General features: G+C 69.9%; 26 protein-coding genes and 1 pseudogene. 13 read left to right on the top strand and 14 right to left on the bottom strand.

Annotated features, from left to right (window positions below; translation table 11 throughout):
* Positions 1–39: 39 nt before the first annotated feature.
* From F8M74_RS26645 to F8M74_RS26630, 4 genes and pseudogenes are all read right to left on the bottom strand, one after another.
* A pseudogene (locus F8M74_RS26645) lies at positions 40–348 on the bottom strand (ThiF family adenylyltransferase); the annotation flags it as partial.
* 5 nt (positions 349–353) lie between these two features.
* Positions 354–626: a MoaD/ThiS family protein gene (locus F8M74_RS26640; protein ID WP_141255115.1), complete on the bottom strand. Its 273-nt coding sequence runs from the start codon at positions 624–626 to the stop codon at positions 354–356.
* Positions 627–633: 7 nt separating this feature from the next.
* On the bottom strand, positions 634–873 hold the full coding sequence (locus F8M74_RS26635) for a sulfurtransferase TusA family protein (RefSeq protein ID WP_141255116.1): 240 nt from the start codon (positions 871–873) through the stop codon (positions 634–636).
* Complete coding sequence (locus tag F8M74_RS26630; protein WP_141255117.1) at positions 861–1628, bottom strand: HesA/MoeB/ThiF family protein; 768 nt, start codon at positions 1626–1628, stop codon at positions 861–863. Before F8M74_RS26630 ends, F8M74_RS26635 begins: the two co-directional genes overlap by 13 nt.
* A 122-nt stretch (positions 1629–1750) precedes the next feature.
* On the opposite strand from F8M74_RS26630, the gene F8M74_RS26625 reads away from it, so the two are divergent.
* The 3 genes from F8M74_RS26625 (at position 1751) to F8M74_RS26615 (ending at position 4267) form a co-directional block, all read left to right on the top strand.
* On the top strand, positions 1751–2137 hold the full coding sequence (locus F8M74_RS26625) for a hypothetical protein (protein ID WP_228559389.1): 387 nt from the start codon (positions 1751–1753) through the stop codon (positions 2135–2137).
* Between the two features lie 109 nt (positions 2138–2246).
* A complete protein-coding gene (locus F8M74_RS26620) occupies positions 2247–3530 on the top strand; it encodes a sensor histidine kinase (protein WP_141255119.1) in 1284 nt (427 codons plus the stop codon).
* Positions 3527–4267 (top strand): response regulator transcription factor, encoded by a 741-nt coding sequence (locus F8M74_RS26615; RefSeq protein ID WP_141255120.1) that lies wholly within the window; start codon positions 3527–3529, stop codon positions 4265–4267. The genes F8M74_RS26620 and F8M74_RS26615 overlap by 4 nt, the downstream gene beginning before the upstream one ends.
* A gap of 16 nt (positions 4268–4283) precedes the next feature.
* Here the strand turns inward: F8M74_RS26615 and F8M74_RS26610 are convergent, their stop codons facing one another.
* Complete coding sequence (locus tag F8M74_RS26610; RefSeq protein WP_141255121.1) at positions 4284–5555, bottom strand: cellulase family glycosylhydrolase; 1272 nt, start codon at positions 5553–5555, stop codon at positions 4284–4286.
* 66 nt (positions 5556–5621) lie between these two features.
* Between F8M74_RS26610 and F8M74_RS26605 the strand changes: the two genes are divergently transcribed.
* Positions 5622–6503, top strand: a complete 882-nt coding sequence (locus F8M74_RS26605; protein WP_141255122.1) for an ABC transporter ATP-binding protein — start codon at positions 5622–5624, stop codon at positions 6501–6503.
* Positions 6504–6512: 9 nt separating this feature from the next.
* Entirely contained in the window at positions 6513–10115 is a 3603-nt protein-coding gene (locus F8M74_RS26600) for a M1 family aminopeptidase (protein WP_141255123.1), read from the top strand.
* 4 nt (positions 10116–10119) lie between these two features.
* On the opposite strand, the gene F8M74_RS26595 is transcribed toward F8M74_RS26600, so the two are convergent.
* Positions 10120–10656 carry a DUF2378 family protein gene (locus F8M74_RS26595; RefSeq protein WP_140798657.1) on the bottom strand — a complete coding sequence of 179 codons (537 nt, stop codon included), beginning with the start codon at positions 10654–10656 and terminating at the stop codon, positions 10120–10122.
* 632 nt (positions 10657–11288) lie between these two features.
* On the opposite strand from F8M74_RS26595, the gene F8M74_RS26590 reads away from it, so the two are divergent.
* From F8M74_RS26590 to F8M74_RS26575, 4 genes are read left to right on the top strand one after another with little or no spacing between them, the layout of a single operon-like run.
* Positions 11289–17768: a type I polyketide synthase gene (locus F8M74_RS26590; RefSeq protein ID WP_171410304.1), complete on the top strand. Its 6480-nt coding sequence runs from the start codon at positions 11289–11291 to the stop codon at positions 17766–17768.
* Positions 17765–26911: a non-ribosomal peptide synthetase gene (locus F8M74_RS26585; RefSeq protein ID WP_141255125.1), complete on the top strand. Its 9147-nt coding sequence runs from the start codon at positions 17765–17767 to the stop codon at positions 26909–26911. Before F8M74_RS26590 ends, F8M74_RS26585 begins: the two co-directional genes overlap by 4 nt.
* Positions 26912–26943: 32 nt before the next feature.
* Positions 26944–40341 (top strand): non-ribosomal peptide synthetase, encoded by a 13398-nt coding sequence (locus F8M74_RS26580; protein WP_228565713.1) that lies wholly within the window; start codon positions 26944–26946, stop codon positions 40339–40341.
* Positions 40338–40802 (top strand): DUF2269 domain-containing protein, encoded by a 465-nt coding sequence (locus F8M74_RS26575; protein WP_141255127.1) that lies wholly within the window; start codon positions 40338–40340, stop codon positions 40800–40802. The genes F8M74_RS26580 and F8M74_RS26575 overlap by 4 nt, the downstream gene beginning before the upstream one ends.
* An 86-nt stretch (positions 40803–40888) precedes the next feature.
* On the opposite strand, the gene F8M74_RS26570 is transcribed toward F8M74_RS26575, so the two are convergent.
* The 4 genes from F8M74_RS26570 to F8M74_RS26555 all read right to left on the bottom strand — a co-directional run bounded on the left by F8M74_RS26570 (position 40889) and on the right by F8M74_RS26555 (position 47072).
* Positions 40889–42394 carry a DEAD/DEAH box helicase gene (locus F8M74_RS26570; protein WP_141255128.1) on the bottom strand — a complete coding sequence of 502 codons (1506 nt, stop codon included), beginning with the start codon at positions 42392–42394 and terminating at the stop codon, positions 40889–40891.
* Positions 42395–42743: 349 nt separating this feature from the next.
* A complete protein-coding gene (gene fusA, locus F8M74_RS26565; protein WP_141255129.1) occupies positions 42744–44852 on the bottom strand; it encodes an elongation factor G in 2109 nt (702 codons plus the stop codon).
* Positions 44853–45286: 434 nt separating this feature from the next.
* The gene (locus F8M74_RS26560; protein WP_141255130.1) at positions 45287–46477 is read right to left on the bottom strand and encodes a cyclic nucleotide-binding domain-containing protein; all 1191 of its coding nucleotides are present in this window, start codon (positions 46475–46477) and stop codon (positions 45287–45289) included.
* Positions 46478–46595: 118 nt separating this feature from the next.
* Positions 46596–47072, bottom strand: coding sequence for an FKBP-type peptidyl-prolyl cis-trans isomerase (locus F8M74_RS26555; RefSeq protein WP_216620174.1), 477 nt, complete (start codon positions 47070–47072; stop codon positions 46596–46598).
* A 170-nt stretch (positions 47073–47242) separates the two neighbouring features.
* Here F8M74_RS26555 and F8M74_RS26550 point away from each other — a divergent pair, with 170 nt between their 5' ends.
* Entirely contained in the window at positions 47243–48439 is a 1197-nt protein-coding gene (locus tag F8M74_RS26550; RefSeq protein WP_141255132.1) for a metallophosphoesterase, read from the top strand.
* Positions 48440–48454: 15 nt separating this feature from the next.
* On the opposite strand, the gene F8M74_RS26545 is transcribed toward F8M74_RS26550, so the two are convergent.
* Complete coding sequence (locus F8M74_RS26545; protein ID WP_171410305.1) at positions 48455–49219, bottom strand: ZIP family metal transporter; 765 nt, start codon at positions 49217–49219, stop codon at positions 48455–48457.
* A gap of 192 nt (positions 49220–49411) precedes the next feature.
* Here F8M74_RS26545 and F8M74_RS26540 point away from each other — a divergent pair, with 192 nt between their 5' ends.
* Genes F8M74_RS26540 through F8M74_RS26530 form a run of 3 tightly spaced genes read left to right on the top strand, consistent with a single transcriptional unit; the run spans position 49412 to position 50957 of the window.
* Positions 49412–49963: an RNA polymerase sigma factor gene (locus F8M74_RS26540; RefSeq protein WP_141255134.1), complete on the top strand. Its 552-nt coding sequence runs from the start codon at positions 49412–49414 to the stop codon at positions 49961–49963.
* Entirely contained in the window at positions 49960–50625 is a 666-nt protein-coding gene (locus F8M74_RS26535; RefSeq protein WP_141255135.1) for a DUF1109 family protein, read from the top strand. Before F8M74_RS26540 ends, F8M74_RS26535 begins: the two co-directional genes overlap by 4 nt.
* Complete coding sequence (locus tag F8M74_RS26530) at positions 50622–50957, top strand: Carotenogenesis protein CarS (RefSeq protein ID WP_141255136.1); 336 nt, start codon at positions 50622–50624, stop codon at positions 50955–50957. Before F8M74_RS26535 ends, F8M74_RS26530 begins: the two co-directional genes overlap by 4 nt.
* A gap of 16 nt (positions 50958–50973) precedes the next feature.
* Here the strand turns inward: F8M74_RS26530 and F8M74_RS26525 are convergent, their stop codons facing one another.
* The 3 genes from F8M74_RS26525 to F8M74_RS26515 are packed head-to-tail and all read right to left on the bottom strand — an operon-like array spanning position 50974 to position 53810.
* On the bottom strand, positions 50974–51486 hold the full coding sequence (locus F8M74_RS26525) for a hypothetical protein (RefSeq protein WP_141255137.1): 513 nt from the start codon (positions 51484–51486) through the stop codon (positions 50974–50976).
* A gap of 50 nt (positions 51487–51536) precedes the next feature.
* Positions 51537–52592 carry a hypothetical protein gene (locus F8M74_RS26520; RefSeq protein WP_216620176.1) on the bottom strand — a complete coding sequence of 352 codons (1056 nt, stop codon included), beginning with the start codon at positions 52590–52592 and terminating at the stop codon, positions 51537–51539.
* Between the two features lie 60 nt (positions 52593–52652).
* Entirely contained in the window at positions 52653–53810 is a 1158-nt protein-coding gene (locus F8M74_RS26515; RefSeq protein ID WP_141255139.1) for an AI-2E family transporter, read from the bottom strand.
* Positions 53811–53867: the final 57 nt, after the last annotated feature.

Below are 53867 nucleotides of genomic sequence, written 5' to 3'. Positions count from 1 at the left end.
GTAAGTTCGTCGGCAGCGTCAGATGTGTATAAGAGCCAGCCCCTGCCCCACCGCGCCCGCGTCCGGGTTCAGCGCGGGCACCTCACGGGCCAGCGCCTCCGTCACGGGCAGGCCCACGTCGGAAGGCCCCATCAGGAAACCCGGCGCCCAGGGCCCCAGTGTCAGCGAGCCCGCGCCCGACACTGGCGTGCCACCTCCCGCCAGGTACGCCGCCGCCGTCAGCCCCGACGCGCCAATGCCATCCAACCGCGCCGTGCCCGCGAGCAGGGACTCCTGGCCACGTCCGCCCACCTCGCGCAGGAGGATCTGCCGGGAGTAGCGCAGGATCTGATCTTCGCGCAGCGCCATGGCCGTCAGCCCCCCGCCATGGCGGGGATGAGGGTGATGCGGTCCGCGTCCTTCACCGGCGTGTCCAACCCGTTCAGCGCGCGGATGTCCTCGTCGTTGAGGAACACGTTGACGTAGCGCCGCACCGCGCCGCGCTCGTCGAACACCCGGCCGCCAATGCCCGGGTGGCGCGCGTCCAGGTTCTTCAGCACCTCAAGCACGGTGGCGCCGGGGGCTGAGACTTCCGCCTGGTTGCCGGTGAAGCCCCGCATCGGAGTGGGAATACGAAGGGTCGCCATGACTCACTCACCTGCCTTGCTTGCGGAGCACCAGCCGGTGCGTCCCGTCCGGGAGCGCGTCCAGGGACACGACCTCGTGGCCCTCGTCGCGCGCGTTGCGAGGCACGTTCTTCAGCGGCTCGGTGCCCCGAAGGAGCACCTCCAGCAACGTGCCCGGCTCCAGTGATTCCAACTTCAGCTTCGTCCGCACGTAGGTCATCGGACAGACCTCGCGGGTGATGTCCAGCATCGCCGTCATGTCGCGCACGCCTCCGGAGACTCCGGGTACGCGGGGATGGCCGTGACGCGACAACCCTCGCAGTCCGGTGCCCGCGCCACGCGTATCCGCCGTCCCAGGAGTGACACCGCATCCAACACGTGCAGCGTGGCCTCGCCCTGCCCACCTCGCGCGGCGCCCGACAGCAGCTCCAGCGCCATCAGGGCCTGCACCGCGCCCACCAGCCCCGCCAGCGAGCCGAGCACGCCCGCCTGGGCACACGTGGGCACGGCGTCCGGCGGAGGCGGCGCGTCATAGAGGCAGCGCAGACACGGCCCCCCCGGGTCCACGCGCATCGCCTGGCCCTGCATGCGCAGCACACCGCCATAGATGAGCGGCACGCCCGTCAGCACCGCCACGTCCGACAGGAAGAACTTGGTGGCCACGCCGTCCGTGGCGTCGATGACGGCGTCGTGCGCGCGGAAGAGCCCCTCCGCGTTGCTCGCGTCCACGCGCTCGGGGATGGCCTCCGTGCTCAGGCCGGGAAAGGCCCGCGCCAGGCCCGCCGTCGCGGACTCCGCCTTGTTCCGGCCCACGTCTTCGCCCCGGTGCCAGAGCTGGCGCGGCAGGTTCGTCACGTCCACGCGGTCGGGATCCGCCAGCGTCAGGTGCCCGACACCGGCCTGGGCCAGCGCCAACGACGCCGGGCATCCGAGCCCGCCAGCCCCCACCAGCAGGACGCGCGCGCGCTCCAGCCGGGACGCATGGGGAATTCGGGGGTGGTGGTCTGTACCGTGGCCATGCATCGGATGACTGCTCCACGCGGTCGGAAACGAATATGGTGGGGCCGCCTGCGTACCACCATGCAGAAGGACGCAGGTGTCTCTTCACCGTCCCGCGTCCGCGCGGCCCCCACCTGCCAGGACATATGAAAAACCTGACCGGCGTGCTCGTCTTTTCCGCTCTCCTCTTCCTGGCGCCTGGCTGCACCCGCAAGTCGGGCGAGGCCCCGGGGCCCACCGACGCCTCCGCCGCGACGGGCGAAGCCGCGCGCACCGGCGCCAGCAAGGGAGCCCTGAGCGCCGAGGATGCGGGCTCAGGCAGCACGGCGCGCGCGGCCCAGGAGGCCTGCGTGGACACGTGGCTCCAGAAGCAGGGGCTGGACGCGTACGGCAACCCGGAGGGCAGCATGTACGCGGGCGGCACGCCGCTCTTCAACGAGCGCACGGGCGAGCAGATCGACCGGCTGGACTTCATCTTCAAGAACAAGCCCGAGGTCCGCCAGGCGTGCGCGGGTGACGCTTCCGCGGAGTAACGCGGTGCTTCCGCCCGGCGTGGGGCCTGCCCCCTCGCCCCCCAGAAAGCGGGGCGGGCCACCTCTGGGATTCCCGGCCCCCCGGTTGCTCCCGTAGACTGCCGGACGAATGGATTCCCAACTCGCATTGAGCGAGGAAACGCCTGCCAACGACCTGCGCGCCCGGGTGCGGAAGGTCCTGGAGCGCCGCAAGCTGACGGACAGCGTGTCGGCGGAGCAGGCGACCGCCTCGTGGGAGCAGGACCGCTTCGTGGCCCGGGCCCGCGCGCTCTTCTACGCGCGGATGATGTTCCTCACCCTGGGCCTGCTCATCCTCGCGGTGCCGGCCTGGAGCGGCTACTTCGGCCTCACCGGTCCGTTCTCCTTCGTGGGCTACTTCGCGATGCTGCTCTACAGCGTCGCCAACCTCCTGGTCATCGACCACCCCAAGGCCGGCCGCTGGGTGACGTACATCACCCTCTGCCTGGACGTGACCATCAGCGTGGTGCTCATCGCCAAGCCGCACGTCGGCGGCGGTCTCCAGAGCCCGCTGCTGGCCACGCAGCTGCTCTTCACCACGCTCTTCGCCATCCTCTATCCCAAGCCGCTGGCGATCCTCCCGCCGCTGCTGGCACTGCCCATCACCACCCGGCTGGACCTGCTCCTCAACCGCTCCGTGACGGCGGTGGAGCTGCTGACCCTGCTCTGGTACCTGGCGCTCAACTTCATCATCGTCTACGTGCTCGTGTACCTGAACGAGCGCGAGGCCGCCGCGCACCGCGAGGTCGTGTCGCTCCAGGGAGACCTCAAGGAGCTGGCGGTGGTGGAGGAGCGCAACCGGATGGCCCGGGAGATCCACGACGGCCTGGGCGCGTCCCTGTCGTCGATGATCATCCAGTCCGAATACATCCTGAACCTCGCGCGCGAGGAGGGCCTGCGCGAGGAGATCCGCGAGCTGAAGCTCACCGCGGAGGAGTCCATCGAGGAGCTGCGGCGCAGCCTGCAGATGATGCGCGAGGACTTCGAGCTGGCGCAGGGCCTGGAGGACTACGCGAAGACGTTTCGCGAGCGCACGGGCCTGGACATCCGCTTCGAGCGCACCGGGCTCCAGCGCAAGCTGGACCCGGACGCGCAGCTGGCGCTGTTCCGCATCCTCCAGGAGTCGCTGTCCAACGCGGTGAAGCACGCGGAGGCCAAGGGCGTCCAGGTGCGGCTCGACTTCAGCGAGGACCGTGTCAACCTCGTCGTACGCGACGACGGCAAGGGCTTCGACCCTTCCCGGACGCCGCGCGGCCACTACGGCCTGTTGAACATGCGTGAGCGCGCCATGAAGCTCGGTGGCCAGCTCATCGTGGACTCGTCACCCGGCGCTGGCGCCCAGGTGGCATTCTCCCTTCCCTGTCGCCCGTCATGACCGGAGCTCCCGTGGACGCCCCGCAGCCTCCTGATTCGCCGCCCATTCGCGTCTTCGTGGTCGAGGATCAAACGAAGATCCTCAAGAACCAGCTCCGCCTCTTCGAGAACCACCCGGAGATGGACATCATCGGCACCGCGCTCTCCGGTGAAGCCGCGCTGGAGGAAGTGCCCAAGCTGATGCCGGACGTGCTGCTGCTCGACCTGGGCCTGCCCCGCATGAGCGGCATCGACGTGACGCGCGAGGTGAAGGCGCGCTTCCCGAAGATTGAAATCCTCATCTTCACCATCTTCGACGAGGAGGACAAAGTGCTGGAGGCCGTGAAGGCGGGCGCCTCCGGCTACCTGCTCAAGGGCGCCCCGGTGGACAAGATCATCGAGGCCATCAAGGAGGTCCGCGCGGGCGGCACCGTCATCCAGCCCAACCTGGCCCGCCGGCTGCTCCGTCACTTCCGCGTAGAGCCCGACGCCAGCCCCGTGGCCTCGCCGCCCACCGCGCCGGAGCCGTCGGCCAGCGACATGCCCCAGGAGCCCCTGCTCAAGCCGCTGTCGGACCGCGAGCGCGAAATCCTCCAGCTCATCGCCAAGGGCGTGTCCAACAGCGAGGCGGCGCGCCTGCTCGACCTCAGCAAGGCCACCATCCGCACGCACCTGGAGCACATCTACCGGAAGCTGGAGGTCACCAACCGCGTGGAGGCCGTCACCGAAGGCATCCGCAAGGGTCTCATCTCCGTCTGAGCCGGAGCGCCCGCGCTCAGCGCCCCGTGGAGACCGCCGCGCCCGGACGCTCCGCGGCGGCGGCCTCCATGACCAGGTCCGCGTACCGGTTGACCGGATCTCCCGGCTGCGTGCCGTCCCGGTAGTAGAAGGTGTAGTCGTCCCAGGCCTCCGGCCGGGCGTCGTTGGAGAACATCCACAGCGCACCCGCGCCGACGCCTTCCTTCCGCATGCACTCCAGCCAGCCGCGATAGAGCGCGCGCCGCTGCGACACGTCGAACGTGCCTTCGTTGCGCAGCCCCAGTTCGCCCACGAACAAGGGCTTGCCCAGGTTCCGGGCGATGGCGGCGTGCTCCCGAATCCACCGGGCGCCGGCCTCGGCCGTGTCGATGCCGCCCAGGCCCCAGGACTCCGGATAGAAGTGCACCGACGCGAAGTCGATGTACGGGGACGCCGTGTTGCGCGTGAAGCTGGCCCCCGGCGTGCGAAGCACCGGCGACCCGGAGCGGGACCAGAAGCCAGGGTCGTACCCGTCGGGAGACGGCTCGAAGCCCTCCTCCCCCGTCCCCACCAGGTGGCCGGGCGCGTGCCTCTTCACCTCGCGCGCCACGTCATCAATCCACGCGCGCAGCCGCGCCCCTTCCTTGTCCAGCCCCCGTCCCCGCGGCTCGTTGAGCAGTTCCCAGGCCAGGACGGCCGGGTGGTCGCCATAGCGGATGCCGTCCACCGTGTTCACCCGGTTGAGCAGCCGCGCCACGTGCGCCTTGAAGTGCGCCACCACCACCGGGTCGGTGAAGAACCGGGCATCCCCTTCCACGGGCCGGGGGAGGCCCGCCCACTCCACGTACTGGCGCGCCCCCCCGTACGCATCCCAGTAGTTCCCCAGCGTCAGCACCAGGCGAACGCCATGGAAACGGGCGCGGGTGAGCACCCAATCCAGGCCGACCAGGGCCACCTCGTCGTACTCCAGCGGCGCCACCTGGATGGCGGTGTCCCCCACCTTCGACAGCGCGTCGTTGTGTCCGTTGGTGCGCAGCGCGCGCACGCCCAGCGCGGAGGCCTTGGCGAGCACCTCTTCCAGCACCGGAGACTCCGCCGCCCCCCGCCGCGCGTCCCGAGTGGCCTCTTCCTGCAAGAAGTAGGCGTTGAGCACCATGGCGCCGGACGGCAACCGGTCCAGGTGTTGCGCCGGACCGCCCGAGCAGCTTGCGGCCACCGCCTCCAGCATGACCGGGTCCCCCTCTCCGCAGGCCCCCAGGAGGAAGGCGACGGCCGCGGAGGCGGTGGAGGTCCGGCGAGAAAGGGGCATGCCTACATGGTAACGACGCCACGCGCTCCACGCATCGGTCCCGAGGACTGAGTTAGGTTCGCCGCCATGGAGCTCAGACTGGAAGGCGTGTCGAAGACGTACCCCAACGGCACCCGTGCGTTGCAGGGTGTCAACCTCACCATTCCGCGCGGGATGTTCGGGTTGCTCGGACCGAACGGCGCCGGCAAGTCCACGCTGATGCGCAGCATCGCCACGCTGCAGGACGTGGATGCGGGCACCATGACCTTCGACGGCATCGACCTGCGCCGGGACAAGGACCGGCTGCGCGAGGTGCTGGGTTACCTCCCACAGGACTTCGGCGTGTACCCCAAGGTGACGGCCTGGGACATGCTGGACCATCTGGCGCAGCTCAAGGGCCTGGCCCAGCGCGGCCCGCGCCATGACACGGTGAAGGCGCTCCTCCAGAAGACGAACCTCTGGGAGCATCGCGACCGGCGGCTCGGTGGATTCTCTGGCGGCATGAAGCAGCGCTTCGGCATCGCCCAGGCCCTGCTCGGCAATCCCAAGCTGCTCATCGTGGACGAGCCCACCGCCGGGCTCGACCCCGCTGAGCGCTTCCGCTTCCACAACCTGCTGGCGGAGATCAGCACCGACGTGGTGGTGCTGCTGTCCACGCACATCGTCTCCGACGTGGCGGACCTCTGTCAGAACATGGCCATCCTCGCCCAGGGGAACGTCGTGGCCAGCGGCCACCCGCTGAAGCTGGTGGAGTCCCTGCACCAGCGCGTGTGGAAGCGCTTCGTCACCCACCAGGAGGAGCTGGACGCGCTCATGAAGCAGCTGGAGGTCATCGCCGTGCGGCGCGTGGCCGGTAAGCGACTGGTCCACGTCTACGCAGAGTCCCCGCCAGAGGGCTTCGAGCCCGCCAGCCCCGACCTGGAGGACGTCTACTTCCACGCGCTCGCCCGGGCGACCAGGCAGTCCTGAGGGCCCGCCATGTTCACTGCCCTCCTGACCTTCGAACTGCGGCGCCGGGTGAAGATGATCTCCACCTGGGTCTACGCCCTGGCGCTGGCCGCCGCCGCCGCGATGATAACGCTGGCGATTGGCGCCGTGTTCAAGGGGTTCTCGGTGGCGTCGGGCCCAGAGTTGGTCGGCGTCAACAGCCCGCACACCATCTTCTACTTCACCACCGGCATGGCCTACGTCGGCCTCTTCATGGTGGCCGCCGTCTTCGGCCAGGCCGCCTACCAGGACTTCGGCCACAACACGTGGATGCTCATCTTCACGAAGAACGTGAAGAAGGGCCCGTACCTGCTCGGCCGGTTCCTGGGCGCGTACCTCTTCAGCGCGGTGCTGATGCTGGCCATCATCCCCGGGCTGCTGGTGGGCGCCGCGGGCGTGTGGCTGGTGGATGCCGAGCGGCTCGCTCCGTTCCAGCTCACTTCCTACCTCTGGCCCTACGTCGTCGGCGTCTGGCCCACGCTCTTCTTCGCCGGCGCCGTCTTCTTCTCGCTGGCCGCCCTGACGCGGCGCATGGCCCCCGTGTACGTGGGCGTCGTGGTGCTGGTGATGGGGTACCTGGTGCTCAGCGCCGCCACGTCCGACGTGCAGCACCAGGACCTGGCGTCCCTGCTGGACCCGTTCAGCTTCCTCACCTTCGAGAACGCGACCCGCTACTGGACGGCGGCCGAGCGCAACCAGGACCACGTCCCCTTCGCCGGGCTGCTGCTCGCCAACCGGTTGCTGTGGAGTGTGGTGGGCGCCGCGCTCCTGGGGCTGGCCGTCCTGCGCTTCCGCACCACCGTGGAGGAGCAGCGGGGACGCGGCACGCACAAGGAGAAGGAGGCCCCCGCCCCGGTCGCCATCCCCACCACCCTGGCGGCGCCCACGACGGGCAGTTGGCTGCGCACGGCCTTCGCCACCTCCTGGCTGGCATACCGCGACATCCTCCGCTCCCCGGTGTTCTGGTCCTTCGTCGTGGCGGGGCTGGCCATGGGCACCATGGGCATCTCCATCTCGAAGCAGATATACGGCACCGCCACCTGGCCGGTGACGTGGCAGGTGCTGGAGACGGCCACGCGAACGTTCCAGCCCTTCCTGCTCATCACCATCACCTTCTATGCGGGTGAGCTGGTGTGGAAGGAGCGCGACGCGGGGCTGGCCGACATCGTGGACGCCACGCGAGTGCCGTCCTGGGTCACCTATGGCGCGAAGCTGGGGGCGCTGCTGCTCGTGGCCTTCTCCCTGAAGGCCGTGGCGCTGCTGTCCGCGCTGCTCTCCCAGGTGCTTCGCGGCTACGTCAACATCGAGTGGAACCTCTACGCCACACAGCTCTTCCTGCTGGACTTCCCGCATGACGCGCTGTTGTGCGTGCTGGCCTTCTTCGCGCAGGTGCTCATCCATCAGAAGTACCTGGCGTACCTGGTGATGGTGCTCTACTTCGTCCTCCAGGCCGCGCTGGGCCTGATGGGCGTGGAAGACTTGCTGGTCCGCTACGGCTCCGAGCCCACGCTCCGCTACTCCGACCTGAACCGCTTCGGCAGCATCATCCCCGCGCTCGTGTGGCACCGCGTCTACTGGTACGGGCTGGCGGCGTTGCTCGTGGCGGTGGGCTACCTGCTCACCGTCCGAGGCCGGGAGGCGCGTTGGAAGCAGCGCTGGGCAGCGGCCAAAGCGCGGCGCACGGGCGCGTGGACGGCGGCCGCGGCGCTGTCGCTCTGCGTCTTCATCGGGGCGGGCGCATTCATCTACTACAACACCCACATCCTCAACCCGTACATCACGCGGAAGGACCGGGAGCGGCAGCAGGCCCGCTACGAAAAAGAGTACGCGTCCTACGCCGCCCTGCCCCACCCACGCATCACCGCCGCGAAGGTCACCTTCCACATCCACCCGGAAGAGCTGCGCCTGGAGGCCCTGGGCAGCTACCGCATCCGCAACAAGACCGACGCGCCCATCTCCAAGGTGATGCTCACCCTGCCGGACGACGCCCGGGTGCGCGGCCTGTCCCTGGCGGGCGTGACGAAGCCCGCGATGCATGACGCCGAGCTCGGCATCTTCATCTACGAACTGCCCACGCCGCTGGCCCCCGGCGCCGACTCCGCCATCGTGTTCGACCTGGAGTTCGGCACGAAGGGCTTCAAGCACGGTGGGGCGCGCACGGACATCGTGGGCAACGGCACCTTCTTCGACAACATGAACCTGCCTGCGCTGGGCTACCAGAAGGACGCCGAGCTGGGGAACGACCGGGACCGCAAGGACTACGACCTGCCGCCTCGCGAGCGCATGCCGGACCGCGACGACCCGAAGGCGAAGCAGGACAACTACATCCGCCAGGACTCGGACTTCATCGCCTTCGAGGCCACGGTGAGCACAGCGAAGGACCAGATTGCCATTGCCCCGGGTTACCTGGAGAAGGAGTGGACCGAGGGCAACCGCCGCTTCTTCCACTACCGGATGGACAAACCCATCCTCAACTTCTTCTCCGTCCTGTCCGCGCGCTACGAGGTGATGCGCGACACGTGGCGCGACGTGAAGCTGGAGATCTACCACCACCCCACGCACACCTTCGCGCTGGACCGGATGATGCGCGGCATGAAGGACACGCTGGAGTACTGCAGCGAGAACTTCGGGCCGTATCAGCACCGGCAGGCCCGCATCCTGGAGTTCCCCCGCTACGCAAGCTTCGCCCAGTCCTTCCCCAATACGATTCCGTATTCGGAGGCACTGGGCTTCATCGCCCGCGTGGAGGACGGACGCGCCGACGACGTGGACTACCCGTACTACGTCACCGCGCACGAGATTGCCCACCAGTGGTGGGCGCACCAGGTGGTGGGCGCGCGCGCGCAGGGCGCCACGATGACGTCGGAGACGATGTCGCAGTACGCCGCGTTGATGGTGATGAAGCACCGCTTCGGGCCGATGAAGATGAAGCGCTTTCTCAAGTTCGAGCTGGACCGCTACCTCGCGGCCCGCGCGTTCGAATCGAAGAAGGAGGTGCCGCTGGCACGGGTGGAACAGCAGATGTACATCCACTACCAGAAGGGCAGCCTCGTCATGTACGCGCTGCAGGACTTCATCGGCGAGGAGCGGGTGAACCGCGCCCTGCGCCGCTACGTGGAGAAGGTCCGCTTCCAGGGCCCGCCGTACACCGGCTCCTCCGAGCTGCTGGGCTTCCTGCGGGAAGAGACGCCGCCGGAGTACCAGTACCTCATCGAGGACCTGTTCGAGAACATCACCCTCTACGACAACCGCGCCGTCTCCGCGCAGGTGCGGCAGAACGACCAGGGCACCTGGGACGTCACCCTCAAGGTGAAGGCGAAGAAGTACCGCGCCGATGAGAAGGGCGAACAGACGGAGGTGGACTTCAACGACTGGATGGACGTTGGCGCGCTCGACGAGCGCGGCGAGGCCGTCTTCCTGGAGAAGCGCCGGGTGACGAAGGGCGAATCGGAGCTCACCTTCACCGTTCCCGTGAAGCCCGTCCAGGTGGGCATCGACCCGCTCAACGTGCTCATCGACCGCACGTCCACCGACAACGTGACGGAGCCCACCGTCGCGTCCGCGGTAGCGCTGGGGAGCCCGTCCACGCCCTGACGGGTCAGCTCCAGCGAATGCGCAGGTCGAAGCCGTCAGGCGGCTCGTAGCGTTCCACGTTCGCCTGGGGCTCGGTGGCGCCGGCCTGCCGCAGCGCACCTTCACAGGTGCCCGCGGCGGCCTCCGCCGGGAAGGGGTAGCCCCGGAAGCGGACGCGCCAGTCCGCCGGCCCCAGGGATTCCACCTGGATGTCCACCGGGGAGAAGACGGAGCTGAAGCTCAGCGACACGCGCTTCATGGCGCGCTCGGGCCCAGCCACCTTGAGGGCAATGCCCACCACCTTGCCCACCAGGGTGTCGAAGTAGCTGCGCACCAGCTCCCGCCCCAGGGTCCGGTAGGCCGACTTACGGTCCATGCCCTGGTAGCGGTAGCGCACCGTCGCGTCCTGACAACCCGCGAACACGGCCGCTGGATAGGTGGCGCGGGGCTTGTCCATGTCGAAGCCCGCGGCCAGGAACTCGGCCTGGAGCTTCGCGTCGGGTTGCGCCATGCGGACCAGGGATTCGAATAACGTTGATTGAACAGTGACTTCGGCTGGCATCGGTGGCGCGGCACCCTAGGGAAGTCAAGCGGCTCGGGAAAGCGGATGCACCGGCGTTGTTTGACTGGCCAACGTCCGCGCTCAATCGCCGCGAAGGCCGCAGTGGTCTGGCAGTTGGAGCCGGGCCAGCAGCGTGGGCGGCATCCCCCACTCCACGGGCGTGAAGTAGACCTGGATGCCTCACATCACTCCCGATGTCTCAGCGAGTGAGAATGAATCATCCAACCCGGCGACGAAGCTGTCCTTGTGACATGCGGCGACACAAGCGTCTCGCGAGTCGAGAATCCGGAGCAACGGCCCAAAGTCGCTCCCAGCGGCCGTGTTCCGATTCATGACGGAAGACGCGCACTGGCAAGGGAGCAAGGGACACGGCGGAGCCTCACAAGTGTCAGACAGTCCTGAGAGGATGTCCCCGTGCGCCAATGCCAGAGGGGGAGCCCCGCGCGACATCCGCAACAGGAATTGGGTGAAGAAACCTGGCCTCGATCGTTTCTCACCGATTTGAGACGTCGTGTCTCAGAGGGCACGCGGCTGTGACACATGCTGTAACCCATTCATACACAACCAATCTCGAGAGTTAAGAATACAGCCTTGGCTTTACGAGCAATCCGCTATTGGCGTAGGTTTTAGATATGAGCGCAGTGTCCAATATTGAGCACGACCCCATCGCAATCATTGGCATCGGCTGCCGCTTTCCAGGGGGCGCGAAGTCACCACGCCACCTCTGGGAGCTGCTCACCCAGGGCCGCTGCGCCATCGTAGAAGTCCCGAAGGAGCGCTGGGACCACCGCCGGTACTACGACCCGGACCCAGACAAGCCAGGTAAGACGTACGTGCGGGCGGGAGGCTTCCTGCAGGAGGCCATCGACACGTTCGACGCGGCCTTCTTCTCCATTTCGCCCCGGGAGGCGGCGACGCTCGATCCGCAGCAGCGGCTGCTCGCGGAGGTGGCGTGGGAGAGCCTGGAGGACGCGGGCCTTCCGGCGGACAAGCTCGCGGGCAGCCCCACGGGTGTCTACGTCGGCGGGTTCATGCTCGACAGCATGCTCACGCACATGGGGCCGATGAACCGCGAGCTCATCGGACCGCACACGGCGGTGGGCTCGACGATGACGGTGCTCTCCAACCGCCTATCGTACATGTTCGACTTCCAGGGGCCGAGCATCTCCCTGGACACGGCGTGCTCCTCGTCGATGGTCGCCGTCCACCTGGCGTGCCAGGACCTGCGGAACGGCACCACGTCACTGGCGCTGGCGGGGGGCGTCAACGTCATGTTCCGGCCCGAGATCTTCGTAGCCATGAGCAAGGGCAAGTTCCTGTCGGCGGACGGGTACTCCAAGAGCTTTGATACCCGCGCGGACGGCTACGGCCGTGGCGAGGGCGCCGGCATCGTGGTGCTCAAGCGGCTCTCCGACGCGGTCCGAGACCAGGACCGCGTCTACGCCGTCATTAGAGGAACGGGCGTCAACCAGGACGGCCACAGCGAGTCCATGACGGCGCCGAGCTCTCGCGCGCAGGAAGCGCTGATTCGCCGCGTCTGCGCCAGCGCCGCGTTGGACCCCACCGAAATCCATGCCTTCGAGGCCCATGGCACGGGCACCGCCGTGGGTGACCCGGCGGAGCTGGGTGGCCTGGGCGCCGTCTCCAAGCGCGAGGACGGCCAGGGACCGTGGGTCGGCTCGCTCAAGGCCAACATCGGACACCTGGAGGCCGCGGCCGGCGTGGCCGGTCTCATCAAGGCGAGCCTGTGCCTGCAGCACCGGCAGTTGCCCCCGCAGGCCAACCTGCGCAACCTCAACCCCGCCATCCCCTTCGACACGCTGGGCATCCGCATCCCGCGCGCGCTTGAAACGCTCGCGCCCCGGAAGGACGAGCCGCTGCGGATGGGCGTCAACTCCTTCGGCTACGGCGGCACCAACGCCCACTGCGTCATCGAGCAGGCCCCGTCCGCCGTATCGCAGGCCCGCGCCGACGCAACCCCGGCGCCGCTGCTCCTCCCCCTCTCCGCCCGCAGCCCCGAGGCCCTGCGCGCCCTGGCCCGGTCCTACGCGGAGATGCTCGCCGCGCCGGCGTCGGCCTCGCTGTCGGACATCTGCTTCTCCGCGGCCACGCGCCGCGGCCACCATGAGCACCGGCTGGCGCTGCTGGCGACGGAGGACGTGGCCGACCTGACGGCGCGGCTGGAGTCCTTCGCGTCGGGCAACCCCGCCGAGCTGGGCGCTTCCGGCCGGACGCTCCAGGCCGCGGATGCCCGGCCCGTCTTCGTGTTCACCGGCATGGGGCCCCAGTGGTGGGCCATGGGCCGGGAGCTCTACGCGCAGGACGCGCTGTTCCGCGCCACCCTGGACCGCTGCGACGCCCTCTTCCAGCGGCTGGCGGGCTGGTCGCTGCTGGAGCAGATGCTCGCGGACGAGAAGTCCTCCAACATGGCGCGGACGGACATCGCGCAGCCCGCGAACACGTTCCTCCAGATTGGCTTGCTGGAGATGTGGCGGCGCGCGGGCATCACGCCCGCGGCGGTGATTGGCCACAGCGCGGGTGAGGTCGCGTCGGCCTATGCCGCCGGCCGCTTCACGCTGGAGCAGGCCATGCTCGTCATCTACGAGCGAAGCCGCATCCAGGCCAAGGCCGCGGGCCAGGGAAAGATGGCCGCCGTGGGCCTCTCCGAGGAAGGCGCGCGCGCCGCCATCCGGGGGCGTGAGGACCTGGTGTCCATCGCCGCCATCAACGGCCCCAACGCGGTGACGCTGTCGGGTGACGCGAAGGCCATCGAGGAGATCGCCGCGGAGCTGGAGGCGCGCGGCGTGTTCCAGCGCATCCTGAAGGTCGAGGTGCCGTACCACAGCCCCGCCATGGAGGGCCTGAAGCCAGAGCTGCGCCGCTGCCTGGCCGCGCTGAAGCCTTCCGCCGGGCACCTGCCCACCTACTCCACCGTCACGGGCGGGCGCATCGAAGGCATTGCCTACGACGCGGAATACTGGTGCGACAACATCCGCGAGCCCACGCTCTTCGCGAAGGCCGCGGGGCAGATGCTGAAGGACGGCTACCGGCTCTTCATCGAGCTGGGGCCCCACCCCGTGCTGCTGGCGTCCATCAAGGAGTGCTGCGCGGAGGCCCGCGTCGAGGGCCGCGTCCTCACCTCCCTCCGGCGACAGGAGCCCGAGCACAAAACGTTCACCAAGGCCGTGGCCGAGCTCTACGTCGCGGGCATTCCCATCGACTGGAGCGGCCTCTATCCACAGGGCTCGCGCTACACCCCGCTCCCCACCTACCCCTGGCAGCGTGAGAAGCACTGGCACGAGTCGGAGGAGGCCCTCACGGACCGTCGGGGTTCCGACGAGCATTCGCTGCTCGGCCCCCGCGTCTCCGCGCCGCTGCCCACCTGGGAGCGCGGGCTGAACGCGCGCTTCCTGCCGTGCCTCCAGGACCACCGCGTCCGGGGCTCGCTCGTCGTCCCTGGCGCCACCTACGTCGAGCTGGCGCTCGCCGTTCGCCGCGCCATGGGCCTCTCCGAGCCGCATGCACTGGAAGAGGTGCGGTTCGAGAACGCGCTCGTCGTCACCGGCCATGACGAGCCCGTTGTCCGGACCACGTACGACGAGGCGGCCCAGACGGTGACCATCTACAGCCGGCCGCGCGACAACCGCACGGCGTGGACCCGTCACGCCACCGCGCGCATCCGCCGGAACGTCCACACACCACCGGAGACACAGGCCCGGGTGAGCGAGCTCGGCATCCACGCCGAGGCGCCGCTCGACACCGAGGCGCTGTACCGGATGCTGGCGACGCGCGGGCTCGAGTATGGCCCCAGCCTGCGCGGCATCCGCACGCTGCGCCGCAACGAGAAGGAACTGCTGGCCGAGATTGTCCTTCCCGAAGCGGAAGTGGCGCGCATCACCGCTGATTCGCAGATGCTGCTCGACCCCGTGTGGTTGGACCCGTGCCTCCAGGCCATGGTGTCCTGGCTTCCCGAGGACGACGCGCGGCTCTACCTGCCCATGGGCTGCCGGAGCATCCAGCTCTCCACGCCGCCCGCGCCCCACGCGCCGCTGTGGTGCCATGCCCGGATTCGCGCGCGCACGGCCCACAAGCTCGAGTGCGACATCACGCTGCTGGACGGCGATGGACGGGTGGCCGCGAGGCTGACGGGCGTCGAGTGCGCCGCGCTCGCGGACCGTGAGGAGTCCGTGCCCAGGCCGGCGTTCTACGACTGGACGTACACGCACGCCTTCGAGGCCACCGCCGAGGAGCTACCCGCGAAGAGCCAGGGCACCTGGCTCGTCTTCGCCGACCAGGGCGGAATCGGCGCCGAGCTCATGCGTGAACTCCAGCGGACCGGCATCCAGGACCTAGTCCTGGTGACGCGGGGCGAGACGTTCGTCCGCGAGTCAAACCACCGCTTCCAGATTCGTCCCGGAAACGCGGAGGACGTCCGTTCCCTCGTGGAGGCCGTGGGCCGTGTCCGCATCCAGCACGTTGCCTACCTCGCCGGCCTGGACGCGCGTCCGGGAGTCGAGTCGAACGACGTGCAGGCGCTGCTCGACGTGGTGCTGGCCCTGGCGCCGGGCGATGGCGCGTCGCTGCGCATCGTCACCCGCGACGCACAGCGCGCGGCCCCGGGTGACGGTCTGGGTGCGCTGTCCGCCACGCCGCTGATTGGCTTCGCGCGCGTCGTCCCCGCGGAGTTCCCACACCTGCGGACCCGCTCCATCGACCTGCCGAAGGGCGCCTCGGCGTCTCAGCCGGAGCTGATCGAGCGACTTGCTCGTGAGCTGCTGGCGGAGACGCAGGAGGAGGAGGTCGCGCTGCGCGACACCCGCCGCTTCGTCCGCCGCCTCAGCGCGAAGCCCCTTCCGGAGTGGGAGGCCCAGACGAAGGGCACGCCCGCGTCGGCCGGCGTGGAGCAGGTGTTCGAAATCGCCCTCGACGGCGCCGAGCGCCGACCGCGTCGCGCCACGCGCAAGCAGCCCGCGCGCGGAGAGGTCGAAATCAAGGTCACCCACGTGACGCTGACCCGCGCCGCGGCCGTGCAAGGCCGGCGTGCGTCCGACACGCACTGGCCGCTGGAGGTGGGCGGTGTGGTCGTCGCGGTGGGCGAGGCCACCCCGGGCTTCACGTCCGGCCAGGTGGTGCAGGCGCTGGTCACGCAAGAAGCGCCCGTGGTGGGCACGCACGTGGTGCTGCGCCTGGACCGGGACTTCGTCAGCGCCGGCACGTCCCAGGGACGGCTGCTGCCCTTCCTCGGCGCGGAGTGCGCGCTCCATGTGCATGGCCACATCCAGACCTCCGAACGGCTCCTCGTCATCGGGGACGCCGGTGGCGTGGGGACCGCCGTGGTCGAGCTCGGCCGCGCCGCGGGAGCCCGGACGGCCATCATCCTGGACGGCGACACGCGGCAGGTGCCAGAGGGCGTTCGCGTCTTCGACCGGCGCTCGCCTTCCCTCCCGGAAGACATCCTGGAGTGGACGGAGGGCGCGGGTGTGGACCTGCTGGTGAACGCGTCCTGCGACGCGGAGCCCACCATCACCAGTGTGCTCGGGGCATTCGGCCGCTTCGTCGATGCGGGCCCGCTCGCTCCGGCGGAGGGCCTGTTCGCCACCGCCTGGCCCCGTGGCGCGGCCTGCGCACGCGTGGACGTCGCGGCCATGCTGCGCCAGCGTCCCCAGGAGGTCGCCGCGCGGCTCCAGTCCGTCCTCGGCCGGTTCCAGACACTGCCGGCGCTGCCGTCCGAGTCCTGGCCCGTCACCCGCGCCGAGGAGGCACCGGCGTGGCTGGCGGAACATTCGCGAGACCAGGGGCTGGCCCGGCTCACGCTGACGTTCGCCGATGGTGAGCCGCTCGCGCTCGCTCCGGCGGCGGACGAGCCGCTCTTCGATGCGAACGCCACGTACCTCGTCACCGGCGGCTTCGGCGGGTTCGGCCTCGCGCTCGCCCGTTGGATGGTCGCGGAGGGTGCGCGGAACCTCGTGCTCACCGGCCGCAAGGGCGCCTCCACGCCGGAAGCCAGGCAGTTGGTCCAGTACCTGGAGGCGGCCGGCGCTCGCGTCACCGCGGCCGCCGCTGACGTCAGCAGCCTGGACGACATGCGGGCACTGTTCGCGCGCATCGACGCCACGCACCCGCCGCTCAAGGGCGTGCTGCACACGGCGGCCGTGCTGGACGACGCGCCGATGCCCGACCTGAACCTCGAGCGGCTCCAGCGCGTCATGTCTCCCAAGGCGGGCGGCGCGTGGATTCTTCACGAGCTGACGCAGGACCGGCCGCTGGACCTCTTCGTCCTGTTCTCGTCCGTCGCCGCGCTGATTGGCAACCCGCGTCAGGGCAACTACGTCGCGGCGAACAGCTTCCTCGACGCGCTCGCGGAGCACCGGGCCGCGCGAGGGCTGGCGGCCATCAGCATCCACTGGGGCGTGCTGGGTGAGTTCGGCATGGCCCAGGACGAAGCGGTGCGAACCTACCTCGAATCGCTCGGCCTCAACCCGATGGCGCCCGCCACCGTGTTGACCGCGCTCAAGCGGGTGCTGCGCCTGCGCACGCCGCAGTTGGGCCTCTTCGACGTGCAGTGGTCCAAGCTGGGCCGCGCCGCCCCGCACCTGGGCAAGTCCGCCAGGACGTCACACTTGCTGGGCAGTGCCCAGGGTGGCGCCCAGAACGAGGCGGAGCAGCTGCGCGGACATCTGTCGGGGCTGGCCCCCGAGGCCCGGCAGCCGGAGCTGGAGAAGTTCCTCGTCGAACGGCTCGCCACCATTCTCCAGATTCCCATGGAGCGGGTGGAACCGCAGAAGCCCCTCTCCCTGCTGGGCGTGGACTCGCTGCTGTCGATGCAGGTCCAGCGGACCATCCGCGAGGCGCTCGGCATCGAGATTCCCGCGCTGGAGCTGCTGCGCGCCGGGAGTCTGGTGGAGGTCGCCACCAACCTGTCATCGAAGTTCGACGGGCCCGCTGCCGCCGCCGCTGCGCCCGCGCCTGAACCGGTGACGGAGGAAGCAGAAATCGAGCAGCAGGTGAACAACATGTCGGAGGGCGAGCTGGACACGATCCTCCAGGCCATGCTCGCCGCGCAGACGGCGCAGGAGAGCGCGCAGACGGCGCAGGAGAGGGAGACGGCATGAGCACCCCGGCTGACAACATGAAGGGCCTCTCACTCGAGGCGAAGCGCAAGCTGCTCGCGGAGCTCATGGCGAAGTCCGGGAAGGCGGCCCCCCGCCTCTCCCCGCTCGCGTCTGGTCAGAAAGCGCTATGGCTCCTGCACCAGCAGGACCCGGAGAGCGCGGCCTACAACACGCCCTTCGCGCTGCGCATCCGCTCGCAAATGGATGTGGCGTCGCTCAAGCGCGCGTTCGGAATGCTGGCCGAGCGCCACGCGTCCCTGCGCACCACGTTCTCGTCCACCGCGGAAGGGCAGCTCGTCCAGACGTGCCACCCGACCCTCGAGCCGAGCTTCACCCACGTGGACGCGCAGGGCTGGAGCGCCGAGCAGCTCCAGGCCGAGGTGGCCCGCGCCTACCGTCAGCCGTTCTCCCTGGAGCGGGGCCCGCTGCTCCGGGGGAACCTCTTCTCCCTGGGGGCCGAGGACCACGTCCTCCTGATGACCGTCCACCACATCGTCTACGACGGGTGGTCCGCGGGCATCCTCCAGCAGGAGTTCAATCAGCTCTATCAGGCCATCGCGCGAGGCGAGCAGCCGTCCCTGCCGCCCGTCACGGGCAGCTACGCCGCCTTCGTCGCGCAGCAGGCGGAGACGATGTCGGGTGCCGCGGGGCGGGCCCACTGGGACTACTGGCAGAAGAAGCTCGATGGTGAGCTTCCCATCCTGGCGCTTCCCGCCGACCGCAGCCGGTCGGCGGTCGCCGCGAACCGGAGTGGCGCGAGCCCGTTCCGCCTCTCCGCGGAGCTGACGGCCCGCATCAAGGCGCTCGCGCAGAGCGCCGAGTCCACGCCCTTCGTCGTGCTCGTGTCCGCCTATGCCGCCCTGCTGGGGCGTCTGGCGCGGCAGGAGGACATCCTGATTGGCTCGCCCACGGCGGGCCGGCCCGGCTCCGCCTTCCATGACGTGGTGGGCTACTTCGCCAACGCGGTGGCGCTGCGCGCGGACCTCTCCGGTGCGCCCTCCACCCGGACCCTGCTGGGCCGGATGCGCACCGTCGTCCACGAGGCGCTCGCGCACCAGGACTTCCCGTTCGCATCGCTCGTGGAGCGACTGAACATCGAGCGCCGTCCTGGCGTGTCTCCCCTCTTCCAGGCGTCCATCTCGCTCCACGCCTCGCGCGAGGGCGGCGGCGCCATGGCGCTGTGGGCCTCGCCCGACGAGGACGCCCGCGTCTATTGGGGCAACCTGCAGCTCGAGCCCTTCCCCATCAGCGACCAGGAGTCGCAGTTCGACCTCACGTTGGAGATGTGGGAGACGCGGGGCGCCTTCTCCGGCGTGCTCCGCTTCAACCGCGCCCTCTTCAACGACGACACCGTCGCCCTGTGGCGCGGCTACTTCGAGAAGCTCGTCGAGGAGATGGTCCGCGCGCCGGATGAACCGGTGGCCCGGCTGTCCCTGGCGGTCAAGGCCCCGTCCCCCGCGCACGAGGCGCGCGTTGAAAGCGCCCCGGCCGTCACCACCGCCCAGACCCTCACCGGCTGGTTCGAGGCCCAGGCCGAGCGCAGCCCGAATGCCACCGCGCTGACGTTTGGCGAGACGCACCTCAGCTACGCCGAGCTCAACGGCCGGGCGAATGTCCTGGCGCATGCGCTGCGCGACCACGGCGTGGGCCCCGAGTCACTGGTGGGCATCTGCGTCGACCGCAGCGCGGAGCTGGTCGTTTCCATCCTCGGCGTGCTCAAGGCCGGCGGCGCCTATGTGCCGCTGGACCCCGCCAGCCCGAAGGACCGGCTCGCGTTGATCCTGGAGGACGCGGAGGTCGCCGCGCTGGTGACTGAGTCCAGCCGCACCGGCGAGCTTCCCACCCAGCGAGTTCCCACCGTCTTCGTGGACGCGCTCGACTGGCAGGGCGGCCGGCGCACGCCGAATCCCGAGCCGGCCATCACGCCGGACAACGCCGCCTACGTCATCTACACCTCTGGTTCGACGGGGCGCCCCAAGGGCGTCATCGTCACCCACGCCAACGCCACCCGGCTGTTCACCACGTCGGAGCCGCTCTACGGCTTCGGGCCGGATGACGTCTGGACGCTGTTCCACTCCGCGGCGTTCGACTTCTCCGTCTGGGAGCTCTGGGGACCGCTGCTGTACGGCGGGCGCCTGGTCGTCGTGCCCCACTGGATGACGCGCGCGCCCGAGGCTTTCGGTGAGCTGATTGCACGTGAGGGCGTGACGGTCCTCAACCAGACGCCGTCCGCGTTCCGAGCGCTGACGCGCGCGCCGTCCATCGCGGATGGCAAGGGCGGCCTCAGCCTCAAGTGGATCATCTTCGGTGGCGAGGCGCTGGACGCGGCGACCGTGCGCCCCTGGTTCGAGCGGTATGGGGACGCCGGCACGCAGCTCATCAACATGTACGGCATCACCGAGACCACGGTGCACGTCACGTACTACCGGGTGACCGAGGCCGACCTCACCTCCGCCGCGAGCCCCATCGGACGCCCGCTTCCGGACCTCGAGCTGCACCTGCTCGACGAGCACGGCCAGCCCGTACCGGCCGGCGTTCCGGGGGAGATGTACGTCGGCGGCGCTGGTGTTGCACGCGGCTACCTGAAGCGCCCCGAGCTCACCGCACAGCGCTTCATCGAAGACCCGTCCTCGCCGGGCAAGCGGCTCTACCGCTCGGGCGACCTCGCCATCCGCCTTCCGGATGGCGGTTTCACGTACCTGGGGCGCATCGACGATCAGGTGAAGATTCGCGGGTTCCGCATCGAGCTGGGTGAAATCCAGTCGGTGCTCGCCACGCACCCGGCGGTCGCTGATGCCTACGTCACCACGCATGAGCGGAGCGCGGACGACCGACGCATCGCCGCCTACGTCGTGCCCAGGGACAACGCCGCGGAGACGCTCCTGTCCTCGGATGCGGACGGCGGCGTCGGCGACACGCACGTGGGCGAGTGGAAGGCGCTCTACGACGACCTCTATGCACGCTCCGCCAGCGAGCCGCAGCTGGACCCCAGCTTCAACATCGCGGGCTGGGACAGCAGCTACACCGGCGCACCGCTCAGCGCGGAGGCGATGAAGGAGTGGGTCGACCACACGGTCCACCAGATTCTCGTGCGGGAGCCCCGCCGCGTGTTCGAGATCGGCTGCGGCACGGGTCTGCTCCTCACGCGGATTGCTCCGTCCACGGAGGCGTACTGGGCCACGGACGTCTCGGGTGTCGTCGTCAACATGCTCCGGGGCGTCACGGCGAAGTCGGCCGGGCTCGAACACGCGAAGCTCTTCCACTGCGCGGCGGACCAGTTGGACGGCATCGACTTCGGCGACATGCGCTTCGACGCGGTGATGCTGAACTCGGTGGTCCAGTACTTCCCGAGCGCGGAGTACCTCGCCCAGGCCCTGGAGAAGGCTTCACAGCGGCTGGACACAGGCGGCGTCATCTTCGTGGGTGACGTGCGGAACTTCCGCCTGCTGGAGGCCTTCCATGCGTCCATCGTCCTGGCGCAGGCGTCCGGCACGCTCGAGCCGCAGGTGCTCAAGGACCGCGTGGCGCAGCGCATGGCGGCGGAAGAGGAGCTGGTGCTCGCCCCGGACTTCTTCTGGGCCCTCAAGCAGCGCATCCCCCGCCTCACCCACGTGGAGATTCGCCCGAAGCGGGGCGCATGCCTGAACGAGCTGACGCGTTTCCGCTACGACGTGCTCATCCACCTGGATACCCCGCCCAGCCCCGCCTCCGACGTGGCCTGGGGCCCGGGCAACGTGAGCCTGCCCGAGCTCCGCGCCCGGCTGACCCAGGACGGCACCCGGCGTGTCGGCCTGCGCGGCATCCGGAACGCACGAGTCGAGGCATCCTTGGACGCCCTGGCGAGCGTGACGGATGGAGCGTCCTCGCGGCCCGGTTCCTTCGAGAAGCTCCGTCGGCGTGTGCTGGACCGCGACGCCACGACGCCCGCGAGCGATCCGGAGCCTGGCATCGACCCCGAGTCTCTCCACCAGCTCGCGGAGGCCCTGTCCTTCAACGTCGCCCTCGACTGGTCGCGCGGCGGCGTGGATGGTTCCTTCGACGCGGTCTTCACCCCGGCCGCGAAGTCGGCGCACGGGCCCGTGGCCCTCTTCGGCAGTGCGCCGGAAATCGTCGCGGGGGCACGCCGCGCCAATGACCCGCTCCGGAGCCGCGTGGATCGCCGCCTGGAGAGCGAGCTGCGCAAGCGGACGCAGGCGAGCCTTCCCGAGTACATGGTGCCCGCAAGCATCATGGTCGTCGACCGGATTCCCCTGACCGAGAACGGAAAGGTGGACCGGCGCGCCCTGCCCGTTCCATCCGTCTCACAGGGCCTGGAGACGGCCTACGTCGAGCCGCGCAACGGCGAGGAGGAGATCCTGGCCAGCATCTTCGCCGAGCTGCTCGGCGCGGAGCGCGTGGGCGTGCATGACAGCTTCTTCGACCTGGGCGGCCACTCGTTGCTGGCCACGCAGGTCGTGTCCCGGATTCGCGCCGTACTGGGCGTGGAGATTCCGCTGCGCACGTTCTTCGCGAGCCCCACCGTCGCGGGGCTCGTGACGGCCGTCCAACAGCAACGCCAGCGCCCCGGAGCGGCCGCCGTCGACTTCACCGGGCCCATGGAGCGCCCGGAGCGCATCCCGCTGTCGTCCTCCCAGGAGCGGCTGTGGATCGTGGACCGCATCGAGGAGACGCGGGCACCCATCTACGTCATCCCGCTGGTGCTCCGGCTCCGAGGCCCCCTCCACCATGAGGCCCTGCGGCAGAGCCTGGACGCCATCGTCCAGCGGCACGAAGTGCTCCGCACGTGCTTCCCGGCGGAAGGCGCGCAGCCCTTCCAGGCCATCTCCACGAACGTCACGGCCGAGCTTCCTCCCAGTGAGGAGCTGGTCCACCCGAATGGCGCTTCGGAGGCGGAGCTGCTCAAGCTCATCCAGGTCCAGGCCGGCTTGGAGGTCTCCCGGCCGTTCGACCTCGAGCGGGGCCCGCTGCTGCGGATGCGCCTCTTCCGCATCTCGGAGTCGGACCACGTGCTGGTCCTGACCATGCACCACGTCGTCTCCGACGGCTGGTCCGTGGGCATCCTCGCGCGTGAGCTCGCGGCCGGTTACAACGCGCTGCGCTCGCAGCGTGAGTTGGCCATGCCGCCGCTCCAGGTCCAGTACGCGGACTTCGCGCTGTGGCAGCGGCAGCTCCTGCGGGACGGTGCGCTCGCGGAGTCCATTGAAGCGCACAAGCAGCGCCTGGCGGGGGCGCCCACGTCCCTCAACCTCCCCAGCGACCGGCCCCGGCCGGAGACGCCGACGTACCGGGGTGGCGTGGTCCGCTTCGACGTGGACCGTTCCCTCACGGCGCGCCTGAAGGAGCTGAGCCGCCGGGAAGGCGCCACGCTGTACATGACGCTGCTGGCGGCCTTCACCGCCTACCTGTCACGGCTGAGCGGCCAAAAGGACCTCATCATCGGCTCGCCGGTGGCGAACCGGAATCGCGCGGCGGCGGAGCCGCTGATTGGCTTCTTCGTCAACACGCTCGCGCTCCGGATGGACCTGTCCGGCGACCCCAGCTTCCTGGAATTGCTGTCGCGCGTCCGGCGCACGGCCCTGGACGCCTACGCGGACCAGGACGTGCCCTTCGAGAAGCTGGTGGAGGTGGTCGCGCCCGAGCGGAGCCTCAGCCGCCAGCCCCTGGTCCAGGTGATGTTCGCGCTCCAGAACGCGCCGTTCTCACCGCCCGCGCTGGACGGGCTCGACGTGCAGTTGCTCGACCTGGACAGCGTCACCGCCAAGTTCGACCTGACGCTGTCCATGCAGGAATCCGCGGATGGCCTCTCCGGCCTGCTCGAGTTCAGCGCGGACCTGTTCGACCGCGAGCGCATCGAGCGGATGGCCGAGCACCTCGTCGTCATGCTCCGCGATGCGGTGCAGGCTCCTGAGCGCCGAGTGCCCGAGTTCGCGCTACTGGGTGCGAGCGAAGCCAGCCTGGTGGCGAAGTGGGAGCAAGGCCCCAGTGCCCCGCCCGCGCCCGACTCGGTGGTGGAGCTGTTCCTGGCGCAGGTCGCGCGCGCACCTGAGGCCATTGCCCTGGAGCATCGCGACGTCCGCCTGAGCTACGGCGAACTCGACCGGCGGGCGACGCGCCTGGCCCGGCACCTCGTTTCGCTGGGCTTCGGACCTGAGAAGCGGGCCGCCATCTGCCTGCCGAAGTCGGTGGACTTCATCACCTGCATCCTGGGCGTGTGGAAGGCCGGCGGCGCGTACGTGCCGCTCGACCCGGAGTACCCCCAGGCGCGCCTGGGCCACATGCTGGACGACTCGGGCGCGGAGGTGCTGCTCACGGAGCGCGCCCTGGGCGAGCGGCCGGGCTTCCGGGGGCAGACGCTGTGGATGGACGAGCCCGTGCCGGAGCACGCCGAGCCGTCCACCCTGGCGTTCCCCGACGCGGGCTCCGCCGCCTACGTCATCTACACCTCGGGCTCCACCGGGAAGCCGAAGGGCGCGGTGCTGGAACACCGGGGCGTGGCGAACATCGCCGTGGCCTCTGCCCCGCTCTTCGGTCTCGGACCGGACAGTCGGATCCTCCAGGCGGCGTCTTTGTCCTTCGACGTGTCCGTCTGGGACATCGTGATGGCGTTCGCCAGCGGTGCCCGGCTGGTGCTGCCCACCGATGAGACCGCGCGCGTGGGCGAGGCCCTGGCGGCGGTGCTCACGGAGAAGCACATCACCCAGGTGGTGCTGTCGCCCTCCGCGCTCGCGACGCTGCCGGAGGGGGCCTATCCCGCTCTCCGCGTGCTCATCGCTGCCGGAGAAGCGCTCCCCGCGGAGCTCGTGAAGAAGTGGGTGACGGACACCCGCCGCTTCGTCAACGCGTATGGTCCGACGGAGACGACGGTCATCGCGACGGTCGCCGAGCTCAAGAAGGGCGACACGGGCGTTCCGTCCATCGGCCGGCCCCTGCCGGGGCTCGTGGCGCGCATCCTCGACGCCGACCAGCGGCAGGTCCCCATCGGGGTTCCCGGCGAGCTGTACGTGGGCGGTGTGGCGCTCGCGCGCGGGTACCATGGACTCGACGAGCTCACCCGGACGCGCTTCATCCCGGACCCCTACTCCGACGCTCCGAACGCCCGGCTCTACCGGACCGGTGATCTCACGCGCTGGAGTGCCGACGGCAGCATCGACTTCCTGGGCCGCATCGACGACCAGGTGAAGCTGCGCGGCTACCGCATCGAACTGGGTGAGGTGGAGACCGTCGTCGACAGCCACCCCGCGGTCCAGCGGTCGGTCATCGTGGTCCACCAGGGACAGCTCGCGGCCTATGCAGTGGGCCGTCCGGGCACGTCGCTGACGATTCAGTCCCTGCGCGACCATGCCATGGGCCTGCTTCCGAACTACATGGTGCCGGCGCACTTCGTCGTGCTGGAAACCTTCCCGCTGACGCCCAGCGGCAAGGTGGACCGCAAGAAGCTTCCGGACCCCGTGCAGGCCCAGGCGCCCGCCGCCTTCGCCGATGCGCGGACGCGGGAGGAGCAGATCCTGTCCAGCATCTGGGCCACCGTCTTGAAGAAGGAGTCCGTGGGCATCCACGACAACTTCTTCGCGCTCGGCGGTGACTCCATCCTCGGGCTGCAGATCATCTCCCGCGCCACCCAGCAGGGCCTGCGGCTGCGACCGCGCCAGTTGTTCGAGCACCAGACCATCGCCGATCTGGCGCGCGTGGCCTCCAGCACCCAGGTCATCAACGCCGAGCAGGGGCTCGTGACGGGCAGCGCGCCCCTCACCCCCATCCAGCATTGGTTCTTCGACCAGAACCGCGCCGGGCCGCAGCACTTCAACATGGCGGTGATGCTCGACGTGGAGCCAGGAATCGACCTGGCCGCGCTCCGCGGTGCGCTCGAAGCGGTGGAGCGCCACCACGACGCGCTCCGCTTCCGCTACCGCAAGGACGGTGACGGCTGGACCCAGTTCCACGCGGAAGAGGAGGCGCTGACTGGCATTCCCCTGGACACGCTGGACGTGGACGGGAGCGAGCTCGTGGAAGAGGCGCTCGCCGACCTCCACGAGTCCCTGGACCTGGAGCAGGGCCCGCTCATGCGCGCCGCCCTGCTGCGACTGGGTGGGGACTCCGCGCGGCTCGCGCTGGTGGCCCACCACCTGGTGGTGGACGCCGTGTCGTGGGGAATCATCATCGAGGACCTGCTGACGGCGTACAGCCAGCTGTCGAATGGCCAGGAGGTCGGCCTCCCGCCGAAGACGACGTCCTTCCAGCACTGGGCGAAGCGGCTCGAAGCGTATGCGGCGACGCCCAACGCCCGGGCCGAGCTCGACGCCTGGCTCGCAACGGCGCAGCGAGACGACTCGCAGGACCTGCCGCTGAACGACCCCCACGCCCCGGACACGGTCAGCGACGCGGGCACGCTCGTGACGTGGCTGGAGGCGGAGGAGACCCAGCTGCTGCTGAACGAGGTCCCGACGGCGTACGACGTCAAGGTCAACGAGGCCCTGATTGCCGCGCTCGCCAGGACGCTCACGGGCTGGTCCGGCAACAGCACCGTCCGAATCGACCTGGAAGGCCACGGACGCGAGTTCCTGTTCGAGGACGTGGACCTGAGCCGCACGGTGGGCTGGTTCACCGCGCTCTTCCCGCTCCGCCTGCACGTGGGTGCCCGGGAAAGCGTGCGTGAGACGCTGGCCCGCGCGAAGGACGCGCTGCGCCGGACGCCTCGTGGCGGTATCGGCTACGGCGTGCTCCGTGCGCTGTCGCCGGATGCGGCGATTCGTTCGAGGCTCGGCGCGATTCCGAACGCGGGCATCGTGTTCAACTACCTGGGACAGATGGGCGCCGTTCCGACGCAGGGCGTGGTGCGAGGCCGCGCCAAGGAGGGACTGGGCCTGCTGCACGCGCCTGGCGCCACCCGGCCCCACCGCATCGAGCTCAACGCCGTGGTCGAAGCGGGCCAGCGTCTCCGCCTCGACTGGACCTTCGGCGCCAAGGTCTTCCACAAGGAGACCATCGAGCGACTGAACGCGGAGTTCCACGCCAACGTGCGAGCGATGATTCGCGAGCGCGCGGAGCCCGCCGCGGCGGTCCGGGTGGCGTCTGACTTCCCGGCGGCGCGTCTGAGTGCCAAGGATTTGAAGCGCGTGCTCACGCTGACCAAGAAGCCGCGATGAGCCAGGTGGAAGGTGAGGGGCAGGACAGCGCCATGACGTCAGAAGAATCGATCGAAGACATCTACGAGCTCGCCCCCATGCAGCACGGCATGCTCTTCCACGCGCTGATGGAGCCCGGCGCGGGCATGTACGTGGAGCAACTGAGCTGCGAGGTCCGGGGGGACCTGCCCATCAACCGTTGGAAGGAGGCCTGGCAGCACGTCCTCGCCCGGCACCCCATCCTGCGCTCGGGCTTCCTCTGGGAAGGTCTGGAGAAGCCGCTCCAGGTCGTCGCGGTGGAGGCCGAAGTCCCCTGGCGCATCGAGGACATCCGGCACGTGCCGGAGGACGCGCAGCAGCGGTGGATTGACGACTTCCTGCGCGAGGACCGGCTCCAGGGCTTCGACCTGGGCACGCCGCCCCTGATTCGCTGCGCCCTGATCCGGCTCGACGACGCGCGCCACCTGTTCGTGTGGACCTACCACCACCTGCTGCTGGACGGGTGGTGCTTCTCCATCGTCCTCCGCGAGGTGCTCGGTGCCTTCGAGGAGGGCGTCGCAGCGCTGCCGCCAGCCGCACGCCCCTACCGCGACTACATCGCCTGGCTCCAGGAGCAGGACCCCTCCCGCGCGGAGTCCTTCTGGCGCGAGCGGCTCCAGGGCTTCAAGCAACCCACGCCACTGCCCTTCACCGAGCGACAGGACACCAGCGGACCGGCGGGCGATACACAGCCGGAGGTCACCAGGCGGCTGTCGCCAGAGCTGACCGCGCGGCTCACGGGCTTCGCGAAGGCGCACCGGCTGACGCTCAACACGCTGGTCCAGGGTGCGTGGGCGCTGGTCCTGGCGAGAGCGACAGGCACGGACGACGTCATCTTCGGGGTGACGGTCTCCGGCCGTCCCGCCGACCTTGCCGGTTCCGAGTCCATCGTCGGACTCTTCATCAACACCCTGCCCCTGCGAGCGCGGCTGGACGGCACGGCGCCGGTCGCCACGTTCCTGTCGGGGCTTCAGACTGAGCAAGGCGCGGTCGAGCCGTATAGCTACGCATCGCTGGCCGACATCCAGCTCTGGTCGGACGCGCCGAAGGACCGGCCGCTCTTCGAGAGCATCCTGGTGTTCGAGAACTATCCGCTCGACGCCTCGACGCTCCTGCCTCGCAGTGGCCTCACCATCAGCTCGGTCAACACACACGACCGCATCAGCTACCCACTGGCGCTGGTTGCCATCCCGGGTGAGTCGCTGGAGCTGCGCGTCATGTACGCGGCGGACGCGTTCTCCCGTCCGATGGCTGAGCGCATCGCGCGGTTGCTGGAAGCCGCGCTCGAGTCGCTGCCGGGTGCGAAGACGGTCGGCGAAATCGACCTGATGGACGAGGCCGCCCGGCGCGTGCTGGCGGAGTGGGGCCAGAATCCCCGTGCGTTCGACGTCACCGGCCCTGTGACGACGCTGTTGGCTCGGGCCGCGCCCGCCGCAACCGCCGTGGTGGGCCCAGACGGCCAGTCCATCAGCTACCGCGAACTCGACAGCCGCGCCGAGCGCGTGGCGCGGCACCTCCGTCAGTTGGGCGCTGGGCGGGAACGCATCGTCGGCGTGTGCATTGGCAGGTCCGTGGAGATGGTGGTGGCGCTCCTGGGCGTGCTCAAGGCGGGAGCGGCCTACCTGCCCCTGGACCCCAACTATCCCGCTGAGCGGCTGGCCTACATCGTGGGCGATGCGGCGCCAGTCGCCATCCTCAACACGGGTGCGGACCCCATCGCGGACACACGCGTTCCCCGGCTCGACGTCTCTCGAGTCCTGAACGAGACGAACACGCCCGACGTCCCCGCGAAGGAGCCGGTGCGGCTGGATGACCTGGCCTACGTCATCTACACCTCGGGTTCGACCGGCGCGCCCAAGGGCGTCCTGGTCACACACCGGAACCTGATGAACCTGGTCTCCTGGCACACGGAGGCCTTCGGACTCACGCCGAAGGACCGGACGACCCAGCTCGCCAGCACCGCGTTCGACGCCGCCGTCTGGGAAATCTGGCCGACGCTCGCTGCGGGCGCCACGCTGCACCTCGTCCCACCCGAGCTGTCCAGCGCGCCCGCCGACCTGGCGAACTGGCTGGTGGCGCAACAGATCTCCATCAGCTTCCTCCCGACGGTGGTCGCAGAGGCAGTGCTGGCTTTGCCGTGGCCTTCGCCGTGCGCGCTGCGCTTCGTGCTCACGGGCGGCGACCGGCTCCACGCCACTCCGCCCGCGGGACTTCCGTTCCAGCTCGTCAACAACTACGGCCCCACTGAGACGACGGTGGTGGCGACATCCGGAACCGTTGCTCCGGTGGGTACACAAGGATTGCCCTCCATTGGCCGGCCGGTCGCCAATGCCCGCATCTACATCCTCGACCGCCAGCGGCGTCCCGTCCTTCCGGGCGTCATCGGAGAGCTGTACATCGGCGGCGCGGGCGTCACCCGGGGCTACCTGAACCGGCCGGACCTGAACGCGGAGCGCTTCATTCCCGACCCGTTCGCGGGCGTGCCCGAAGCGCGCATGTACGCGAGCGGCGACTTCGCCCGGTTCCTCCCAGATGGAACCATCGCGTTCCATGGTCGCGCGGACCGTCAGGTCCAGATTCGCGGCGTGCGGGTGGAGCTTGGCGAAATCGAGGCAGTGCTTGCGGCCCATCCCGACGTCACCGCGGCGGCCGTGGTGAGCGAGGCGCAGCGGCAGAACGGTGACGTTCGGCTGATTGCGTTCGCGGCCAGCGACGTGGTGCCTCAGCCCGACGCGGCCGTGCTCACGCAGTATCTGGCGACGAAGCTCCCCACGGCCATCCTTCCCAGCCGGGTCATCGTCATCGACCGGCTTCCGCTGACGCCCAACGGGAAGGTCGACACCGCGGAGCTCGAAGCACGTGCCCTGGAGGCCCAGCCCCAGGTGGCTTCGGCCACGCCCCGGACGCCCCATGAGGAGATCCTCGCCGGCATCTGGAGCGCGGTGCTCGGCCAGGAGCGCGTGGGCATCCACGATGACTTCTTCGACCTCGGTGGGCATTCACTGAAGGCGACGCAGGTCATCGCGCGCACCCGCGAGGCCTTCGGCGTCGACATTCCCGTCCGAGCCATCTTCGAGCGTCGGACCATCGCGCAGCTCGCGGAGACGCTCTCCGGACAGGGCACGGCGGTCGAGCCCATCCCGCATGTGGAACTGATGGGAGACACGCCCGTCGCTCCGGGACAGGAGAGCCTGTGGTTCATCGACGCGCTCGGAGGGGACAGCGCGGCGTACAACGTCCCGTTGGTGCTCCGGCTCCAGGGGACGCTCGATGGCAGCGCGCTTGCAAGGACGTTCCAGCTCCTGGTTGAACGCCATGAGGCGCTCCGGAGCACCTTCCACGACCGTGGAGGCACGCCCGTCCTGCGAGTCCAGGCACCTGCCGCCTCCGTGCTCGTGAGCGAGGACGTCTCCCCTGCCCTCCTCGACGCACGCATCGCCGAGGAGGTCGCCGCGCCGTTCTCGCTGACGGACGGACCGCTCTTCCGCGCGCGGCACTTCAGGCTCGCACCCGACAGTCACGTTCTGGTCCTCAACCAGCACCACATCATCGCGGACGCCTGGTCCGTCGGGGTCCTGCTGCGCGAGTTCTGCATCGTGTACGCCTCGCTGGTGAGCGGCGCGGAGCCGGCCCTGCCCGCGTTGCCCGTTCGCTACGCGGACTGGGCCGCATGGCAGCGGCAGCGGCTGGAATCAGGACGCCTGGATGAGAGCGTTGCCTTCTGGCGTGAAGCCTTGAAGGACGCCCCGCCCGTCCTTCCGCTTCCCACCGACCGTCCGCGCCCGGAACGGCAGCGGTTCCATGGGAAGACCCATGGCTTCGTGCTGGAAGCGCCGCTGGGCCAGCGGCTCGAAGCGCTCTCCCGGAGTTCGGGCGCCTCGCTGTTCATGACCCTGCTTGGCGCCTTCGCCGCGTACCTCGGGCGCATCAGTGGCCAGGAGGACGTAGTGATTGGCTCGCCTGTCGCCAACCGCGGCCGGCACGAAACGGAGGGAGTGGTCGGGTACTTCCTCAACACGCTCGCGCTCCGCGTCGACCTGTCTGGAGACCCGACATTCTCCGAGCTGTTGCTGCGCGTCCGCAAGACGGCGCTCGATGCCTACGCGCATCAGGACGTGCCCTTCGAGAAGCTGGTGGCGGCACTCGATCTGCCGCGTGGACTTGCGCACAACCCGCTGTTCCAGGTGATGTTCGTCCTCCAAGGCCAGAGCGGTGGCGAGCTCCTGCTCCCCGATGTTCGCGCCGAGATTCAAGCGCCGGAGAGCTCGACGTCGAAGTTCGACATCACCTTCTTCGTGGAGCCGCGTGAGGGCGCGCTCGCCTGCAGCATCGAGTACGACACGGACCTCTTCGACGCGGACCGGATTGACCGGATGGCCGCGCACCTCGGCCGGCTGCTCCAGGCCATCGCCGAGGAGCCCGAGCTCCACACCTCAGAGCTCCCGCTCTTGTCCAACGAGGAGCGGCGTCTGTACGCCGACCTCAACCGCACCGAGCGCAGGTACACCGGCCGCACCCTCCCCGAGCTGTTCGAGCGTCAGGCCCAGAAGACGCCTGACGTGGTCGCGCTGGAGCACCAGGGCGAGACGCGGACCTACCGCCAGCTCCATGAGGCCACGGAAGCCCTGGCCGACCGGCTGGGCGCATTGGGCGTGGGCCCAGGGGTCCGGGTTTCCATCTGCCTGGACCGCTCCGTCCATGCGCAGGTCGCCCTCCTCGCGGTCCTCAAGGCCGGGGGCGCCTATGTGCCGCTCGATCCGACGTACCCGCCTGAGCGCCTTCGCTACATGCTGGAGGACGCCAAGCCGCGCGTCCTGCTCACGGAGAAGAAGTACAGCGAGCTGCTCCCGTCTCAGGGCCTGACGCAGGTCCTGCTGGATGACACGGAGGCGCCTGCCACGAAGACACCGCGGCCCCGGGTGGAGCCGCATCATCTGGCCTACGTCCTCTACACGTCGGGCTCGACGGGCAAGCCCAAGGGCGTGGCCATGCCACACCGGGCACTGGTCAACCTCATCGAGTGGCAGACCGAACACGCCCGCCCCCTGCGCACGCTCCAGTTCGCGCCGCTCAACTTCGATGTGTCGTTCCAGGAGACCTTCTCCACCTGGTGCTCGGGTGGCACGTTGGTCCTCATCGATGAAGGCACGCGACGCGACCCAGACGCGTTGGCCGACTTCCTCGATGCGGCGCGCGTCCAACGCCTCTTCCTGCCGGCCGTGGCGCTCCACCATCTGGCACAGGCCGCGCTGCGCACCGAGCATCGCGTTCCGGGGCTCACGGAAGTCATCACCGCGGGAGACCAACTCCGCATCACCGACCCCATCCGCCGCTGGTTCCAGGAAGGTGGCAAGCGCCTTCACAACCACTACGGCCCCACCGAGTCGCATGTGGTGACGGCGCACGAGTTGGAGGGCGACCCGCGGCATTGGCCTGGGCTGCCGTCCATCGGGAGGCCCATCGCCAACGCGGCGGTCCACCTGCTCGACGCGAGTCAGCGTCCCGTTCCGGTGGGCGTGCCCGGAGAGCTCTATCTGGCGGGCACGTGCCTCGCCGACGGCTACCTGTCACGGCTGGACCTCACCGCCGAGCGCTTCGTCGACCTGCCCCTGTCTCCCCCCGTGCGGGCGTACCGGACCGGGGACCTTGGCCGGTTGACGGTGGAGGGGAGCATCGAGTTCCTCGGCCGCGCGGACGACCAGGTCAAGATTCGCGGCTTCCGTGTGGAGCCCGGCGAGATTGAGCGCGCCCTGTGTGCGCACCCCGATGTCCGCGATGCGGCGGTCATCGTCGACGGTGATGCCACGCGCGAGAAGCGGCTGGTGGCCTACGTCGTCCCGGAGACGGTGCGGTTGGCCGAGCTGCCCGACTTCCTCGCCAGGGACCTGCCCGAGTACATGGTTCCCGCGCTGTTCGTGCCGATGCCCGAACTGCCCCGGACGCCCAGTGGCAAGGTCGCGCGCCGTGCGCTCCCCGCCCCCGTCGCGCCAGTGCAGGCCGAGAGCCCGTCCGAGCCGCCTCGCACGCCCACGGAGGCGACCGTGGCACGGGCCTTTGAACAGGTCCTGGGACGCGGCGTTGTCGGACGGGACCAGGACTTCTTCCAACTGGGCGGGCACTCGCTGCTCGCGATGCAGGTCGTCGCGCGGATTCGCGGCGACGTGGACGCTGCGTTCCGCGTCTCCGACCTCTTCGAGAATCCGACCATCGCCTCCTTGAGCCGGGTGCTCGATGCTCGCCGGGGAAGCCAGACGCTGACGCTTGCCCGGATTGAGCCGGCGCCCAAGGGCGCTGCCATTCCGCTGTCATTCTCCCAGGAGCGGCTCTGGTTCCTGGATCAGCTCTACCCCGGCACCGCGGCCTACAACCTGCCCATGGCGCTGCGGCTGACGGGCACATTGGACGTCAGCGCCTTCCAGGAAAGCCTGTCCGACATCGTCCGGCGGCACCCCGTGCTCGGGATGCGCTTCGTCGAGCGAGATGGCCGCGTGTGGCAAGAGCCGCGGGCGAACCCGGGCGTTCCGTTCGAGCAGGTCACCCTGGGAGAGACATCCCCCGAGGCGCTTCGCCTGCTCATCGCGGAGGAGGCCACGCGACCGTTCGACCTGACGAACGGCCCGCTGTTCCGCGCGAAGCTGTTCCGGCTCGACGAGGCGGCACACGTCGTCGTCGCGACGATGCATCACACCGTCGGTGACGGCTGGTCCATCAGCGTGCTCGTGCGTGAGCTCTCCCAGCTCTATGCCGGACGTGTCTCCGGCCAGCCGGTGACGCTGCCCGAGCTCCCCGTCGACTACCGGGACTTCGCGTACCAGCAGCGGCGGCACCTCCAGGGCGAGGTGCTGGAGCAGCGGCTCGACCACTGGCGGAAGAAGCTTCATGGCGCGCCGTCGGCCCTGGACCTGCCCATGGACCGGCCTCGTCCTCCCCGGACGAGCATGCGCGGTGCCACCGAGCGCATCGCCCTGGGCAAGGCGCTGAGCGAGGCCATCGAGGCCCTGAGCCTGCGCACGGGTGGAACCAGCTTCATGGTCCTCATGGGCGGCTTCGCGGCCTACCTGGCGCGCATCACCGGGCAGGATGACATCGTCATCGGCACGCCCGTGGCCAACCGCGACCGCGCGGAGCTCGAGTCCCTGATTGGCTTCTTCGTTGGGACCCTGCCACTGCGCATCGACCTGTCCGCCAATCCGACGTTCGAGGAACTCGTCGCGCGCGTCCGCGCCTCCGCGCTGGAGGCCTACGCGTACCAGGACGTTCCCCTGGAGAAGATTGTCGAGGCGCTCGGGGTCGAGCGGAACCTGAGCCACGCCCCGCTGTTCCAGGTGATGTTGATGCTGCAGAACACCCCGGAGGGCCACCTGAGCCTTCCGGGGCTGGCGCTGGAGCCCATCGACCTGGAGATCGAGAGCGCGAAGTTCGACCTCACCTTGAGCTTCGAACCCACGCGCGAAGGGCTGGCCGGCGTCATCGAGTACAGCACGGACCTCTTCGACGCGGACCGCATCGAGCGGATGGTCGCCCACCTCCAGGTGCTCTTCGCCGACGCGGTGGCGCATCCGAAGAAGCGGTTGTCAGAGCTCGCGCTCCTCCCCGATCAGGAGCGCGGCGTCGTCGCCGCGTTCACCCAGGGGCGCGTGGTGGCGCCCACCCGCCACGTCCCGGCCCACCGGTTCGTGGAGGAACACGCGGAGCGAACGCCGGATGCCATCGCGCTCGAACTGGGGCAAGAGCGGCTCACGTATGGCGAGCTGAACCGCCGGGCCAACCGCGCCGCGCACCAGCTCATCGCGATGGGCGCCGGCCCGGAGAAGCTGGTGGCCCTGGCCGTGCCTCGGTCGTTCGAGATGCTCATCGGCCTGCTCGCCATCTGGAAGGCCGGGGCGGCCTACGTCCCGCTCGACCTCTCGTACCCGAAGGAGCGGCTCGACGGCATCCTGGAGGACTCGGGCGCCGCGCTCATGGTGAGCACCCATGCGGCGGAGCAGAAGTGGCGCGCGCCGCAGGTGCGGACGCTCTGGCTGGACGAGCCCGCGGATGCCGCGCCCACCGGCAATCCCGACAGTGGCGTTCGCATGGAGAACGCCGCCTACGTCATCTACACCTCGGGCTCCACGGGCAGACCCAAGGGCGTGATTCTGGAGCACCGGGGGCTCGCGAACGTCATCGAAATGCAGCGGCACGAACTAGGCGCCGACGCGGGCTGCGTCATGCTCCAGTTCTCCTCCATCTCCTTCGACGTCTCGGTCTGGGAAATCGTCATGGCCCTGACCAACGGGGGCCGGCTCGTGGTGGCCCCCGCGGACACGCTGCTCGCGGGCGACGAACTGGCCAAGGTGCTGCTGGCTCACGGCGTCACGCACATGGTGCTGCCTCCGACGTCGTATGCGGCGCTCCCCACCGACCGCGTGTACCCCGCGCTTCGCATGCTGACGTCCGCGGGAGAGGCCCTTCCGCCAGAGGTCGTCCACACGTGGGCGCGGCCCGGCGTCCAGTTCGTCAACGCCTATGGCCCCACCGAGGTGTCCATCATCAGCACGCTCGGCCACTGCCGGCAGGACGACCCGGGTGCTCCGCCCATCGGGCGCCCCGCCCTCAACCTGGAGGGGTACGTCCTGGACCGCCACGGCGCACTGCTGCCCATTGGCGTCCCGGGCGAGCTGCACATCGGAGGCATCGGTGTCGCCCGTGGTTACCTGAACCGCGAGGAGCTCACGCGCGAGAAGTTCATCCCGCATCCGTTCAAGCCCGACGCACGGCTGTACCGGAGCGGAGACCTGGTCCGCTGGCGCAAGGATGGCAACCTCGAGTACCTCGGGCGCATCGACCATCAGGTCAAGCTCCGTGGCTATCGCATCGAACTGGGTGAAATCGAAGCGGTGCTCGCCTCCTACCCCGGTGTGGCGAAGGCCGTGGCCAACGTTCATTCCGCGGGCGCCCAGGGGGGCGTGAAGGCCCTGATTGCCTACGTCGTCTCGGCCCAGCCCGTGGATGTGCACGCGCTCCGCGAGTACGCCCGGAAGAAGCTCCCGGAGTTCATGGTGCCCGCGCAGTTCATCCACCTGGAGGAGCTGCCGTTGTCGTCCAGCGGCAAGGTGGACAAGCGACGTCTACCGCCGCCGCGCTTCGAGGCGTCCGCGAGCGAGACGCGCTTCGTGCCCCCGCGTACGCCCACCGAGCAGACGCTGGCCTCGCTGTGGGAGTCACTCCTGGAGCGCCGTCCGATTGGCGCGGAGGACAACTTCTTCGACTTGGGCGGGCACTCGCTGCTGGCCGCACAGGTCATGAGCCGCGTGCGGAGGACATTCGGCGTCGACGTGCCCCTCTCCGCCATCTTCGAGCAGCCGACGCTGACGGCACTGGCGGCGGTGATTGCCGCCAAGGAGGCCGCACCCCAGCTTCCGCCGCTGGTCCGGCTGACGAGCCCCGGGGACCGGCCCCTTTCGTTCGCGCAGGAGCGGCTGCGATTCCTCGCCGAGCTCGAAGGCCAGAGCGCGGCCTACAACATCCCCATCGCGTTCACGTTGCGCGGCTCGCTGGACGAGGCCGCGTTGCGACGGAGCCTCCAGCGCGTGCTGGAGCGCCATGAGGTCCTCCGGACGAACTTCCCACTCGTCGACGGTCTGCCGGTGGCCCGGGTGGTCGACGCGGTGCTCACACTGACCACAGAGGACCTCCGCCACGCCGGCGCAGCAAGCCTCGACCAGCGGCTGGCCGAGGAGTCTGCCCGGCCCTTCGCGCTGGACGTGGGCCCCGTGGTGCGCGTGCACCTGTTCAAGCGCGCGGACGACGAACACGTGCTCCTCGTGGCCATGCACCACATCGTGTCCGACGGCTGGTCCTTCGGCGTGATGATGCGTGAGTTCTCCGCGTTCTACGCCGCGGAGGTCCGAGGCGAGCCCCTGGCGCTTCCGGCCCTTCCCATCCAGTACACGGACTACGCGGCGTGGCAGCGGAGCTGGCTCGACGGCCAGGCCCGGGAGCATCAGCTCGGCCATTGGCGCAAGGCGCTCGCGGGTGCGCCCGCCGTGCTGGACCTGCCTACTGACAGGCCCCGGCCCGCGGTCCGGAGTCACCGAGGTGCCACCGAGCCGCTGGCGTTGGCTCCCGACGTGGCCCAGACCCTCACCTCGCTCTGTCGTGAGCAAGGGGTGACGGCCTACATGGCATTGCTCGCCGCCTTTGGCGCCTACCTGGGCCGGGTGAGCGGGCAGGACGACGTGGTCATCGGCTCACCGTTCGCGGGCCGCCGCATCGCGGAGACGGAGCCGCTCATCGGGTTCTTCGTGAACTCGCTGCCTCTGCGCATCGACCTGGGCGGCGAGCCCACGTTCCTCGAGCTCCTCCAGCGTGTCCGCCGCCAGGTGCTCGACGCCCATGAGCACCAGGACGTCCCGTTCGAGAAACTGGTCGAGGTGCTCAAGCCGGAGCGCGTGCTCGGAACCAGTCCGCTCTTCCAGGTGATGCTCGCGTACCAGCAGACGCACACCGCGAAGATGGCGCTGCCGGACCTGGAGGTCACCCCGGTGGCCATCCCCAGCGGCGCCGCCAAGTTCGACCTCACCCTGACGCTGTCCGAGACGGCCCAGGGGTTCGAAGGCGTGCTGGAATACGACCGCGACCTCTTCGACGCATGGCGCATCCAGGCGATGGTGCGCCAGCTGACGGGATTCATCACGCGGCTGGCCGCCGAACCGCGGTCGAAGGTCGTGGATGTCGACCTGCTGGGCGCCGAGGAGCGTGCCCGGCTCACGCCTCGCGCACCGGAGGCGACACCGTCCCTTCCCGCCGTGCACGAGGTCATCGCGGCCCAGGCGGCGAAGACGCCGACGGCCATCGCCGTCGAGGCCGAGGACGGCACCCTCACCTACGCGGACCTGGAGGCTCGCGCGAAGGCCGTTGCCCAGGCGCTGGTCCAGCGCGGCGTCACGCCGGGAGCACTGGTGGCCCTCGCCGTGGAACGCTCCGTGGGGATGATGGCGGGGCTGCTCGGCATCCTCAAGGCGGGCGCGGCCTACGTCCCGCTCGACCCGGCCTACCCCCGCGAGCGGCTGACGTTCATGCTCGAGGACAGCGGCGCGCGGGTGGTCATCACGCAAGCGCACCTCACCTCGCGGTTCCCGGGGATCGACGTGGTGGTGCTCGGGGACGACACCCTGGAGTCGTTCGAGCCACGGAGCGGCGCGCTGGCGTATTGCCTGTTCACCTCCGGCTCGACGGGGCAGCCCAAGGGCGTGCTGATTGAGCATTCCGCCCTGGCCAACCACATGGCGTGGATGAACGACGCCATGCCGCTGGGTCACGAGGACCGGGTGCTCCAGCGCACGTCGCTCAGCTTCGACGCCTCGGTCTGGGAGCTGTTCGCCCCGCTGATGGTGGGTGCCCGGCTGGTGCTGGCGCCGCACGGCCTTGGCGCGGATACGGAGCACCTGGCACGCGTGCTGCGCGAGCGCGACGTCTCCGTGCTCCAACTGGTGCCCTCTCTGCTGACGGCGCTGGTGGAGGAGCCCGGCTTCGCGAACCTCCCGGCGCTCCGGCGCGTCTGCGTGGGTGGAGAGCCCCTGCCCTCCGCGACTGTCGCCACGCTCTTCAGCCGTTCGAAGGCGGAGGTGTGGAACCTCTACGGACCGACGGAGGCGACCATCGATTCACTGGCGCACCGGTGCCTGCCCGGACAGGTGGGCGCGCACGGCCCGACCGAGCCGATTGGCCTGCCCATCCACCGGATGGAAGCGCTCATCCTGGATGGCAGGCTTCGCCCTGTCCCGGAGGGTGTCCCCGGAGAGCTCTATCTCGCGGGGCCCGGTCTGGCGCGCGGCTACCTCAACCGCCCGGAGCTGACGCAGTCGCGCTTCATCGAACACGCCTTCCCCGGAGGCCCGACGCTGCGCATGTACAAGACGGGTGACGTGGTCCGCCGGCTGGCGGATGGCACGTTCCTGTTCGTGGGCCGCGCCGACCGGCAGGTGAAGCTGCGCGGGCATCGCATCGAGCTGGGCGAGGTCGAAGCCGCCATTGCCCGGCACCCGGCGGTGCGTGAAGCCGTCGCGCTGGTGCGCGGCACGGGTGGAGACTCCCGGCTGGTGGCCTTCGTGGTGCCCCATGCGTCCGCGCAGCGCCCCGAGCCCACCGAGCTCCGGAGCTTCGTCGAGCAGCAGCTCACGGCGAACATGGTGCCTGGGCAGTTCGTCCTCCTGGACGCGCTGCCGCTCGCGCCCAACGGAAAGGTGGACACGCGAGCGCTGAGCGCGATGGAGCTCGCCGACGCGCGCGTCACCGCCCTGGAGGGCCTGCCGCGTGATGCCCTGGAGCTGGAGATGGTCCGGCTCTTCGAGGAGGTGCTCGGCGTGCGCGCCGTGGGCATCCACGACAGCTTCTTCGACCTGGGCGGCCACTCGCTGCTGGCGCTCAAGATGAAGCTCGCGGTGGAAAAGCGTCTGGGCCGCCCGCTTCCGCTGGTGTCCCTGTTCAGGAACCCGACGCCCGCGCAGCTCACGGCGGTCCTCCGGACCGAGAACGCGGCCCTCTCACCGCTGGTGCCGCTCACCCCCGAGGCCCACGCACTCATGGCCGCCGGCGCCGCGAACTCGAACCGGACGCCGGTGCTCTACCTGGTGCCCGGTGGAGGCTCGACGCCGTTCTACCTGCTGTCCCTCGCCAGACACCTGGAAGGCGTCGCCGTGTTCGGCCTCCAGCCCCAGGGCCTGGATGGCGATGTGCCACCACACGAGACGGTGGAGGCCATCGCCACGTGGTACGCGGACGCCATCCTGGCCATGCAGCCCGAAGGCCCCTACTCCGTCGGTGGACACTCCATGGGCGGACACATCGCCTACGAGCTGGCCCAGGAGCTCAAGGCCCGCGGACGCGAGGTGGGCGTCGTCGCCATGCTGGATACCCTGGCGCCCTTCCCCGACGTCACCCGGCCGCAGGGCGAGGGCTGGGACACGGCGCAGTGGATGCTCCACCTCGCCGGCATCATGGTGGCGTTCTTCAACGTGAAGATCGACCTCGCCCTGCCCGAAGTGCGCGCCATGGGCGAAGCCGAGCGGCTCCAGTTCTTCGTCGCACGGCTCCAGGCCGCGGCGGTCCTCCCCGAAGGCGCGCAGCCCGTCCACGTGCAGGGCATCCTCAACGTGGCGCGGGCCCATGACGCCCTGAACTACCGGCCCCGCCGTGGACAACCGGTGCCCCTGGCGGTGTTCCGCGCGGAGGACCGAAGTGGCCCCAGCACGGCGGCGCTCGACGCGCTCGTGCAAGACGGCACGCTCGGCTGGAGCCAGTTGACGCAGCAGGCCTGCTCGGCCTACCCCGTCCCTGGCACCCACCTGTCGCTGCTCCGCGATCCGCACGCGGCGGTGCTCGCCCAGCACCTGCTCGCGCTCATTCCAAGTCCGACACCCGCCCCATGAACGTCCACAACGTCCTGAAGCTCCTGCACCTCATCGCCGTCGTGGTGTTCCTGGGCGACATCATCGTGACGGCCGTGTGGCGGCTGCTCGCGGACAGGACGCGCGAGCCCCGGGTGATTGCCTACGCCCTGCGGCTGGTGCAGTTCACCGACAAGTACCTGCTGGTGCCCAGCGTCTTCGCGCTCGCCGCCACCGGCATGCTGCGCGCGCACCTCCAGGACATCCCCCTGTGGACGAACCCGGCGCTCGCCGCGGGACAGGTCTGCTTCATGCTGTGCGGCATCGTCTGGCAGCTCACGCTGCGCCCCATCCAGGCGCGTCAGTTGGCCATGGCCGAGGCTTTCGGCGACACCGGGGCCTCGTTCGACGACTACCTGCTGCTCACGAAGAAGTGGTTCCGCTGGGGCATCCTGGCCATGGCGCTCGCCTTCGGCTCCATGGCGCTGATGGTCCTCCACTGACACGCGAAAGGGAGCCCGCCCCAATTGGCGCGAGCTCCCTTCCTGGACTTCACGGCCGGCCGTAGCCGCCGCCTGGCTTCAGCCGCTCAGAACCACTTGGGCGACGAGCGACGCGGAGGAAGCGGGGATGCCTCAGGGGCCTTCGCCGGAGCCTGCGCCGCCGCGGGACGGCCGCCACCCGAACCCCTGGAACCGCCCTGGCCACCCCGGCTGGAGTTGCCACCGGAGCCACCCGAGCCCTGCGCCGAGCGGCCACCCTCGGGACGGCCCTGCCCACGGCCTCCGCCGCCAGCGCCACCACGGCCCCCCCGGCGGCGGCGCGAAGCCCCCGCGGAGTGCCCGCCTCCACCACCGTTGCCCGCGGGACGCGGCGTGCCCTGGGGCCGCCCACCGTTGCCCGAAGGACGGGCCTCCGGCGCGGCGCCGGACGCATGACTCACGGGACGCGGCGCGGGCTGGCCCGAGCGGTACGGATGGTCCTCCACCACGGGCACGTTGCGGCGGATGGTGCGCTCGATGTCGCGCAGGTACGCGCGCTCCTCGGCGTCGCAGAAGGACACAGCGGTGCCACTGGCCCCCGCGCGGCCGGTGCGGCCAATGCGGTGCACGTACTGCTCCGGCACGTTGGGCAGGTCGTAGTTGACGACGTAGCTCAGCCCGTCGATGTCGATGCCGCGCGCGGCGATGTCCGTGGCCACGAGCACGCGGAGCGTCCCGGCGCGGAACTCGTCGAGCGCGCGCTCACGGGCATTCTGGCTCTTGTTGCCGTGGATGGCCGCCGAGCTGACGCCCGCGCCCTCCAACTGCTTCGCCACCCGGTTCGCGCCGTGCTTGGTGCGGGTGAAGACGAGCGCGCGGTGGATGTTGCCTTCCTTCAGCAGGTGCGTCAGCAGCCCGCGCTTCTGCTCGCGCTCCACGAAGTACACCTGCTGGCTCACCGTCTCCGCGGTGCTGGACGCCGGCGTCACCTCCACGCGGATGGGGTCCGTGAGGATGCTGCGCGCCAGGTCCACGATGTCCGGGGGCAGCGTGGCGCTGAAGAACAGCGTCTGCCGCTTGGGCGGCAGCGCCTTGATGACGCGCCGCACGTCGTGGATGAAGCCCATGTCGAGCATGCGGTCCGCCTCGTCGAGCACGAACACCTCGAGCGAGCGCAGCGACACGAAGCCCTGCTCCATCAGGTCGAGCAGGCGGCCCGGCGTGGCCACCAGCACATCCACGCCACTGCGCAGCGTCTGGACCTGCGGATTCTGGCCCACGCCTCCGAAGATGACGGCGTGACGCAGGGGAAGCCCCTTGCCGTAGGTCCCGAAGCTGTCGCCCACCTGACCCGCCAGTTCGCGCGTGGGCGTCAGGACCAGGCAGCGCACCGGGCGCGCACCGCCCGCGGGCGCCTTGGCGGACAGTCGCTGGAGGATGGGCAGCGCGAAGGCCGCCGTCTTGCCCGTGCCCGTCTGGGCCACGCCGAGCACATCGCGCCCGGCCAGCGCGTGGGGGATGGCCTTCTGCTGGATGGGCGTAGGGGTGGTGTAACCCTCCGCCTTGACGGCGCGCAGGAGGGTGTCGTGAAGCTGAAGTTCGTCGAAAGTCATGGGGTCCTGACGTTGAAGAGAGCCCGCCTCCTCCCCAGGGGAGGAAGCCCGCGCAGCGCGCCCAGTCGGACGTATGTCCGGGGCGCCTGGCGGTGCGCGGTCGGGCCCGGCCGGCCGAACCGCTTTGGGAACGGATGGAAACAGGGGGTCTCCCCTACCCATTCCGGAGAATCGGCGCGCGACCCTGCACTTTCCCGTCCCGGAAGTCCCGTGAAATCAACGGCTTGCTTTCCGGTTTTGTAGCCCCTGATGGACATTTGTACAGGGTCCAGATCCTTCCAAGTCGAAAGACCCGGAATGTCCTACAGGCCCCGGGAGCCACTCCTGGCTCCCGGGGCCGCCCTTGACCTCAGGCGCGGGCCTCCGCCGCGTAAGAGGCTTGGAGTGCCTCTGGCACCGGCTCGTACGCGCCCAGACGCATGCTGGCCTGGGCCCGGCCCTGGGTGCGGCCTCGCAGCCCGGTGACGTAGCCGAAGAGGCTGGCCATGGGCACCCGCGCGGAGACGAGCCGCACCACGCCGCGCGCCTCCATGCCCAGCACCCGCCCCCGCCGCGCCGCCAGGTCTCCCAACACCTCGCCGAGGTACTCCTCAGGCGTGGTGACCTCCACCTCCATCACCGGCTCCAACTGCTGCACGCCCGCCCTGTGCGCCGCCGCCTGGAGCGCCAGGGAGCCGGCCACGGCGAAGGCCTGGGGCGTGGAGTCACGCACGTGCGTGTCCCCATCCAAGAGCCGCACCTCCACGTCCACCAGCGGCACGCCGTCCCGCACGCCTCGGGCCATGGCCCCGGCCACGCCCTTCTCGATGGCGGGCACCAGCTCCTTGGGAATGGTGCCCCCGCGCGTGTCGTCCGTGAAGACGAGCCCCGCGCCACGCGGTGCCGGCCCCACGTCCAGCACCACGTACGCGTACTGTCCGGGCCCGCCCGACTGGCGGACGTGGCGGTACTCCTGCCGCACCTGACGCCGGAGCGTGTCGCGCCAGGCCACCTTGGGCTGGCCCACGCGGGCCTCCACGCCGTGCTCTGTCCTCAAGCGGTCCACCACCACCTCCAGGTGCAGCTCACCCATGCCGGACAGCAGCACCTGGCCGCTCTCCGGGTCCACGCCCACACGCAGCGACGGGTCCTCCGCCGCCAGCCGGTGCAGGCCGTCCTCCAGCTTCGTCAGCTCCGCGGGCGAGCGCGCCTCCACGGCGAGCTGCACCACGGGCTCCATGACGCCCAGCGACTCCAGCACCATGGGCTCTGCCGGGTCGCACAACGTGTCGCCCGTGCGCACGCCCTTCAGGCCCAGCGCCGCGCAGATGTCTCCCGCATGGACCTCCGCCACTTCTTCGCGGCGGTTGGCGTGCATGAACATCAAGCGCCCCACCCGCTCACGCCGCCCGGTGGCGGGGTTGAGCAGGACGGTGCCCGCGCGCAGCGTGCCCGAATAGACGCGGAGGAACACGATGCCGCCCACGGCCTTGTCGCTCATGAGCTTGAACGCCAGGGCGCCAGGCGGCCCCGAATCGGATATGGGCCGGGACACACGCTCCTCCTTGCCCGGGACAAAGCCCTCCACGGCGGGCATGTCCGACGGCGCGGGAAGGTAGTTGACGATGGCGTCCAGCAACATCTGCACTCCCTTCTTCTTGAAGGCCGACCCGCACAGCACCGGGACCAGCGTCCGCGCGAGGGTGCCCGAGCGCAGCGCGCGCTCCAGGTCCTCCGTGGTGATGTTCTCCAACCGCCCGTCCACGAACTTCTCCAGCACGGTGGCGTCCTCGTCCGCGCACGCCTCGATGAGCCGCAGCCGCTGCGCCTCCACCTCCGCGCGCACCGCCTCCGGCACGGCCTGGCCGTCGACGAAGCTTCCGTCCTCCCCGTCGAACATCACGGCCCGCATGCGCACCAGGTCCACCAGCCCGCGGAACTCCGAGCCCTCACCCAGGGGCCACTGCACGGCCACCGGCCGCGCGCCCAGCCGCGCCTGGATGGACGCGACGCTCATGGCGAAGTCCGCGCCCACCTTGTCCATCTTGTTGATGAAGGCGATGCGCGGCACGTTGTACCGGTCCGCCTGCCGCCACACCGCCTCCGACTGGGGCTCCACGCCCTGGCTCGCGTCGAAGACGGCGACCGCTCCGTCCAGGACGCGCAGCGAGCGCTCCACTTCGATGGTGAAGTCCACGTGCCCTGGGGTGTCCAGGACGTTGATGCGGTGGGGCACACCCGCGCCCATCCCCTGCCGGGGTTGCCAGAACGCGGTGGTGGCCGCGGAGGTGATGGTGATGCCGCGCTGCTTCTCCTGCGGCAGCCAGTCCATCTCCGTGGAGCCGTCGTGCACCTCTCCCACGGAGTGGATGCGACCGGTGAAGAAGAGGATGCGCTCGGTGAGCGTCGTCTTCCCCGCGTCGATGTGAGCCATGATGCCGATGTTGCGGTACCGCTCGATGCGTGTGTGGCGAGACATGAAGGACTCCCGTTCCCGTCGAGCAGCGAGGCCCGCGGGTTGAATTGAGGCGCCGGTTGAAATGAAGGGATGACGCCGCCACAGCCTCAGCGGCACGCACGCGCGACTCGCCGGAGGGGCACGTCAGGCCCGCTCAGGGACGCGTGAGGGCACACGAGGACGCGACAAGAGAGAGGGCGGAGCCGGGGCTCACGGCACACGGGAACCAGCCAACCCGCGCGCCGGAGACACCGGTCCGCCAACTCAAATGTCGAGCAGAACCTCGTGACGGGGGGTGAGGCACACGTCCGCCGCCGGCGCGAACGTGCGCGCACACAGCAGGGCGTTGAAGAAAACGGGCCTCATGATGCGTTTGAATTAAAGCACAGACGCCGTGTTGTCAATCCGGGCGCGGGTGCGAGCACGCGAGCCCGGAATGACAGACATGCGCGCCGTCAGGTGCTGAGCGCCCGCACGCGCGCCGCGAGGTTGTGCGTGAAGAGGCGGAAGATGCGCAGCGCCGCCGCGTCATGCGTGTCCAGGTAGTGCTGGAAACCCGCGCGGGTGACACGCAGCGCGCGGACCGCCGTGCGCGCGCGGACCTGGGCGGACACCGGGGCATCCTGCACCAGGGAGATTTCTCCCAGGTAGGCGCCAGGCCCCAGCGTGTTGAGACGGCGCGCATCCGTCTCCGGCCCGCTGAACACGTCCACCTCGCCCTCCAGGAGCACGAAGAGGCCGCTGCCCGGCGAGCCCTTCTCCAGCAGCACCGCGCCCGCCGGGATGAGCACCTGCCGCGCCACGCGGTACAGGTCCTTCATGTCCTCGAGCGATAGCTCTCCGAAGATGGGGATGGCCTTCAGGTAGTGGTAGCCATTGGACTCCGGCGCCGCCGCGTTCGAAGGCAGACGCGCGATGACGGCCTCGGCCTCCGCGTCCATGCCCAGGCGGCGCAGCAGCCGGGCCTTCTCCGCCGCCAGCGCCGGGTCTCCCCGTGCCGACTCCGTGCCGCGCACCGTGTCGGCCAGGAGCGCCAGCGCACGCCGCGTGAAGCCCTCGCCATCCAGCAGCTTGCACATGCGCAGCACGGACTCCAGGTGACGCGGGTCACCGGAGGGAACGCTCGCGAGCGCTTCCACCTCCGCGTGCGGCTGGCCCAACTCGCGGTAGAGCTGCGCCGCCTCGTACGGACGCCCCAGGCGCACCAGGCAGTGCGCCATGGCCTCACGCGCGCCCAGGCCGCGGTAGGCCTCCAGCGCGCGCTCCATGGCGCCGCCCCGCTCGAAGGCGGCCGCGGCGCGCTCCACCTCACCCGCGCGCAGGTACGCCTCCGCCGCGTCCACGTAACGCCCGCCCTGGACGTACAGCTCCGCCACCAGGGCCGCAGCGCCGCAGCCATCCAGCAGGCGCGCGGCGCCCGAGAAGTCGCGGGCCTGGCGCAGGACTTCCGCCAGACGCTGGCGCTCCGCCACCGCGGCCTGCGCGGCCTCCTTCTGGAGCCGCTCGCGCTGGGAGCTCCCCAACTCCTCGTAGAGCTGCGCAGCCACCTCGGGCGATGGCTGCGTGAGCAGCCCGTGGAACGCGCCCTCCCCCGGGACTGCTGCTCGGGGGCCTTCCAAACTCATCTCCGCCTCGGACCGCGACATCGCTCGCCTCCCCCATTCCGGGTCACCACGAACCTCCAGGCCGGTCCACGCCGACCCAGACTTCCCGGAAGACAAGGAAATCCTATAGCACGTCGGCGAGCGGAGTTCCTCGCCTCCGTCAGCGGACGGACACGAGCTCGGTGTCGAAGATGAGGACCGTGTACGGCGGAATCCGGCGGCCCGAGCCGGTGGCGCCGTACCCCAGGGACGACGGGATGATGAGGCGGCGACGGCTCCCCACGCGCATGCCGGCGATGCCTTCATCCCAGCCCTTGATGACCTCACCCACGCCCAAGGTGAAGCCGATGGCGGGCCCGTTGCCGGTGGCATCGAAGCTGCGGCCGTCCGGCAGGTAGCCCGTGTAGCGCACCTGCACGCGATTGCCCGCCTGGGCCTGCGCGCCATCCTCCACGGCGAAGGTGTCCCGGATGTAGAGCCCGCTTTCCAGCCGGGTCATCTCGGCCAGGTCCACATTGAGCGACTCCGCGTACGTCACCTTGGTCGGGTCTCCCGAGTCGGGGTTGACGCTTTCGTCGTCGCCACAGCCGAGCAGCGAGACAGCCAGGAGCATGGGAACCAGCAGGGAGCGGAGCATGACGACCTCGAAGGGGTGCGTGGACCGGGAATCGGCCTCGCGGGACGGCGAAGCCTGCCCCGGCGCGGCGGCGTGGAAAAGGGGCCAGGGGTGTGTCCATGCCGCCTTCCCGCCTGCCCCCCTGGAATCCTGGAGCGCGGCGGGAAGGCTTCCGTTATGCAGGATTCCCGATGCCACGCTGGGTCAGCCTGCTCCTCTTCTTCATTCCCGTGCTCACCGTACTGTCGGTGGGCCATGTCTATCTCTACCGTCGGCTCGTCCGTGACGTGACGAAGTGCAAGTGGCTGCGGCGCACCGCCCAGGGTCTGTTCGCCGTGGGCTTCGTCGGAGCCCTGAGCGCGCGGGCCATTGGCTCCGTGCTGCCCTCCGAGGGCGCCCGGCGCCTGGGCATCGTCTTCCTCCTGTGGATTGGCCTGGTCCTCTACCTGCTCATGTTCACCCTGGCGGTGGACATGGTACGGGCCCTGGCCGCGTGGCGTGAGCGCCGCAAGGCACGCGCGGAGACGACGACCCCCACCGCGCCCGCGTCGCCGGAGCGCCGGGCGTTGCTGGGCCAGGGGCTCGCGGTGGGCGCGGGGCTCGCAGGCGTGGCGGTGAGCTCCTACGGCGGCTGGCGCGCGTACCAGCCACCCGATGTGCGAGACATCCCCGTGCGGCTGCCCCACCTGCCGCGCGAGCTGGAAGGCCTCACGCTGGTGCAACTCACCGACATCCACATCGGAGGGGTGATTCAGCGCCGCTTCATGGATGAGTTGGTGTCCCGCACCAACGCACTCAAGCCGGACGTCATCGCCATCACCGGGGACCTGGTGGACGGCTCCGTGGATGCGCTGGGGGTCTTCGCCGCCAGCCTGGGGAAGCTGAGCGCGCGGTACGGCACCTGGTTCGTCACCGGCAACCACGACTATTACTCGGGCGCAGATTCGTGGGTCGCCTTCCTGGAGGGGCTGGGCATCCACGCGCTGCGCAACCGCTCCGTGTCCATTGGCGACGGCGCGGCCTCCTTCCAGTTGGCGGGCGTGGACGACTGGAGCGCGCACCGCTTGGGCGAGCGCGGCTATGACCTGGATGCGGCGCTGCGCGACGTGCGGCCCGACCGCGCCTCCGTGCTGCTGGCGCACCAGCCGTCCAACTTCGACGAGGTGGCCCGGCGCGGTGTGGGGCTCCAAGTCTCAGGGCACACACACGGCGGACAGATGTTCCCGGGCAACCTGATGGGCAACCTCATCTGGGGAGACCGCAACGCGGGCCTGAGCCGCACGGGCGACTCGCTCATCTACGTCAGCCGGGGTTGTGGCTTCGTGGGCCCACCCATGCGCGTGGGCGCGCCCCCGGAGATTGCCCGACTGGTGCTGCTGCCCGCGTAGCCCCCTCGGGCCGCGTCAGCCCAGCGACATGTCCAGCACCAACGCGAGCACGAAGCCCCACATGAGGCCCGTGGTGGCCTCGCGCTCGAAACCGCCGCGGTGGCTCTCCGGAATCATCTCGTGGCTGATGACATAGAGCATCGCCCCGCCCGCGAAGGCCAGTCCCCACGGCAGCAGCGCGGAGCTGAGTGACAGGGCCAGGAGGCCGAACAGCGCTCCGACCGGCTCCACCATGCCGGTGAGCAGCGCCAGGAACGCGGCGCGCGACGCGGACGCCCCCGTGGCCCGCAGCGCCAGCGCCACCACCAGACCTTCGGGAATGTTCTGCGCGCCGATGCCCAGCGCCACCGACAGACCCAGCTCCGGCTGCGGCGCGGCGAAAGACACGCCCACCGCCAAGCCTTCCGGGAAGTTGTGCAACGTCATGGCCAGCACGAACAGCAGCGCGCTGTTCCACTTCGTGCCGCCATGGCCCTCGTGGCCCTTGAGCGCGTGTTCGTGCGGCATCAGGTCGTGCCACACGCGAAGGAACAGGCCACCCAGCAACACACCCGCCGCCACACGCAGTGCCGCCGAAGGCCCGTCATGGCCCTGCCCTCTCACCAATTCCATCGCGGGGATGACCAGTGAGAAGGACGTGGCCGCCAGCATCACGCCCGCGCTGAAGCCCAACATCCGGTCCTGGGCCTTCCGGCTGAGCTCCGAGGTGACGAGCACGGGCAGCGCGCCCAGTCCCGTCGCCGTGCCCGCCAGCAGGCTTGCCACCAACCCCGCCCCCATGCCTTCGATGCTCCAATGGTCCACGCGTCCGAGGTGCCTCCGCGCCCAACACTAACGGCCTCGCTCTCCGGGGCAGGACGGGATGTCGCTGGCGTGCGTAACCCCGCGACTTTCCAGCGCTTTCCCCATCAAATCTTGAGAATCGCGACCGCCGGAAACACTTTCGCAGTTGGCCCGTAGATGAGCAGGGTGATGCGGAGCCAATCGGACGAAGAGCTCATGGTACGGTTTCGCGACGGAGCACAGGACGCCTTCGAGGACCTCTTCGCGCGGCACGCGCCGCGGGTCCAAGGCTTCCTGGCCCGGATGGTGCGCAATGGCGCGCTCGCGGAAGATCTGCTCCAGGCCACCTTCTTGTCCGTCATCCGCTCGCGGGGCCGCTACGAGCCCGGCACCCGTTTCACACCGTGGCTGATGACCATTGCCGCGAACGCCGCGCGCGACGCGCTGAGGCATCAGCGGCACGTGGACGCCTACACATCCCACGAGGACACCGCGACGCCCGCCCCCCAGGCGCCGGATGACAGCGACCCATCGCTGCGCAGGCACCTGCTGGACGCCTTGCAACAACTCCATCCGGACCACCGTGAAGCGGTGGTGCTCAGCAAGGTGGAGGGCTGGTCCTTCGAGGAGATTGGCGCGCTGCGGGGCATCAGCCCAGGCGCCGCGCGGCTGCGGGCGCACCGGGGCTACGAGAAGCTGCGCGAGTTGCTGGGCGAGTTGGAGCTGGAGGTGGCGCGATGAAGCCACCGATGGACCTGGACCAGCTTCTCACCCAGACGCCCGCGAAGGACAACGCCGCGCTGGAGCGCGTGCTCTCCGCGGCCCGGGGCGAACTGGCGCTTCGTCGTCCGGTGCGGCGCTGGCGCACGCAGGCCGTCTGGTTGATGGCGGCGTCGGCGGGAATGGGCCTGCTGGCGGCCGTAGTGATGCTCGCGGTGGGCGCGGTCACCGGCCCCCTGCTCCTGGCACGCGCGCCCCTGCTGGCCATGCTGGTGGGAACCAGCGCGGTGTGCGCCTGGGGCGCGCTGTCTCCCCAGGGCCGCTGGATGCGCCGGCTGGGCGTGGGGCTGGCGGTGGTCAGCGCGGCGGCCCTGGTGCTCGCCCGGGGCACGCCGCACAGTCCCCCATCGCTCCCGGGCTGGGTCTGCACCGTCAGTCACCTGGCCATTGGCGTGGTGCCGCTGGTGGTGGCGCTGTTCGCGCTGCGCGGGGCCTTCTTCCAGCCGCTGCGCGCCCTGGCGGCGGGCCTGTCGGTGGGTTCGACGGGCGCGCTGCTCGGAGAGCTCGCCTGTGAGCAGGACTGGCGGCACGTCCTCTCCCACCACCTGCTCGCATGGGTCGTCATCACCGTCGTGCTGGTGGTCATCTCGAAGTCGCTCAAGCCCCGTTCCTACGCGCCATGATCCAGGACCCCTCACTCATCATCTGTCATGACGTGGACGGCGCACCGGTGCGCATTGGCGCGAAGGTGAAGGTCGTGCCGCACTCCGAGGACGGCACCATCAGCCAGCGCTTCCTGGGCAAGACGGGAGTCGTCGTGGGGCTGGTGTTCGACGACCCGGCCACGCAGTACCCCGATGACCCGCTCATCCAGGTGCTCGTCGAAGGGCTGGGCGAAGACCTCTTCTTCCCGGAGGAGCTGGAACTGGCCCCGGAGTGGGCCCGCAACCGGATTGCCCAGCACCGTCAATCCGTGCGGGCCGGCGGCCGGAGTTCGCTGGAGCGAATGCCCTGACGTGGCGGGACCCGCGTCAGCGCGTACCCGACTGCGCTCGCGCGAACGCCACCGCCTGAGAAATCGCCTTGGAGCTGGGAAAGAGGCTCCGCGCCCGTTCCTCCACCTCCAGCGCCGCCTCCAGTTGTCCCTGCGCGCCCAGCGCGTGAATCCACCCCGCCCACGCTTCCTCCAGCAAGGCCATCGCGGCGCTGGCCGCGGAGGAGAAGGCGCGCTCCGCCTCATCGGGCGCCTGTCGCACCGAGGCGAGGAAGTGTCCCAGCGCTAGCAGGGGCTCCGGAGCCCCCGCGGAGACGTCCGACGCGGAGCGGAGCACCTGCTCGGCCTCGGACACCGCGGCCTCCGGGTCCGCCGCCTCGTGCCGGCCGGCCAGCAACGTGCGGCTCAACGACAGGAGATTGGGAACGAACGCGGGACAGCCATGCGCCAGCGCGCGGTACGCCTCGAGCCGGTGACCGCCCTCCAGCGGCTCCGCGTTCGCCAGCTTCCACTTCCTGCGCAGCTCCTGGGGGGACACGTGCTCGGACATGTCCGCACCCTACGCCTCCGCCGCGCCGGAGTGGGAGCCGGCAACGCGCCTCAGTAGGACGCGGTGACGCCCCAGTGCAGACTGGAGTACGTCTCCGCCGCCACGCCGCCCTCATCCCAGCCCAGCTTCGTGCCGGCGCCGGAGAACGTGTCCTGGAAGCGGGACAGGCGGAAGCGGACCGAGTAACCGAAGGGCCCCCAGATGTCGCCCCCGACGCCCAGCTCCGCCTCCCAGCCGAAGCTGGACACCGACGTGCCGTAGTCGCTGACCTCCGCGTCCAGCGCCGCGCTGCCGGCGCCCAGGCCCTTGCCCGGCTTCGGGCTCAGGAAGAACTGACCCGCGCCCTCCAGCCGGACCCAGCGCAGCAGCGGCACCGACACCTCCAACCCCACGGCGGGAAACAAGCGGTGCGTCCCGGTGAGCGGGATGTTGGAGGATGCGTCCACGTCGAAGGCGCGGGTGAGAAGGCCCGCGCGCAGCCCCGCATGGCCCAGCGACGCGTTCGCCTCCCCCATGCCGAAGAAGTAGCGGTACAGCGCCTGCGCGGTGAGCACCGAGTCGGTGGCCACCACCTCGCGCGTGGTCGACCGGCCGGCGTCACTCACCAGCGTCACGTTGGTGGAGGAATACCCACGCCGGTAGCCCAGCGACAGGCCCAGGCCGCGCAGCAGTGATTCGCAGTGCGCCAGCGGCAGCAACTCCAGCTCGGCGGCGATGCCGAGGTACGGCACCGACGACGCATAGCTCACCGTGTCCCCCAGGCGCTCGTTCGCCGGGAGCCGGTCATATTCGCCACAGGACTTCACGCCGGGCCGCGCGCAGTAGTTGCGCCACGTCGTCGTGCCCCCCAACGTCAGCCGCGCCAGGGGCGTGCGTGCCGGCGCGTCTCCCACCGTGCCGCCAGAGCCCGTATCCAGCGCCACCTCCAGGAAAGGGCCCAGCCGCCGCCGCGCATCTCCCTCCACCTCCAGCACCACGACGCTCGGCTTCGCCGGTCCCGAGGCCTTCTGCTTCGCCGCGGCGGCCAGGGCCTGCGGCGAGGCCAGCGCCATCACCAGGGCACACCACAGCCCCCAGCGAACCATCGAGTGTCGGGCGGTCGTCATTCCCCAGGGAGGTTCACCCACCCCATCGGGGAAGTCCAGGCTCGGCGGTTCTCCCGCCGCTCAGGCGTTGAGCGTCGCGGCGGGTCCCATCGCCGGCGCCGCGGGAGGCATGCGGGAGGAAACGGGCTCGGACGTGGGAGGCACCGACGTGTTCTCGTCATGGGCCGACAGGTGCTCGGCGCGGCCGATGCCCAGGAAGTCCCGGCGGTAGATGCGGACCATGGCCATGAAGATGGAGGCGATGAGCGGCCCCACCAGCAGGCCCATCATCCCGAACACGGCCAGCCCGCCGAACATGGACAGGAAGACGAGCAGCGGGTGCAGCGCCATGCGCGAGCCACACAACCGGGGCCGGATGACGTTGTCGATGCTGCCCACCAGGAAGGCGCCCCAGGCCAGGAGGAACACGCCCTCGCTCACCTGGTTGGCGGCGATGAGCACCACGCCAATGGGCCCCCACACCAGGGCCGTGCCGCCCACGGGCACCAGCGCCACCAGCACCATGGCCGCGCCCCACACGCCGGCGTGCGGCACCCCCGCGATGAGCAGCCCGATGAAGCCCACGGCGCCCTGGATGAGCGCGGTGACGGTGTTGCCATAGATGATGGCGTAGGCGACGTCGGTGAACTCGCGCGCGAAGGCCTCGAAGTAGCGCCTGTCCAGCGGGATGAGCCGCATGACCTCGGCCACCAGCCGGCGCCCGTCGAGGAAGAAGTAGTACATGGCCACGGACATCAGGAACAGGTTGATGACCAGGTCCGTGCCCGCCGCCGCCACGTCGCGCAGCAACGACGCGCCGCCCGTCATCGCGGCCAGGAGCGCCCGCTCCGTCTCCGCACTGTCCACGTCCAGCCGGAGATAGCGCTCCAAGCCCAGCGGCAGGCTGGCGAGGAACGGGTGACGCTGGTGTTGCTCCTCCAGCAGGACCTGCGCCTGGCCCACGAGCTGGAACACCTCGCGCGCCACCATCCACCCGACCAGCGCCAGCGGCGCCAGGATGAGGACGAACACAGTGACGGTGGACACCCCGGCGCTGAGAGACTTGCGGCCCCCCAGCTTCTGGCACAGGGAGTCCTGCACCGGCATGAACAGCACCACCAGGAAGCCGCCCAGCAACACCGGCATCAGGAACGGCAGCAGAATCCTGGAGAAGAGAATCAGCGCCAGGGCAAAAAGCCCGGCGAATACAAAATTGGACCACCGCCTCGAATCAGCCACCGCCCCACCCCACCTGTCTCTTATACACCTCTGACGCTGCCGACGATCTTACGCGTG

The sequence above is a fragment of the Myxococcus sp. CA023 genome (genome assembly GCF_010998615.1).
In the GTDB taxonomy this organism is placed as follows: Bacteria; Myxococcota; Myxococcia; order Myxococcales; family Myxococcaceae; genus Myxococcus.
The sequence above is the reverse complement of the archived record's forward strand: the minus strand, read 5'-3'. Positions and strand labels throughout refer to the sequence as shown.

Bases quoted from the DNA above. Each gene is read 5' to 3' on its own strand.
- F8M74_RS26550 (WP_141255132.1), top strand. From the start codon at position 47,243: ATGCCACGCTGGGTCAGCCTGCTCCTCTTCTTCATTCCCGTGCTCACC.
- F8M74_RS26615 (WP_141255120.1), top strand. From the start codon at position 3,527: ATGACCGGAGCTCCCGTGGACGCCCCGCAGCCTCCTGATTCGCCGCCC.
- F8M74_RS26570 (WP_141255128.1), bottom strand. From the start codon at position 42,394: ATGACTTTCGACGAACTTCAGCTTCACGACACCCTCCTGCGCGCCGTC.
- F8M74_RS26520 (WP_216620176.1), bottom strand. From the start codon at position 52,592: ATGACGACCGCCCGACACTCGATGGTTCGCTGGGGGCTGTGGTGTGCC.
- F8M74_RS26575 (WP_141255127.1), top strand. From the start codon at position 40,338: ATGAACGTCCACAACGTCCTGAAGCTCCTGCACCTCATCGCCGTCGTG.
- F8M74_RS26595 (WP_140798657.1), bottom strand. From the start codon at position 10,656: ATGCCAGCCGAAGTCACTGTTCAATCAACGTTATTCGAATCCCTGGTC.
- F8M74_RS26555 (WP_216620174.1), bottom strand. From the start codon at position 47,072: ATGCTCCGCTCCCTGCTGGTTCCCATGCTCCTGGCTGTCTCGCTGCTC.
- F8M74_RS26525 (WP_141255137.1), bottom strand. From the start codon at position 51,486: ATGTCCGAGCACGTGTCCCCCCAGGAGCTGCGCAGGAAGTGGAAGCTG.
- F8M74_RS26625 (WP_228559389.1), top strand. From the start codon at position 1,751: ATGAAAAACCTGACCGGCGTGCTCGTCTTTTCCGCTCTCCTCTTCCTG.
- F8M74_RS26640 (WP_141255115.1), bottom strand. From the start codon at position 626: ATGGCGACCCTTCGTATTCCCACTCCGATGCGGGGCTTCACCGGCAAC.
- F8M74_RS26590 (WP_171410304.1), top strand. From the start codon at position 11,289: ATGAGCGCAGTGTCCAATATTGAGCACGACCCCATCGCAATCATTGGC.
- F8M74_RS26585 (WP_141255125.1), top strand. From the start codon at position 17,765: ATGAGCACCCCGGCTGACAACATGAAGGGCCTCTCACTCGAGGCGAAG.
- F8M74_RS26620 (WP_141255119.1), top strand. From the start codon at position 2,247: ATGGATTCCCAACTCGCATTGAGCGAGGAAACGCCTGCCAACGACCTG.
- fusA (WP_141255129.1), bottom strand. From the start codon at position 44,852: ATGTCTCGCCACACACGCATCGAGCGGTACCGCAACATCGGCATCATG.
- F8M74_RS26580 (WP_228565713.1), top strand. From the start codon at position 26,944: ATGACGTCAGAAGAATCGATCGAAGACATCTACGAGCTCGCCCCCATG.
- F8M74_RS26600 (WP_141255123.1), top strand. From the start codon at position 6,513: ATGTTCACTGCCCTCCTGACCTTCGAACTGCGGCGCCGGGTGAAGATG.
- F8M74_RS26545 (WP_171410305.1), bottom strand. From the start codon at position 49,219: ATGGGGGCGGGGTTGGTGGCAAGCCTGCTGGCGGGCACGGCGACGGGA.
- F8M74_RS26630 (WP_141255117.1), bottom strand. From the start codon at position 1,628: ATGCATGGCCACGGTACAGACCACCACCCCCGAATTCCCCATGCGTCC.
- F8M74_RS26605 (WP_141255122.1), top strand. From the start codon at position 5,622: ATGGAGCTCAGACTGGAAGGCGTGTCGAAGACGTACCCCAACGGCACC.
- F8M74_RS26540 (WP_141255134.1), top strand. From the start codon at position 49,412: ATGCGGAGCCAATCGGACGAAGAGCTCATGGTACGGTTTCGCGACGGA.
- F8M74_RS26560 (WP_141255130.1), bottom strand. From the start codon at position 46,477: ATGTCGCGGTCCGAGGCGGAGATGAGTTTGGAAGGCCCCCGAGCAGCA.
- F8M74_RS26610 (WP_141255121.1), bottom strand. From the start codon at position 5,555: ATGCCCCTTTCTCGCCGGACCTCCACCGCCTCCGCGGCCGTCGCCTTC.
- F8M74_RS26535 (WP_141255135.1), top strand. From the start codon at position 49,960: ATGAAGCCACCGATGGACCTGGACCAGCTTCTCACCCAGACGCCCGCG.
- F8M74_RS26530 (WP_141255136.1), top strand. From the start codon at position 50,622: ATGATCCAGGACCCCTCACTCATCATCTGTCATGACGTGGACGGCGCA.